Genomic DNA, 43,524 nt, shown 5'->3' with positions numbered 1-43,524 from the left:
CTCCCGCTGGTGGACGTCATGGTCCTGGCCGCCGCCCTGGAGACGTACCCGGCCAGCCTCATCTTCCCGGTCGGCTACGTCGAGACGACCCAGGAACTGCCGTTCCAGGACCTCGTGCCCACCTGGGACGCCCTGCGGCGCTTCACCGGCGAGCAGGAAGTGTCCGGGTACGACGCGGGCCTGGTACCCGATTTCGAGACCCACGCCAGCCTCGTAAGCACCGCCCTGACCGCACTCGAAGAAGCTGAACGGGCCCGGTTCACGGCCGAAGCGGCGACCGGCCCCGCCCAGCGGGAAGAAGCCGAGCACAGACGCACCAAGTACGCCGACCAGGCCATCTCCGCCAAATACCACCTCCGCTACCTCCGCCGGGACCTCCGCGACGACGGAGCCACCCCGCCCGACCTCCCACCCGCACTGGCCGACGTCGACCCGCCCGAGGACGACACCACCACCACACCGGAGGACCGCCTTTGAAGGGCTCCACCCACCGCCGCTGCTACTGCCGCGACCCCCACACCGGCAAACCGCTCGGCAAGAAGTGCCCCAAGCTCACCAACCGGAAGCACGGCACGTACTCCGTACGCCAGGAGCTGCCACCCCGCGAGGACGGCACCCGCCGCTCCTTCAGCCGCGCCGGCTACGAGAGCCTCAAGGCAGCCCAGGCCGACCTCGACCGCATACGCGCGCTCCTCAGCCTCGTAGACCAGGACGACCCGGACAGCGCCGAGCGCCTGACCGCCATGCTGGAGGAGGTCGCCGACGAGAAGGCCCCGCTGCCCGAGCCGGAGGAGACCCGCCGCCGGCTGAGGGCGGGGCTGGCGCTGCGCGGCACCGTCACCGTCGGGGAGTGGCTCGACTCGTGGTTCGCCTCCAAGAAGCGGCGCAAGACCACACTCAACGGCTACGCCTCGCACATCCGTGTCCACCTCAAGCCGCACATCGGGCACATCCGTCTCGACCGTCTCCACGTCGGCCACCTGGTGCAGATGTTCGACGCCATCGCGCTCCAGAACGAGGTGATCGAGGCCGACAACCAGGCCCGCAGTGAGCAGATCGCGCGCTGCAAGCCGGGCAAGCCGGGGCGGCCCGTAGGCGCCGAGCGAGCGCGCCTGGCCGAGGAGCAGCAGAAACTGGCCGAGATGAAGCCGTTCCGGAAGCTGAACGGCCCTGCCACCCGGCAGGCCATCCGCCGGACCCTGCGCGCCGCGCTCAACGCCGCCATCGCCCAGCAACTCATCACGTTCAACCCGGCGGCCCACGTCGAACTCGAATCCGGCAAGCGGCCGAAGCCCCTCCTGTGGACGGAGGAGCGCGTCCGCCGGTGGCACGAGACGGGCAAACTGCCGAGCCCCGTCATGGTGTGGACACCGGCCCAGTTCGGCGTCTTCCTCGACGCCGCCGAGGGCGACCGCCTCTACCCGTTCTTCCACCTCGTGGGGACACGCGGCCTCAGGCGCGGTGAGGGCGTCGGGCAGGAGTGGACGGACATCGACCTGGAAGCGGGGCTGATCACTCCCGCCAAGGAGATCGTGGTGGACGGCTGGGCCCCGTACGAGTCCGAGCCCAAGACCGACGGCAGCGCCGGCACCATCGCGCTCGACAGCCTGAACCTGGCCGTCCTGCGGGCCCACAAAGCCCGGCAGGACGCGGAGCGCCTGGCGTGGGGCTCCGCGTGGCAGGACTCGGGCAAGGTCTTCACGCAGGAGGACGGCTCGCCCCTGCACCCGGCGACCGTCTCCGAGACGTTCCGCCGCATCCTGGCGGCCACGGACCTGCCACCGATCACGCTCCGTGATCTACGCCACATCGCGGCCACCCTGACCCACGGAGGCGGCGGGGACATCCACACGGTGAAGGAGGTCCTGCGCCATTCCACCATCGCCCTGACCTCGGATACGTACACGAGCCTGCTGCCCGAACTCGATCGTGAGATAGCCGAGAAGGCGGCGCAGCTCATTCCGAGGAGTCGCCGGAAAACGCCCAATGGCCAGGACTCCGGCGCTCCCGCTCACGCATCGCTCACGCACGAGCCGAAAACGAAACAGCGCCCCGACCGGCCTGAGCCGATGGAGGCGCTGCCTCGCAGGTCGGAGGAGGTTTCCTCGACCGATGAAAGTGGGCCATCAGGGGCTCGAACCCTGAACCAATGGATTAAAAGTCCACTGCTCTGCCAATTGAGCTAATGGCCCGCACCCCGCAGCATAGCCCGGCGGTGCGCGGAGTCCCGAGTCGTGTCCCCGCGATCCGCCGCCGAGGTCCGGCCGCATGCCGTTCGGGGGCGTGTCCGAAGGGGCTCGGGCCCGGGCAACGCGCAGGGCCCGTACGGCACTTGCGTGCGGTACGGGCCCTGCGGTCAGTCAGCTGCGGCAGCCGAGTCAGCCGTTGCGCTTCCAGCGCGGCTTGTCGTCGCGGCGGCCGAAGGAGCCGGTGCTGGTGGCGCCGCGGTGGCCGGAGGTGCGGCCCTGGGGGCGGTCGCCGCCGGAGCGGAAGCCGCCGCCCGAGGAGGGGCGCTCGTCGCGGCGGTCGCGGTTGTACGGACGGTCGCCGCCACCGGGGCGGAAGCCGCCGGACGGCCGGTCGTCGCGGCGGTAGCCGCCGGAGGACGGGCGGTCGTCGCGGTTGAACGAGCGGGCCGGACGGTCACGGTCGCCGCCACGGTTGAACCCACCGCCGGAACGGTCGTCACGACGCTCGAACGAACGGCCGCCACGGTCGTCCCGACGGTCACCGCCGGAACGGAAACCACCCGACGACGGACGGTCGTCACGACGGTCGTCGCGGTTGAACGAACGGGCCGGACGGTCACGGTCGCCGCCACGGTTGAACCCACCGCCGGAACGGTCGTCACGACGCTCGAACGAACGCCCACCACGGTCGTCCCGACGGTCACCGCCGGAACGGAAACCACCCGACGACGGACGGTCGTCACGACGGTCGTCACGGTTGAACGAACGGGCCGGACGGTCACGGTCGCCGCCACGGTTGAACCCACCACCCGAGCGGTCGTCACGACGCTCGAACGAACGGCCACCACGGTCGTCGCGGCGGTCATCCCGACGGTCGTCACGGCGGTCGAAGTTGCCCCGCTCGTCGCGGCGCTCGTTCGCCTGGGCCGGCACCGACGCGGCGGCGGCCGCCTCCTGCGCCTTCTCGGTGGCGGCGGCCTCGGCGGCGGCGGCCACGGCCGCCTCCGGGTCCTCGCCGCGCTCGCGGGCGGAGCGCGCCAGCAGGCGGTCCGCCTCCTCGCGCAGCTCGGTGGCCCGGCGCTGCACCCGCTCCAGCTGCCGGCCGAGGTCCTGGACCTCGCGCTCGGCCTGCTTGGCGGCGTTGTTCGCGGAGTCCGCCTGCACCTCGGTCAGCGAGCGGGCGCCGGTGATCTGGGCGACCTCCTCGTCGAACGCGCCGGCGCCGCCGACGATGTGGCGCGAGGCGTCCACGCCCGCGTCCTCCATCAGCCGGAAGATCTGCTTGCGCTGGTGCGGCAGGGCGAGCGAGACGACGGTGCCGGACTGGCCCGCGCGGGCCGTACGGCCGGAACGGTGCAGGTAGTCCTTGTGGTCGCCGGCCGGGTCGACGTTGAGCACCAGGTCGATGCCGTCGACGTGGATGCCGCGGGCGGCGACGTCGGTGGCGACGAGGACGTTGACGTGGCCGTCCTTGAAGTCCGCCAGCGTGCGGGTGCGCGCGCCCTGCGTCATGCCGCCGTGCAGCGCGTCCGCGCGGACGCCGGAGTCGATCAGCTGCTCCGCGATGCGGTCGGCGCCCAGCTGGGTCCGTACGAAGATGATCGTGCGGCCCTTGCGGGCGGCGATGGCGGCGGTGACCGGCGCCTTGTCCTTCGGCTTCACGACGAGCACGTGGTGGCTCATGGTGGTGACGGCGCCCTGGGCGGCGTCGACCTCGTGGCTGACCGGGTCGGTCAGGTAGCGCTTGACCAGGGTGCCGATCTCGTTCTCCATCGTGGCGGAGAAGAGCATCCGCTGCCCGCCGGAGGGCACCAGGTCGAGCAGCTCGGTGACCTCGGGCAGGAAGCCCAGGTCGGCCATCTGGTCGGCCTCGTCGAGCACGGCCACCTCGATCTTGTCGAGGGAGGCGGCGCCGCGGTTGATGATGTCCCGCAGGCGGCCCGGGGTGGCGACGAGGATGTCGACGCCGCGCTCCAGGGCGTAGATCTGGTTGCCCATCGAGGTGCCGCCGCAGACGACCTTCATCTTGAGGCCGAGCACGTCGCCGTAGGGCTGGAGCGCGTCGGCGACCTGCATCGCCAGCTCGCGGGTCGGGGTGAGGATCAGGCCGCGGGGGCGCTTCTTCTCGGTGTGGCCGCCGGCCAGCTGCGTGAGCAGCGGCAGGCCGAAGGAGAGGGTCTTGCCGGAGCCCGTACGGCCGCGGCCGAGGATGTCCTTGCCGGACAAGGCGTCCGGGATGGTCGCGGCCTGGATCGGGAACGGCGTGGTGACGCCGTTCTGCGCCAGCTTGCGGACGATGTGCTCGTTGAGCCCGAGGTCGCCGAAGGTGACGGTCGGCGCGTCGACGCCGTCCTCCGTCAGCTCGGACTCCCCGCCCTCGGACTGGGGGGTGTTCTCGGTGTTCTCGGTGCTCACCGCGTCGTTCTCGGTGCTCACCGCGTCCGCGGTGTGCTCGACGCTTTCAACGCTCTCGGTGTTCACGACGTTGTCAGCGGAGACGGCTGTGCTGGAAATGGACATGCGAAATGCGAAACCTTCCGGAGTCTCGGCACGCGCCCAAGCTCCGTGTCGGCTTCACAAATGACCGCCTCAATGCGGTCAGCCACGGCAAGGTAAGGAACGCGCCACGCGGCGCGCTTCGGTTCGGCGCCGGGCAAATGGGATCAAACGATCTACCACCATACGCACCCCACCCCGCGCCACGCAAGTCGCCCCTGATTCGCCGCCGCCCCAAGCACCGGGCCGCGCCCACAGGCCGCACCCACGGACCGTGACCGCACCCCCGCCGCGCACCCCGCCGTACGCCCCCGTCGCACGTCCCCGCCGTATGCCGTACGTCCGCTACGCCACCGGTCCGGCCTGCGGCGACACCAGCGGCTCCCGCTGCGGCGCGGACGCCGCCGAGGACGTGGTCGGCGACGCGGGCGGCTGCGAGACGGTCGGCGGCGGGGTCGGCTCGACCGGGTCCGTCGGCTTCGGTGGCTCCTTGGGCCCGGACGGGTCGCCCGGTGTGGACGGCGGGCCCGGCCGCCCCGGCGTCGGCTTGGGCCGCGTGCCCGGCCGGCCCGGCCGTTCCGGCCGCTTCCCGGGCGTGGGGCCGGCCTCGTCGGCGGAGGCGGAGGACGAGGCGTTCGCGGGGGCCGCCGACCCCTTCGGGGCCGGTTCGCCGTCCCGGCCGCCCGGCCGCGGGCCCTTGCCACCCCCGGCCGTCTTCGTGCCCGTATCCGTACGCCCCCGGCCGTCGCCCTTCGCCACACCGCCGTCCGGCTGCGGCCCGCCGCCCCGGTGGCCGGCGGACTTGGACGGCGCGGGCTTCGCGGGGTCGCTCACGCTCATGCAGCCGCCGAGGGCCATGGCCGCGACGGCGACGGCCGCGGCGCGTACGAGCGCGACGGGTACCTGGGACACGGGCGGGGACATCGCGCGCATGGGCATGGGGACCACCTTCGGGTCGCGGAGCACGGGCCCCCTGCCCAACTGGCCTCGCCCCGCGCAGGACACGCGCCCCGCGCATGCCCGGCGCGGATCGCCCGGCCCCGCCACCCCACAGGTCGGCCGCGGCGGCGGCCGCCCCTCACCCGTACCCCAGCGCGTGCAGCCGCTCGTCGTCGATCCCGAAGTGGTGGGCGATCTCGTGAACGACCGTCACCTCGGTCTCCGCGACCACGTCCTCGCGGGAGTCGCACATCCGCAGCGTCGGCCCCCGGTAGATCGTGATGCGGTCCGGCAGCACGCCCGCGTACCACTCGCCGCGCTCGGTAAGCGGCGTCCCCTCGTAGAGCCCGAGCAGCTCCGGCTCCTCCGCGGGCGGCTCGTCCTCCACGAACACCGCGACGTTGTCCATCAGCCTCGTCAGCTCCGGCGGAATCCGGTCGAGCGCCTCGGCGACCAGTTCCTCGAACTCCTCGCGCGTCATCTCCAGCACACCCGCCATTGTCCGCGACGGGCCCCGGCCCCGCCGGGCGGACGCCGACCCCGGCAACCGCTCCCGGAGCCGCCTCCCCTCCCCCGGCGGCCCCGGGAGACCCCTTTGGCAGCTCTTCGGGAAACCGTTTTGGCGATACCTCCCCGCATCCCATATGCTTCTCACGTCCCCGACGCGCTGCGAAGCGCCCAGGTGGGCCATCAGCCCTCATCGTCTAGTGGCCCAGGACGCCGCCCTTTCAAGGCGGTAGCACGGGTTCGAATCCCGTTGGGGGCACGCATTACCGTGTGCGAGACTGGTTCACGCCGGTTTCGCACAATGCAAGGTCCTGTGGAGCAGTTTGGAGTGCTCGCCACCCTGTCAAGGTGGAGGCCGCGGGTTCAAATCCCGTCAGGACCGCTGCGGCTGGGTAGCTCAGTTGGTACGAGCGATCGCCTGAAAAGCGATAGGTCGCCGGTTCGACCCCGGCCCCAGCCACACCCTGTGGCACAGGCCCCGATCCCCTGGATCGGGGCCTGTCGCGTTGTACGGGCCCGGTCGGGCCCCAGAGGGGCCCGGGCGGGCTCAGCCGGAAGGGGCCGCGGCGTGCGCGTGCGCCCGTACGGCGGGCCGGCCGCCGGGGTGCCGGTGGCGCCAGATCCAGAAGACCGCGGTGGACACGACCGCCCAGGCCGCCAGCACCAGGAACGGGAAGGCGTGCTGGTAGCGGCCGAAGTAGACCGCGGTGTGCTGCGCGTTGACGGAGGCGCCCGGCGGCAGCCAGCGGCCGATCTCGCCGAGTACGGACGGCAGCAGCGGCCAGGACACGGCGCCGCCCGAGGACGGGTTGCCGAGCAGCACCATCACACCCCAGGTGGGGATCATCGCCCAGCGGCCGATGAGGGTGTTGAACATCGTGAAGACCATGCCCGACGTGAACATCGTGAACGCCAGGATCAGCCAGGACTCGACGAACGGCAGGTCCAGCGCGCCCAGCAGCCAGTCCACGACCGCGGCGATGGCGAAGGCGCCGAGCAGCGCGTAGGCGGCGGTGAAGGCGACCCGCTCGGCCGGATTGAGGCCCCTGGCGTGCACGCTGAGCTGGATCGCCCCGACGAAGCCGATGATGACGGCGGCCAGCGAGATGTAGAAGAGCGCGAGGCCGCGCGGGTCGCCCTCCTGGAGCGGCTTGACGTCCTTGACGGCCACGGGCACCCCGACCGCCTTGCCGACCTTCGGGGCGGCCTGGGTCAGCACCTGGGCGACGGTGGCCCCGGAGGCGCCCGAGACGTCGAGCCGGACATGCCCGTCGGCGACGTCGAGGACGGCGAAGACCTGCTGCTCGTCGACGGCACGGCGGGCCTCGCCGTACGACCGGTAGTCGTGCAGCTTCAGCGAGGCGTTGAGGGCCTTCTCCATGCCGCCGATGAACGCCTTGCCGCGCGGGGTGTCCTGGCCGCCGACGACGGCGGTGGGGATGTGGTGCGGGGTGGGGTTGGCCATCGTGTAGGTGTACGAGCCCGCGAAGAGCCCGGCCGCCGCGGCGAGGATGAACAGCAGCACCGTCGCGGGCAGGAACGGCGAGTTCTTGAAGGCCGTCCACCGGTCGGCCGCGCTGGGGGGCCTGCCGTGGGCGCCGTGGGCGTGGGCCTCGCCGGAGGAGCCGCCGGAGGAGTCGCCGAGTGAGTCGCCTGGGGAAGAAGTCTCCTGGTCGTCCTGTTGATCATCCATAAGGCCACGCTAAAGCACCTATAGAGGACATTCTCGGTTGGGTTTGCAGGCCACAAATGGTTCGCCAGTCTTTTCCGGGAGGTGAGATCCTGGAGGACGTATGTCCAGTCAGCCTGCCCCCGCCCTGCCCGCCCTCCTGGAGCGGCTCCCCGACCTGATGCTGCGCGATCAGCAGCGGCTGGGCCGCCGGCTCGACGGCGCGCGCCGCATCCGCAAACCCGAGGCCCGTTCGGCCGTACTGGCCGAGATCGCGGCCGACTTCGACGCGGCCGAGCTGCGGGTGGCCGGCCGCCGCGAGGCCGTGCCGAAGATCAGCTACCCCGAGCAGCTGCCGGTCAGCCAGAAGAAGGACGAGATCCTGGCGGCCATCCGCGACCACCAGGTCGTGATCGTCGCCGGTGAGACCGGCTCCGGCAAGACCACTCAGATCCCCAAGATCTGCCTGGAGCTGGGCCGCGGCGTCAAGGGGCTGATCGGGCACACCCAGCCGCGCCGGCTCGCGGCCCGTACCGTCGCCGAGCGCGTCGCCGAGGAGCTGAACACCCCGCTGGGCGAGGCCGTCGGCTGGAAGGTCCGCTTCACCGACCAGGTCGGCGGCGACACCCTGGTGAAGCTGATGACGGACGGCATCCTGCTCGCGGAGATCCAGACCGACCGCGAGCTGCGCCAGTACGACACGATCATCATCGACGAGGCGCACGAGCGCAGCCTCAACATCGACTTCATCCTCGGCTATCTGGCCCAGCTGCTGCCGCGCCGCCCGGACCTGAAGGTCGTCATCACCTCGGCGACCATCGACCCGGAGCGGTTCGCCCGGCACTTCGGCTCCTTCGCCTCCGTAGCCGACGGCGGCGCGACGGACGCGGAGAGCGCGAAGAGCGCGCCGATCGTCGAGGTCAGCGGCCGTACGTACCCGGTGGAGGTGCGTTACCGGCCGCTCCTGGAGGAGGGGTCCGAGGACAGCGACCGGGACCAGATCACCGCGATCTGCGACGCCGTGGACGAGCTCCAGCGCGAGGGCGACGGCTTCGGCGACATCCTGGTCTTCCTCTCCGGCGAGCGCGAGATCCGCGACACCGCGGACGCCCTGGAGAAGAAGAAGCTCAGATCCACCGAGATCCTGCCGCTGTACGCGCGCCTCTCGCACGTCGAGCAGCACCGGGTCTTCCAGCGCCATCAGGGGCGGCGAATCGTTCTGGCGACCAATGTCGCCGAGACCTCCCTGACCGTGCCGGGCATCCGCTACGTGATCGACCCGGGCTCGGCCCGCATCTCCCGCTACAGCCACCGCACCAAGGTCCAGCGGCTGCCGATCGAGCCGGTCTCGCAGGCCAGCGCCAACCAGCGCAAGGGCCGCTGCGGCCGTACGAGCGACGGCATCTGCATCCGCCTCTACTCCGAGGACGACTTCCTCTCGCGCCCGGAGTTCACGGACGCGGAGATCCTCCGTACGAACCTGGCCTCCGTCATCCTCCAGATGACCGCCGCCGGGCTCGGGGAGATCGAGAAGTTCCCCTTCATCGACCCGCCGGACCGCCGCAACATCAAGGACGGCGTGGATCTGCTGGTCGAGCTGGGCGCGATCGACCCGAAGCAGAAGGACGTGAAGAAGCGGCTCACCCCGATGGGCCGCAAGCTCTCGCAGCTCCCGGTGGACCCGCGGCTCGCCCGGATGGTCCTGGAGGCCGACCGGAACGGCTGCGTCCGGGAGGTCATGGTGATCGCCGCGGCGCTCTCCATCCAGGACCCCCGCGAACGCCCCTCCGACAAGCAGGCGCAGGCCGACCAGCAGCACGCCCGGTTCAAGGACGAGAGCAGCGACTTCCTCGCCTTCCTGAACCTGTGGCGCTACGTACGCGAGCAGCAGAAGGCCCTGTCGTCGTCCGCCTTCCGGCGCATGTGCCGCGGCGAGTTCCTGAACTACCTGCGGATACGCGAGTGGCAGGACATCTACAGCCAGCTGCGTACGGTCGCCAAGACGATGGGCATCCACCTCTCCGAGGAGGACGCGGCGCCGGACCACATCCATACGGCGCTCCTCTCCGGGCTGCTCTCGCACCTCGGCCTGAAAGAGGCCGAGAAGAACGAGTACCTGGGCGCGCGCAGCGCCAAGTTCGCCGTCTTCCCGGGGTCGGCCCTCTTCAAGAAGCCGCCGCGCTGGATCATGTCGGCGGAGCTGGTGGAGACCTCCCGGCTGTGGGCGCGGGTCAACGCGAAGATCGAGCCGGAGTGGGTCGAGCCGCTCGCCCAGCACCTGGTCAAACGCACGTACAGCGAGCCGCACTGGGAGCAGAAGCAGGCGGCGGTGATGGCGTACGAGCGGGTGACGCTGTACGGCGTGCCGATCGTCGCGCAGCGGAAGGTCAATTACGGGCGTATCGACCCGGAGACCAGCCGCGACCTCTTCATCCGCAACGCGCTCGTGGAGGGCGACTGGCGCACGCACCACCAGTTCTTCCACGACAACCGGAAGCTGCTCGGCGAGGTCGAGGAGCTGGAGCAGCGCGCCCGGCGCCGCGACATCATGGTGGACGACGAGACGCTCTTCGACTTCTACGACGAGCGGCTTCCCGACGACGTCGTCTCGGGGGCGCATTTCGACTCGTGGTGGAAGCGCAAGCGCCGCGAGGAGCCGGAGCTGCTCAATTTCGAGCACTCCATGCTCATCAACGAGAACGCCGAGCAGGTCACCAAGGACGATTATCCGGACACCTGGCGGCAGGGTGGCCTGAAGTTCAAGGTCACCTACCAGTTCGAGCCGGGCGCGGACGCCGACGGCGTGACCGTCCACATCCCGCTCCAGGTCCTCAACCAGGTCTCCGCCGACGGCTTCGACTGGCAGATCCCGGGGCTGCGCGAGGACCTGGTCACCGAGCTGATCCGGTCCCTGCCCAAGCCCATCCGCCGCAACTACGTGCCCGCGCCGAACTTCGCCAGGGCGTTCCTGGACCGCGCGGTGCCGCTCCAGGAGCCGCTGACGACCACCCTGACGCGGGAGCTCCAGCGGATGGTGGGCGTGCGGATGGAGCCGGACGACTTCGATCTCGGCAAGGTCCCCGACCACCTGAAGATCACCTTCCGGGTAGTCGACGAGCGCCGCCGCAAGATCGCCGAGGAGAAGGACATCGAGGCGCTGCGCCTCGCCCTCAAGCCCAAGACGCGGGCGGCCATCACCAAGGCGTTCGAGCAGGCGCCGGAGAGCTCCGGCGGCGGCAGCCTGGAGCAGCGCTCCGGGCTCACCTCGTGGACGGTGGGCACGCTGCCGCGCACCTTCGAGACCCGGCGGGCCGGGCAGCCGGTGAAGGCGTACCCGGCGCTGGTCGACGAGGGCGCGTCGGTGGCGGTGAAGCTCTTCGACACCGAGCCGGAGCAGCGGCAGGCGATGTGGCGCGGCACGCGCCGGCTGATCCTGTTGAACCTGCCGTCGAACCCGGCGAAGTTCGCCCAGGACAAGCTGTCCAACCAGCAGAAGCTCGCGCTCTCCCGGAATCCGCACGGCTCGATCGCGGCCCTCTTCGAGGATTGCGTGGCCGCCGCCGCGGACCGGCTGATCGCGGCCCGCGGTGGGCCCGCCTGGGACGAGGAATCGTTCCGCAAGCTCTTCGACGCGGTGCGGGCGGACATCGTCGACGCGACGCTGGACGCGATCCGCAAGGTGCAGGAGGTCCTCGCCGCCTGGCAGGCGTGCGAGCGCCGGCTGAAGGCGACCACGTCGCTGGTGCTCGTACCGTCGCTGACCGACGTCAAGGAGCAGTTGGCCCAGCTCATCAAGCCGGGCTTCGTCACGGCCCACGGCGCGCGGCGGCTGCCCGACCTGATGCGCTACCTGGTGGCGGTCGACCGGCGGCTCCAGCAGCTCCCCACCAACGCCCAGCGGGACCGCGCCCGGCTGGAGAAGGTGAAGGAGATGCAGGACGAGTACGCGTGGCTGCTGGAGCAGTTGCCGAAGGGGCGGCCGGTGCCGCAGCAGGTGCTGGACATCCGCTGGATGATCGAGGAGCTGCGGGTCAGCTATTTCGCGCACGCGCTGGGCACGGCGTACCCGGTTTCGGACAAGCGGATCGTGAAAGCGATCGACGAGGCGGCCCCCTGAGGCACTGGTTCGACCGCACCCCCTGAGCTGCTGTAGAGTCTTGCTTCGCAGCCGCACGAGAGTGCGGGGGCGAAGCGAGGTCCTGTGGAGCAGTTTGGAGTGCTCGCCACCCTGTCAAGGTGGAGGCCGCGGGTTCAAATCCCGTCAGGACCGCAGTAGATGGAAGGCCCGCATCCGATCGGATGCGGGCCTTTCCGCTGTCCGGGGGCCGCCGCGTCGCCGGCGTCGGCGACACCCTCTGACGGTCCGCCTCCGTACGCGCCGCTGAAGGCTGTGACCGGCCTCTCCTGCCCCAGGAAGGCTCCGCCGCCCCACAGAGGCCCGTACGGCCCGCGTGGAGCGCCTCTGCGGCCCCGGACGGCCCGCGCCCGGCCACTGGCTTTTCCGTGGCCCTTGACGGCGGCATGGTCCACCGGTACCCAGGCAGAAGGAGGTGCCGCGCTCCATGACGAGAACTTCCCCGCACGAGACCCGAGCGCTGTTGCGCGCTCATCTGTCGGCGGCGTCGGGATACCGCCATCTATCCAGGCACTGCCCGATCTGTCACCGGCTGCTGCGGCTGGCGGCCCTGGAGCGGCCGGTCGAGCGGAGCAGGGACGAAAGTCCCCCGCCTCGGTGACCAACGGCGGGCGGTTCGGCGGTAGTCGGGTGGAAGGCTGAGCGTGGGAGCGTTCTCATCCGCTTCATTACCGCAGCTGTGCCGTAGGCCACAAGAACGACGCACTGTGACGGGAGTCACCGAAAGAGTTTCAAGGTGGGAGGAACTCACCCCTCACCTACAAAGGGTCAATTTAATATGTGCAATTGCACTGCCCTTAAACGGACTCCGGACGGAGCCCCACGAACCCTCCCGAGCCACCCGTACGGACGCCGCGCAACCACTCGTACGAGTCCGCCCGAGCCCATACGAGCCACCTGGTAGCCGCTCACCGGCCGGCGCGTTCAGGGCATAAAAAGATCGCGCTGGACCCGGCGGAGTCCAGCGCGATCGACGACTGCCCGAATGGAGCCGGGCGCGGGGCCTGTTGGGGCAGGCGCCGTGTCGTGGTGCAGCTAGGTGGAACTGATGGAACAGGTGCCCCTGGTGGAGCGGGTGAAGCTGATGACGCAGGTGAAGCGGGTACTGCCGGTGGAGCTGAGCGGGCGGCTACCGGGTTGGGGGACCCGGCGAACAGCCCGGTGACGCAAGGGTGGAGCGGTTGTTCAGGCTTCGCTGCGCTGCTGCGGAATGCCCGCCAACAGCGCGCGGACCTCCGCTTCGCGGTAACGCCGGTGTCCTCCGAGCGTGCGGATGGACGTGAGCTTGCCTGCCTTGGCCCAGCGCGTGACCGTCTTCGGGTCCACGCGGAACATCGTGGCAACCTCAGCCGGGGTCAGCAGCGGCTCGGCATCAGGGGTGCGAGCGGTCATGAGCGGCCTCCTCGGGAGAACCGAACCATCACGGTTCTTTCCTCTAAATTCTGCACCTTGACCCGCGTTGCCCGAAATGGCGGACGCGGGCCGAGTCGGTTATAGGACGAACGGCTTGTCCTCGGCACTACAACTACACCATCCGTCCAGCCGCGTCGGCCAAACCGATGGAATTGCCCTCTCAGGTGTTCAACCTCGACGGAACCCGATGGACCATGCCATAGCGGACAGTCACGCCACCGTGACGATCAGTCACAGCGGGATCAGGGGTCACCAGACCCGCCAAGGAGTGCAATGCCGAGCAATCCGCCCGTAGTTGAACGGAAGGAGCCATTCACAGACTCCTTGTCCTATTTTGACACGACAGTGGGGGATGCGCGCAAGGCCCGATGTCAGTGCTTTAGGTCACGGTTGCGGCAATGGCCCGGATCGGGACCTAGGTCCTTGCCTGGCTGGCAACTCATCCGCCACATCAGCATCCCACCGAACCGGCCGCCACTGCCGACTCTTCCATCCCTCGGACCACAGCGGCCTTCTGAGAGTTCGACGGCTCCATGAGCCGCGCGGTTCCCGCGCCGCCCGTTCTCAGCTCGCGTACTGGCGGTCCCGGACCGCGCTCCACCGGTCCGTCAGCCGCCCGTACGCCGCGCCGGCGCCCGCGCCGTCGCCGTCCCGCAGCGCGGCGAGCCCCTCCGCCACGTCCTCGGCCGACCGGTCGTCTGCGAGATCCGCCTCGGGCACCACGTGCACCAGCCCGCCGTAGTCCAGTTCGACCAGGGAGCGCGGGTGGAACTCCTCCAGCCAGCGCCCCACCTCCACCAGGCCGTCGATCAACGGGCCCTCTTCGAGGGAGTCCTTGAGGGTGCGCAGGGCGCGCGCCACCCGGCGCCGGGCCTCGACCATCGGCGTGCGGTAGCGCAGTACCAGCGCGTCGTCGCCCTTGTCGTACTCGCGCTCCTCGGCCGCGAAGAGGACGAACCAGCGCACCGGCACATGCCAGGTCGCCGTCTTGATCCACGGCCGGGCGTCCGGATTGCGCTCCCGCCACCGCTCGTAGTCCGCCTCCGCCTGCCGGCGCACCACCGGGGGCAGGGCCGCGTCCAGGACGAGCCCCGGAAGCTGCTCCGTGAGCCCCTCAAGGGCCTGCCAGCCGCGCAGCCGCGTCCGCCAGGGGCAGACGCAGGTGACGCCGTCCACGACCGCGACGAACGCGTCGCCGCTCTCGTGCACCGGCACCGCGACGGGCGGCGTCGGCAGCAAGTCCGCCAGCGAGCGTCGGAGTTCGTCCTGCGCGCTCGGCAGCTTCTCGCGCTTGGCGTAGCGCGCCCAATGACCACGCTCGGGTTCCGGGAAAGCGGCCAGTGGCTCGTAAACCCGCAGATACGCTGCATACGGGACAATCACTGACGACGCCAAGGTCACGCCCGCTCCCTCAAGCCGGAGTCCGTCACTGGGAGTTGTCCTCCCCGTACTGGCCAAATCGTCCCACGCCACCGCCGCCTGGGAGAGTGATCCTCGGCACCTACCTGATCTGCCGGGCCGCCAGGTCTTACGCTCTTGCCGACCGGCCCTCCCCCACCCCTCGGAGGGCTTCCTCCGCGAGTTATGGGAGTCACCACCGTGACCGACGTACGTCCCACCCTCGACGGCGGCAACGTGCTGCATACGCTCTTCCGATCGGACCAGGGCGGCCATGAGCAGGTCGTGCTCTGCCAGGACCGGGAGAGCGGGCTGAAGGCCGTCATCGCCCTCCACTCCACAGCCCTCGGCCCCGCCCTCGGCGGCACCCGCTTCTATCCGTACGCCTCGGAGGACGACGCCGTCCAGGACGCGCTCAACCTGTCCCGCGGCATGTCGTACAAGAACGCGCTCGCCGGGCTGGACCACGGCGGCGGCAAGGCCGTGATCATCGGCGACCCCGCCCCGGTGGCGGAGGGCGGGGTGAAGTCGGAGCGACTGCTGCTCGCGTATGGCCGGTTCGTGGCTTCCCTCGGCGGCCGCTATGTGACCGCGTGCGACGTCGGCACGTACGTGCAGGACATGGACGTCGTCGCCCGCGCCAACCGCTGGACCACGGGCCGCTCGCCCGAGAACGGCGGCGCCGGCGACTCCTCCGTGCTCACCGCCTTCGGCGTCTTCCAGGGCATGCGCGCCTCCGCGCAGGCCGCCTGGGGCGAGCCCACGCTGCGCGGCCGCACGGTCGGCGTCGCCGGCGTCGGCAAGGTCGGCCACCACCTCGTGCGGCACCTCGTCGAGGACGGCGCCTCGGTCGTCGTCACGGACGTACGGGCGGAGTCGGTCGAGCGCCTCCTGGCCCACCACCGGGAGGGGGTCAGGGCCGTCGCCGACACCGACGCGCTCATCCGCGCCGACCTGGACGTGTACGCGCCGTGCGCGCTCGGCGGCGCGCTGGACGACGCCACCGTGCCCGTCCTCACCGCGAAGATCGTCTGCGGCGCGGCCAACAACCAGCTCGCCCATCCGGGCGTCGAGAAGGACCTCGCCGACCGGTCCATCCTCTACGCGCCGGACTACGTCGTGAACGCGGGTGGCGTGATCCAGGTCGCGGACGAGCTGCACGGCTTCGACTTCGACCGGGCGAAGGCCAAGGCGACGCGGATCTATGACACGACTCTGGCCATATTCGACCGGGCGAAGTCCGAGGGCATCCCGCCCGCCGAGGCGGCCGACCGGCTGGCCGAGCAGCGCATCGCGGAGGCCCGCGGGGCGGCTCTGTAGCCCGTTCACAGTCGTTGACGCGGACCGTACGGCGGGCGGCGAGGGAGAGATCTCTCACCACCCGTCGGCGGGTCGCCGCGCGGGACGCGTTAAAATCGCAGATGACCAGCGAGGACGGGGCTCCTTGCGGGTTCTGCTCCGGGGCGCGTCACGCGGGCGACGTACCGTATGACCGCGGAAGCAGGTACCGTTGAAGCCCTACAGACCGGTCTCTCCGTCGAGAGTCCGCTCTGACTCATGAACGCGTGTCAAGACTCTGGGGCCGTCGAGCCCCGTCATTGAGGGGGTCGAGCCATGGGGCGCGGCCGGGCCAAGGCCAAGCAGACGAAGGTCGCCCGCCAGCTGAAGTACAACAGCGGCGGGACGGACCTCTCGCGCCTGGCCAACGAGCTGGGTGCAACTCCCACGAAGCAGCCGCCGAAGAGCGAGCCGCTTGTTGAGGACGAGGACAAGCTGGACGACGATCCGTACGCTCAGTACGCGGATCGTTACAACACTGACGATGCCGAGGGCGAGGACGACGACCAGTCGTCCGATCAGCACTCGCATCGTCGCCGCACTTGACGCCCTTCAAGCGTCCGCCTCCGCGGTACGACCACTGACCCGGTCCAGGGCCCGCCCCCGGACCGGGTTCTGTGCTGCCCCGCGCCGGGTCAGCTCGCGTAGTCACCGGTCAGTGCCACTGCCTCGGCGTCTCCGCCGCGCTCGGTGATCTCGCCGGCCACCCAGGCGTCCACGCCTCGGTCGGCCAGGGCCGTCAGCGCCACGTCCGCCGATGCCTCGGGCACGACGGCCACCATGCCGACGCCCATGTTCAGCGTCTTCTCCAGCTCCAGGCGCTCGACGCCGCCGAGCCGGCCGACGAGGTCGAAGACCGGACCGGGGGTCCAGGTCGAGCGGTCCACCGTGGCGCGCAGCCCGTCGGGGACGACGCGGGCCAGGTTGTTCGCGAGCCCGCCGCCGGTGATGTGCGAGAAGGCGTGCACCTCGGCGGTGCGGGCCAGGGCCAGGCAGTCCAGCGAGTAGATCTTGGTGGGCTCCAGCAGCTCCTCGCCGAGGGTGCGGCCGAACTCCGCCACCTCGCGGTCCAGCTCCCAGCCGGCCCGGTCGAAGAGCACGTGGCGCACGAGCGAGTACCCGTTCGAGTGAAGGCCGGACGATGCCATGGCGATCACCGTGTCACCCGTACGGATGCGATCCGCGCCCAGCACCTGATCGGCCTCGACCACGCCCGTACCGGCGCCGGCGACGTCGAAGTCGTCGGCGGCCAGCAGCCCCGGGTGCTCGGCGGTCTCGCCGCCGACGAGGGCGCAGCCCGCGAGGACGCACCCCTCGGCGATGCCCTTGACGATCGCGGCGACCCGCTCCGGGTGGACCTTGCCGACGCAGATGTAGTCGGTCATGAAGAGCGGCTCGGCGCCGCAGACCACCAGGTCGTCGACGACCATCCCGACCAGGTCCTGGCCGATGGTGTCGTAGACGCCCATCCGGCGGGCGATGTCGACCTTCGTGCCGACGCCGTCGGTCGCGGAGGCCAGCAGCGGGCGCTCGTACCGCTTCAGGGCGCTGGCGTCGAAGAGCCCGGCGAAGCCGCCGAGCCCGCCGACGACCTCGGGGCGGGTGGCCTTGCGGACCCACTCCTTCATCAGTTCTACGGCGAGGTCGCCGGCCTCGATGTCGACACCGGCGCCCGCATAGCTGGCACCCGTGTCCGGACGCGGCGCGGCCGCGGAAGACTCTGCAGGCATTGCTGGAACTTTCTCGTCGGTGAGCTGCGGCGTTGCGAGGGTCGCGGCGTTACGGGCGACGGAGGGCGTCCGCCGCGTCGGGCCCGCCCGCGAGCTCGGTCTCCAGGAGGTTCTTGCCGAGCAGCTCGGGGTCGGGCAGCTCCATCGGGTACTCGCCGTCGAAGCAGGCCCGGCACAGGTCCGGCTTGGCGATCGTGGTCGCCTCGATCATCGCGTCCGTGGAGATGTACGCCAGCGAGTCGGCCCCCAGCGACTTGCCGATCTCCTCGACCGAGAGGCCGTTGGCGATCAGCTCGGCGCGGGTCGCGAAGTCGATGCCGAAGAAGCACGGCCACTTGATCGGCGGAGACGAGATCCGGATGTGGATCTCGGCCGCGCCCGCCTCGCGGAGCATCCGGACCAGGGCGCGCTGGGTGTTGCCGCGGACGATCGAGTCGTCGACGACCACCAGGCGCTTGCCGCGGATGACGTCCTTGAGCGGGTTGAGCTTCAGCCGGATGCCGAGCTGGCGGATGGTCTGGCTCGGCTGGATGAACGTACGGCCGACATAGCTGTTCTTGACCAGCCCGGTCCCGAACGGGATGCCGCTGGCCTCCGCGTACCCCACGGCGGCGGGGGTGCCCGACTCCGGAGTCGCTATCACCAGATCCGCCTCGGCCGGCGCCTCGGCGGCCAGCTTGCGCCCCATCTCCACCCGGGAGAGGTGCACATTGCGGCCCGCGATGTCGGTGTCGGGGCGGGCCAGGTACACGTACTCGAAGACGCAGCCCTTGGGCCTGGCCTCGGCGAAGCGCGTGGAGCGCAGCCCGTTCTCGTCGATGGCGACGAGCTCGCCCGGCTCGATCTCCCGGATGAAGGAGGCGCCGCAGATGTCCAGGGCGGCGGTCTCGGAGGCCACCACCCAGCCGCGCTCCAGCCGCCCGAGGACCAGCGGGCGGATGCCCTGCGGGTCACGGGCCGCGTACAGCGTGTGCTCGTCCATGAAGACGAGGGAGAAGGCGCCCATGACGTCGGGGAGGACCTTGGCGGCCGCGTCCTCGATGGTCAGGGGCTTGCCGTCGGAGTCGACCTGGCCCGCCAGCAGCGCGGTGACCAGGTCCGTGTCGTTGGTCGCGGCCACATGCGTGGCCCGGCCGCCGTCGCGCGGCAGGTCGGCGACCATCTCGGCGAGCGCGGCCGTATTGACCAGGTTGCCGTTGTGGCCCAGCGCGATGGAGCCGTGGGCGGTCGCCCGGAAGGTCGGCTGCGCGTTCTCCCACACCGAGGCTCCGGTGGTGGAGTAGCGGGCCTGGCCGACCGCGATATGTCCCGTCAGGGAGCTGAGTGATGTCTCGTCGAAGACCTGGGAGACCAGGCCCATGTCCTTGAAGACCAGGATCTGGGAGCCGTTGCTCACCGCGATGCCCGCGGACTCCTGTCCCCGGTGCTGCAGCGCGTACAGCCCGAAATAGGTGAGCTTGGCGACCTCTTCGCCCGGAGCCCAGACCCCGAAGACGCCGCAAGCGTCCTGGGGGCCCTTCTCGCCGGGGAGCAGGTCGTGGTTGAGTCGTCCGTCACCACGTGGCACGTCTTCGAGTCTAGGGCAGGGAACAGGTTCATCCGAACCGGGGATTGCCAGGAATTGCTCACACCACGGACAGCCACTTGTCGCACACGGGGGATCACCGCCGGGGCGGCGCCCGCGGCCCCGGCTCGGACCCGACTCCACCGGCGCGGGCGGCGACGCCCTGTCGTCGGCGCCGCACTCCGTGCTCCGCGGCCCTCCCTGCACCGCCTGTGCCCGGTTCCCGGGGGCCGGGCTCGCGCCCTCGCGCGTCGTCGACGAAGGCTGGCACGGACTCATCCTGCACACGAAGCTGTACGCGGACCTGTGCGCGTCGCTGGGAGTCGGGTTCGTACATCACTTCCCTGGATGGGATCCGATGCACTACGACCCGGACGTACTGGACCGGACCCGCGAGAAGGTCCGGGCCTGCGGGTACGACGTGGACGAAGCCCTGTGGGGGCCGCCTGCGGGCGCTCCGCTCGTGCCCGTGGCCGCGAACTGTCAGCACTCGACGGAGTGCACCATCCGTCCCATGCCGACGCCGCAACCGCCGTGCAGTCAAAAGGTGTCCGGGCCGGCGGGGGCGTAGGTTGAGCGTCGATTGGAGGCTCCATGACTGAGTGGATCGACCCTCGGTACGCCGGCCTCGCGGAGGCGTGGCGCGTGGCGCGGGAGCAGGCCGCGCGGGAAGGCGGCGAACCGCCTGTCCGCGGGTTCGTCGTCCCCGGCGCCGGAGAACGCGGCGAGGGCTGAGAGACCGTCACCGTCCGTACGGCGCATGAGGGGCGCGGGCCTGTCGACCGGTCCGCGCCCCTGTGTCCGTACGGGTCTGCTCCGGTGGTTACCGGACGGCGCGCTGCGGGGCCTGCACGGCCTTGGAGGGGGCGGCCTCGCGGCCGAGTTCGCGTACGGCGCGCGGGTCGGCCTTCTCGTCGAGTGTGATCCTGCTGTTGGCGTCGAACAGGGGGGCGCCCGGCACGAACGCCTTCGTCTGGAGGGCCTTGTTGAGCTGGCCGGCCGCCTTGCCGCCGAGCACCAGACCACCCTGGACGTTGACTTCGCGTGCCTTGGTGTTGACGGCGGTGTTCACCTTGGGGCGCGAGAAGGTGCCCAGTTCGAGCGGGGTCCTGCGGTCGAGGGTCGCGCGCATGATGCCGGTGGTCAGGTCGGCCTGGAAGGCGGTGAGCCGGGCGATCCGCTGGTTGCGGAGGTTGACCAGCGCGATGCCGGTCGTCTTGAAGGCGAGCCGCCCGCCGACCTTGCCCTTGACGTTCGAGACGGCGCCGGACTTCACGCCGAAGTCGAGGGTCTGTTCCGCGTCGACCTTGGCGCCGAGGTTGCCGCGGGCGTCCAGCCGGGTGAGGAGGATGCCCTTGGCTCGGAGCTGGGCGACGGTCTCGGCGGAGACCGTGATCTTGGTGACGCCGCTTTTGACCGCGATCTCGGCTTTGGGGACGGGCGCGGTCCGGACGGTCTCGCTCCGGTCGCCGGAGGCGGCCGAGGCCATCCCGGGAACGGCCGCGAGGCCGAGCGCGAGGGCGCCGGTGACCGCGACGGCCGCACCGCGGGTCAGGGCGCTACGGGAGGTGGCAGGCGTGAATGAGGACATTGCGTGACGTTCCCTTCTGAACGGTCGATTCGCATACACCACGGAATGACACCCGCGGTAATGGCGCGACCCCAGAGGGTTATTAGAGGTGTGAGGCTTCACCCGCTTGCCGAAACGGCGCAGGCCCCGGCATGGATGCCGGCCGCGCCGGGCGGATCAGCCCAGCAGCGGCAGTTGGTCCGCCAGGTCCGCCCGTTCCCCGCTCGCCGAGACCGCGCCGGCCTCGACGGCGCTCACCCAGTCCGTACGGCCGGTGGCGAGCCTGATCCAGGTCAGCGGGTCGGTCTCGACCACGTTGGGCGGGGTGCCGCGGGTGTGGCGGGGGCCCGCCACGCACTGGACGACCGCGAAGGGCGGCACACGGACCTCCACGGAGCCGCCGGGCGCCTTGGCGGCGAGCGCGTCGGCGAGCAGCCGGGTGACGGCGGCGAGGGCCTGGCGGTCGTGGGAGACGGCGGTGCCGGTCGCGGCCGTCAGGTCGTCGGCGTGCACCACGGTCTCCAGCAGCCGGGTCACCAGGAAGTCATTGACGGTCATGGCCCCGTAGCCCGTCGGGACGAGCGTCGCGGGGCCCGACTCCGCGACGGCCGCCGTCAGCCGGCCGATGGCCGTGTCCAGCCGGGCGACGACGGCCTCCGGCCCCGCCTCCCCCGCGGCGGCGAGCGCGTCGCTCTCGGCCGCCGTCGCCGCCGCGATGTCGTCGGCCTGTTCGCGGAGAGCGGCCAGATACCGCTGGAGGTCGAGGTCGGCCGCGGCGGGCGCGGGCCGCTCGGCGAGGGCGCGCGGCAGCGTCTCCAGGCAGACGGCGATGTGCGTGATCAGATCGCGCACCGTCCACTCCCCCAGCTGCGACCGGGCCGCGAGCAGCGGCTCCGCGTCGGGCGCGGCGCACAGCGTGCCCACCGCGGTCCGCACCGCCCGCAGTTGGCCGTCCAGGGCGCCGCGCACCTTGGCGGGGTCGTACGTACGGGCGCGGGGCTTGCGCTGAGCGGGAGGCATGGAACCGACCTTAATCGCGGAGTGACGTTTTCTCGGCGGTCACGCCGACCGTGAACACCTCGCCGTTGCCGGGCACTCCGACGCCGGTCCAGCGGAACGGGATGCCGCGCGCGGTGTCCAGGTCCGGGCCGTCCATCAGCTGGAAGTGCACATGCGGCTCGCTGGAGTTGCCGGAGTTCCCGCACCGGGCGACGGGCTGCCCCGCCCGGACCTTCTCCCCCTCGCGTACGGCCAGGGAGCCGCGCTGGAGGTGGGCGTACATGGCGTACGTACCGCCGCCGAGGTCGAGGACGAGGTGGTTGCCGACCAGCTTTCCGGCGCCGCCGACCTCGCGGAACGACCCCTCGAAGAGGAGGAGGTAGAGGGCCGAGAGGACGGAGGTGCGGCTGAGGTGGTCGCGGGCCCGGTCGGTCGCCCGTACGACCGTGCCGTCGGCGACGGCCGTCAGGGGCGCGCCGAAGCCGGGGAAGTCGCGGTTGCGCCGGACGATGGGCCACCAGCCGAAGCCGGGGCGGGGGTGCTCCTCGGACTCCGCCACGATGTCGATCGCGTACGCCTGGCCGTACGCGCGGGTGCCGTGGCTGGGGACCTTGTCGGCGGGGCTGTTGAGCGCCGACCAGCGGCCGGTGACGGGCGGGGCGACCTCGACGGGCTCGGACGAGGGGCCGTGGAGGTCGGTGGCCTTGCGGTGCGGCGCGAGCATGAGGACGATCGAGGCCACGAGGGGAATCCACTTCGCCCAGCGCGGGATGTCCGCGAAGAACCCCGCGACGACCATCGCGAAGAAGATGACCAGGCAGCAGCGGCCGGCGACCATGCTGAGTTTGCGTACGGACATTGTTCCCCCATGTGTCGTACGGCCGGTGGAGCCGTTTCGGTATGTGCGGCGGGCGCGGCCGCCGGTTCAGGGCTGGGCGGCGGCCAGCATCACGAGCAGCGGGACGACCCGGGCCGCGGGGACCTCGTAGTGGCCCCGCGACGGCGCGTGCAGCCAGCCGGCGGCGCTCAACTGCCGCAGGTGGTGGTAGATCTGGCCGGTGGTGCCGATCCCGTCGAGTTCGGTCAGGGCCGCGGCGGTGTCGCGGCCGTCGAGGATCTCGCGGAGCAGCCGCAGCCGCACGGCCTGTCCCAGCGCGGCGAACGACTCGGCGGCGGCCGCCCAGTCCGCGTCCAGGACGGTGTCGGCGGCCAGCCCGTACTGCCACTCGTACCGCAGCCCTGTCGGCATCCGCACGGCCCCGGTGAACAGCACTCCGCCCCCGCCGGCGCCGTCCTCGGCCAGCCGCTCCTTCAGTCCCTCCAGGGCCCAGAAGCCACCGCCGTCCGCCTCCGGTGCGGCGCGAGGGCCGTCTCCGCCCCGCTCCTCCAGTGCCGCGAGCCGTCTCTCCAGCTCTGCCACGCGCTCTTCAAGATCCACGCTTTAAAAGTTACGTAATTACGTATGAATTGGCAAGCGGGGTGACGGAAACGCCGACGGCCCGCCCCAGCGCGGGGGCGGGCCGTACCTTCCAAGGGACGAATGGAGCCCCCCATGACCGATGCCGACGCCCCCACCCCCGCCGAGTTGGCCGAGCGGGCCGAGCGGGCCCGCGCCGTCCTGCGCGAGTGGAACGGATACGACCCGACCGAGGCCGAACAAGCCGCACTGGACGCGGAGCTGGACCGACGCCTGGCCGAGGCGACGACTCGCTGATCCGCACAGCCGACGCACGACGGCCCGCCCCCGGCGCGGGGGCGGGCCGTCAGTACGTACTGGGTGAGCCGATCGTCAGGTCAGCAGGCCCGGGATCGTGGCCTCGTGCGCTTCGCGCAGCTCGGCCAGGGGCAGGGTGAACTGGCCCTGGACGTCGATCTCCGTGCCGTCGATCACGCCGATGCGGGCCGCCGGGAGGCCGCGGGCGCCGCACATGTCGTTGAAGCGGAGTTCCTCGCTGCGCGGGACCGCGACGATGGCGCGGCCCGCGGACTCGGAGAAGAGGAAGACGAAGGGGTCCAGGCCGTCCGGGACGACGATCCGGGCGCCCTTGCCGCCGCGCAGGCAGGACTCGACGAGGGCCTGGATCAGGCCGCCGTCGGAGAGGTCGTGCGCCGCGTCGGCCATGCCGTCGCGGGAGGCGGAGATCAGGATCTCCGCGAGGAGCTTCTCCCGCTCCAGGTCCACCTTGGGCGGCAGCCCGCCGAGGTGGCCGTGGACGACCTGGGACCAGGCCGAGCCGCCCAGCTCCTCCTCGGTGTCGCCGAGGAGGTAGATCAGCTGGCCCTCCTCCGCGAACGCGACCGGCGTGCGGCGGGTGACGTCGTCGATGACGCCGAGCACGGCGACCACCGGCGTCGGGTGGATGGCCGTGTCCCCGGTCTGGTTGTAGAGGGAGACGTTGCCGCCGGTCACCGGGGTGCCGAGGGCCAGGCAGCCGTCCGCCAGACCGCGGGTGGCCTCGGCGAACTGCCACATGACGGCCGGGTCCTCGGGCGAGCCGAAGTTGAGGCAGTCGGAGACGGCGAGCGGCTTGGCGCCCGAGGCGGCGACGTTGCGGTACGACTCGGCCAGCGCCAGCTGCGCGCCCGTGTACGGGTCGAGCTTGGCGTAGCGGCCGTTGCCGTCCGTGGCGATCGCGACGCCGAGGTTGGTGTCCGCGTCGATGCGGACCATCCCGGAGTCCTCCGGCTGCGCCAGGACCGTGTTGCCCTGCACGAACCGGTCGTACTGGTCCGTGACCCAGGACTTCGACGCCTGGTTCGGGGACGAGACGAGCTGGAGGACCTGCGCGCGCAGCCCGTCGCCGGTGGCCGGGCGCGGCAGCTTGGCGGCGTCGTCGGCCTGGAGCGCGTCCTGCCACTCGGGCCGGGCGTACGGGCGCTCGTACACCGGGCCGTCATGCGCGACGGAGCGCGGCGGCACGTCCACGATCTGCTCGCCGTGCCAGAAGATCTCCAGCTGCGAACCCTCCGTCACCTCGCCGATGACGGTGGCGATGACGTCCCACTTCTCGCAGATCTCCAGGAAGCGGTCGGCCTTGTCGGGCTCGACGATCGCGCACATGCGTTCCTGCGACTCGCTCATGAGGATTTCCTCGGGCGAGAGGGAGGAGTCGCGCAGCGGCACGGTGTCCAGTTCGACGCGCATGCCGCCGCTGCCCGCGCTGGCCAGCTCCGAGGTGGCGCAGGACAGGCCCGCGCCGCCGAGGTCCTGGATGCCCGCGACGAGCCGCTCCGCGAAGATCTCCAGGGTGCACTCGATGAGGAGCTTCTCCTGGAAGGGGTCGCCGACCTGGACGGCGGGCCGCTTCGCCGGCTTTGCGTCATCGAAGGTCTCGCTCGCCAGCACCGAGACGCCGCCGATGCCGTCGCCGCCGGTCCGGGCCCCGTACAGGATGACCTTGTTGCCCGTGCCGGACGCCTTCGCGAGGTGGATGTCCTCGTGCTTCATGACGCCGATGCAGCCGGCGTTGACCAGCGGATTGCCCTGGTAGCAGGGGTCGAAGACGACCTCGCCGCCGATGTTGGGCAGGCCCAGGCAGTTGCCGTAGCCGCCGATGCCCGCGACGACGCCCGGCAGGACGCGCTTGGTGTCGGGGTGGTCGGCCGCGCCGAAGCGCAGCGGGTCCACGACGGCGACGGGGCGGGCGCCCATGGCGAGGATGTCGCGGACGATGCCGCCGACGCCGGTGGCCGCGCCCTGGTAGGGCTCGACGTACGAGGGGTGGTTGTGCGACTCGACCTTGAAGGTGACCGCGTAGCCCTGGCCGACGTCGACGACGCCCGCGTTCTCGCCGATGCCGACGAGCATCGCGTCATTGGCGGGGGCCTTCTCGCCGAACTGCTTCAGGTGGACCTTGCTGCTCTTGTACGAGCAGTGCTCGGACCACATGACGGAGTACATGGCCAGCTCGGCGCCGGTCGGGCGGCGGCCGAGGATCTCGCGGATGCGCGCGTACTCGTCCGGCTTCAGGCCGAGTTCGGCCCACGGCTGCTCGGCGTCAGGGGTCTGCTCGGCGTTCTTTACGGTGTCGAGAGTCATCAGGCGCTCACCAACTGCTTCAGAACCGAGGTGAAGAATCCGAGGCCGTCCGTGCGGCCCGTGCCGATCAGCGGCTCCACCGCGTGCTCGGGGTGCGGCATCAGACCGACGACGTTGCCCGCCGCGTTGGTGATGCCGGCGATGTCGCGCAGCGAGCCGTTGGGGTTCATCCCGAGATAGCGGAATGCGACGCGCCCCTCGGCCTCCAGCTCGTCCAGGGTGCGCTCATCGGCGACGTACCGGCCGTCGATGTTCTTCAGCGGGACGCTGATTTCCTGCCCGGCGTCATACGTGTTCGTCCAGGCCGTGTCCGCGTTCTCCACCCGGAGCCGCTGGTCGCGGCAGATGAAGTGCAGGTGGTTGTTGCGCAGCATCGCGCCGGGCAGCAGGTGCGTCTCGGTGAGGACCTGGAAGCCATTGCAGATGCCGAGTACCGGCAGCCCCTGCCGGGCACCCTCGATGATCATCTCCATGACCGGCGAGAAACGCGAAATGGCGCCCGCCCGGAGGTAGTCGCCGTAGGAGAAGCCGCCGGGCAGAACCACGGCGTCGACCTGCTTCAGGTCCTTGTCGCGGTGCCACAGCTCCACCGCCTCCGCGCCGGCCAGCCGGATCGCGCGCTGGGTGTCGCGGTCGTCGAGCGTGCCGGGGAAGGTGACCACGCCGATACGGGCGTTGCCGAGGCCCGCGGAGCCCCCGGCGTCGGCGCTGGGGGTCGCGGTCATGAGTCGACCCGGACGGTGAAGTCCTCGATGACGGTGTTCGCGAGGAAGGTTTCCGCCATCTCGCGGATACGGGCGAGGGCGGCATCGTCGAGCGGGCCCTCCACTTCGAGTTCGAAGCGCTTGCCCTGACGGACGTCGGCGATCCCCTCGAAACCCAGGCGTGGCAGTGCGCGGTGCACCGCCTGCCCCTGCGGGTCGAGGATCTCCGGCTTGAGCATGACGTCGACTACGACGCGTGCCACTGGCACTCCCGGTGGTGTGGTGCGTAAGGCGGTCCCGCCAGCGTACCCGCCCGGAAAATCTACGCGCATAGACACGGATCGGGCGTTCATCGCCCCCAACTGCCGCCGCACGGTCACGTTTAGGCATCGCCACGGGTATGTGCCGGGGAAAATTCCGGGAAAAACGTACTGTCCGGATTGCGGAGGGACACGCGGGCCGAATTAACTGGGCTTCACAATGCAATGTCTCTCGCTGTACAAATGAAAAAGCATTGATCCGTGACAACCGACCCCATCGCATCTCCGCACGTCCTCGCGGAGCTGCTGGCCGAAAGGACCGATTTTCGTGGCGCAGCGCGTAGTGGTCACACTCTCCGACGACATCGACGGCGGGGATGCCGCGGAGACGGTTACCTTCGGCCTCGACGGTAAGTCGTACGAGATCGACCTCAACACCGCCAATGCGAAGAAACTGCGGGTGGCACTCGCCCCCTACCTGGAGGCCGGCCGCAAGCAGTCCCGCTCCGGCAAGGTCTACCGGCGCACCGCCGTCGCCCCCGACCCGGCCGCCGTACGCGCCTGGGCCCGCTCGCACGGCATGGACGTACCGCCCCGCGGCCGCATCCCCAAGAAGGTCTACGAGGCCTTCAACGCCGCCGCCTGATCCGATTTGCATGACACCCCAGGTGATCCGCTAGAGTCTGGAGCACGCCGAGGGGCCGGGCCGGAAAAGCCGGGACTCACGGATCACGCGGGTGTAGCTCAGTAGTAGAGCGCCCCCTTTCCAAGGGGGAGGCGCAGTGTGCGATTCCTGTCACCCGCTCTCATCCTCCCTGATCCACGCGAGTGGATCAGAGTGAGCGATGGAAGTGCCGGTCAGCGCGAGCCGACCGGATGCGTGCGGACGTAGCTCAGTTGGTAGAGCACCACCTTGCCAAGGTGGATGTCGCGAGTTCGAGTCTCGTCGTCCGCTCAGAGAATGAAGGCCCGGTCTCCTGGAGACCGGGCCTTCGTCGTATGTCCAGCCCTCCCCGGCTCATGACATTCGTCAATCGGACTGATGACAGCTCGCACTGACCCTCACGCCGATCACGCGAAAACCTTGAACCATGGAAATCGGGGAGAGTGTGATCGACGTCACCGGGCTGCGCCGCCGCTACGGGCCGCCCGGCAACGGCAAGAAGAGCTTCGAGGCGGTGCGGGACATCTCGTTCCGCGTCGGGCGCGGTGAACTGTTCGCGCTGCTCGGGACGAACGGGGCGGGCAAGACCTCCACCGTGGAGCTGATCGAGGGCCTGGCCCGGCCGAGCGGCGGATCGGTGCGGGTGCTGGGCCACGATCCGTACGGGGAACGGCGGATGGTGCGGCCCCGGATCGGGGTGATGCTCCAGGAGGGCGGATTCCCGGCCGAGTTGACGGTGGCCGAGACCGTACGGATGTGGGCGGGGTGCACGACCGGGGCGCGGCCGGTGGACGAGGCGCTGGACCTGGTGCGGCTGGCGGACCGGCGGAACGTGCGGGTCAAGCAGCTCTCCGGCGGCGAGCGCCGCCGGCTGGACCTGGCGCTGGCGCTGCTGGGCCGGCCCGAGGTGCTCTTCCTCGACGAGCCGACGACCGGGCTCGACCCGGAGGCCCGGCACGAGACCTGGAACCTGGTGCGGGAGCTCCGCGAGAACGGCACGACCGTCCTGCTGACCACGCACTACCTGGAGGAGGCCGAGGTGCTGGCCGACCGGGTCGCGATCATGGACAAGGGGCGGATCGCGACGTCCGGGACGCTCGCCGACGTGATCGCCGCGCACCCGGCCCGGATTCGCTTCTCGCTGCCCGAGGGCTGGTTCGTCGGCGATCTGCCGCCGCTGGCCGAGCTGGGCGTGGACGACTACGCGGAGACCGGCCGGGGCATCGAGCTGCGCACCCGGGAGCTCCAGCGGTCGCTGACCGGGCTGCTGCTCTGGGCGCGGGACAAGAACGTGGAACTGACCGGGCTGGACCCACGGACCGCCTCGCTGGAAGAGGCGTTCCTGTCGATCGCGGGGAGGGCCGCCTGATGGCTGTGACGGAACGCGGGGAAGCGACGCGACCGGCGGCGGGGGCGCCGCCCCGGAGCGCGGCGGCCGTCGCGGCGACGCGGATGCTGGCGCTGGGGCGCGCCGAGGCAACGCTGATGAGCCGCAACAAGACCGCGCTGTACCTGGCGCTGCTGATGCCGGTCTTCATGGTGTGGGCGATGCGCTCGGCGACGGCCAAGATCGATATCGCGAAGACCGGGATGTCGGTCAACGAGACGACGATCACCGGGGCGTTCGGCTTCGTGCTGATCTTCGCCGTCTACCAGAACCTGTCCGGCGCGTTCGTCGCCCGGCGCGAGGAACTGGTGCTCAAACGGCTCCGTACGAGCGAGGCGAGCGACCCGGAGATCCTGGCCGGCTCCGCGCTGCCCGCCGTGGGCCTGGCGCTCGCGCAGTGCGTGGTGCTGCTGGTCGCCGGGGCCGCCTGGCTCCACCTGCGCATACCGGCCCGGCCCGATCTGCTGATCGCCGGGTTCGTGCTGGGCGTCGTCCTGTTCGTGGCGCTGGCCGCCGTGACCGCCACGGGCGCGAAGACGGCGGAGAGCTCGCAGCTGCTGTCGATGCCGCTGCTGCTCCTCTCGGTGGCGGGCTCGGGGATGGTCGTGCCGCTGACGGTCATGCCGGACGTCGTCGGGGACATCTGCAAGCTGCTGCCGATGACACCCGTCGTGGAGCTGATGCGCGGCGGCTGGCTCGGCACCCTCGGACTCGCCGAGACGCTCGGCTACCTGGGGACCGCGCTGGCCTGGGTCGTACTGGCCGTGTTTGCTGTACGCAGGTGGTTCCGCTGGGAATCGCGGCGGTGAGGGACCGGCTCGGCAGCGAGTCCGGCAGGGAGTAGGGGGCGCATGTTCGGGCGACGGACGCGGCGAGTGCGGTGGCGGGACCGGTCCAAGGTCTCGAAGGTCGACTGCTACACGCGGTGGATGCTGTACGGAATCCCGTGGTTCTTCTTCGTCCTGGGCGCCCCCGCGCTGCTCGCCGGCACCGAGCAGCCCGTCTTGGCGGGCGCGTTGATCGCGCTGTGCCCCGTCCACTGCGTATTCGGGGTCGGCCTGACCCGGCGGGCGCTCGCCTGCTACCTCGGCCAGGGCGACGCCCCGTGGCGGCGGCTGACGGTCCACGCGGTACTGCTGCTGGGCTCGCTGGCCCTCCTGGTGGCGCTCGTCGCGCACGGCGAACCCAAGCACCCGTCCGGGGGCGGGTGGGTGCCGATCGCGAGTCTGCTGCCGGTCGCCGGGTCGGTGTGCCTGATGGTGCGGCTGCGCACGTACGTCCTCGGCTGCGCCGTCGCGGCGGTGCTGGCGCCCCTGGCCCTCGTTCCGGTCGGTGTCGGCAGGGCGGGGCTGATGGCCGTGGCGCTGGTCACCTTCGTCGTAGGGCTGTGGGTGGCCTCCATGGTGCGCTGTTCCGGGTGGCACCTGTCCGTGGTGTGGGAGACGGAGGCCGCGCGCGAGACCCAGGCGCGGCTGGCGGTCGCGGAGGAGCGGCTGCGGTTCGGGCGGGACATGCACGACGTGATGGGCCGCAACCTCGCGGTGATCGCCCTCAAGAGCGAGCTTGCGGTGCAGCTCGCGCGGCGCGGTTCGCCCGCCGCGCTCGACGAGATGACCGAGGTGCAGCGGATCGCGCGGGAGTCCCAGCGGGAGGTACGGGACGTGGTGCGCGGCTACCGCGAGGCCGATCTGCACACGGAGCTGGCGGGCGCGCGGAGCGTGCTGGCCGCCGCCGGGATCGACTGCCGCGTCGACATGGACGCGGTGAGCGCGGCCGGCGCGCGGACCAAGGCGGAGACCGGACGCGGGAATGCGGGGGCGGACGGGGGCGGGCTGCCGGAGGCGGTGCAGTCGGCGCTGGGCTGGGTCGTACGGGAGGGCACGACGAACGTGCTGCGCCACGCCGAGGCGCTGCACTGCGCGGTGCGGGTGTCGGTGGCCTCCGGGGCCGACGGGGGCGCGGCGGTGCTCGTGATGGACAACGACGGGGTGGTGGCGGGGGCCGCGTCCGGCGGGGGCGGCTCGGGACTAAATGGGCTGCGGGAGCGGCTGGCGGCCCTCGGCGGCACGGTGGTGGCCGAGCACCGGGCGGGAGGCTCGTTCCGGCTGACGGCGCGGGTGCCGTTGGCCGCGGGGGCGGCCGGGGGCGGAAAAGACGGGGACGGGGACGCGGCCGTCCCGCCGCCGGGGTCCTCGGCGGAGCCGCCGGATCGCCGCCTCTCCCTTCGGGGCATGGCCCGCGGGCTGCCCCGGCCCGGCGGGCGGGGCACCGCGGCGGCGGGCCGTACGGGTCGTACGGGCCGCACGGCGGAGGGGGCGCCGTAGGGGCCGGGCGCGGCGGGACGGACGGCCGTGGGCTGCCGTAGGCGGCCGGAGGGACAGCGGGTCAGCGGGTCAGCGGGTCAGCGGAGGCAAGGAGCGGCGCGGGCTGTTGAGCCCGGCCGGACAGGCCGGATGGCCGTCGGGCGGTTGTGAGGAGAGCGGGTCATGGAGGAGAACGGGTCGGCGGTCGAGGGGCTGCCGGGCGCGGGGTCGGGCGCGGGGTCGAGTGCGAAGGCGGTCGGCGGATCGGGGGCGGAGGCGGGTACCGGGTCGGGCACGGTCGGCGGGGCAGGCACGACTTCGGGCGCGGCCGGCGGATCGGGCACGGCCAGCGGGGCAGGCGCGGTCGGCGAGGCAGGAGCAGCATCGGGCACGACTTCAGGCGCGGCCGGCGGATCGGGCGCGGTCGGCAGGGCAGGCGCGGGAGCGGGCGCGGGCGGCGGGTCCGGGGCAGAAGTGGGCGGCGGGCCGGCTGGAGAGGCGGGAGCTGACGGCGATGCGGCCATTCGCGTGCTGCTCGCCGACGACGAGCATCTGATCCGGGGTGCGTTGGCCGCGCTGCTGCGGCTGGAGGACGATCTTCAGGTCGTCGCCGAGGCCGCGACCGGGCCGGAGGCGGTGGCCATGGCCCGGGCGCACCGGCCGGACGTAGCCGTACTGGATCTTCAGATGCCCGGGGCCGACGGTGTGAAGGTCGCCACATCGCTACGGGCCGAACTGCCCGCCTGCCGCACCATGATCGTGACGAGCCACGGGCGGCCCGGCCATCTGAAGCGGGCGCTGGAGGCGGGGGTGCGGGGGTTCGTGCCCAAGACGGTTTCGGCGCAGCAGCTCGCCGAGATCATCCGTACCGTGCACGCCGGAAGCCGTTACGTGGACCCGGAATTGGCAGCTGACGCCATCAGTTCCGGGGCCTCGCCGCTGACCGCCCGGGAGGCGGAGCTGCTGGAGCTGGCGGAGAACGGGGCGCCGATCGCGGAGATCGCCGAGCGGGCCGGACTGACGCAGGGAACCGTCCGCAACTACCTCTCGGCCGCCGCCGCGAAACTGGGCGCCGAGAACCGTCATGCCGCAGCACGCACAGCACGCGCTCAAGGTTGGCTATAGTTGGTTCCGCACCGCACGCACAGCGCGGCGCACGCGGACGTAGCTCAGTTGGTAGAGCACCACCTTGCCAAGGTGGATGTCGCGAGTTCGAGTCTCGTCGTCCGCTCAGGAAACGAAGGCCCCAGCCGTTCAGCGGCTGGGGCCTTCGGCGTTCTCCGGCGGGCGGCCGCCGGTCGGGAGCCCGCCGGGGAAGCGCAGGCGGAAGCGGGCCCCGCCGCCCTCCGCCTGTTCGGCGGTGAGCTCCGCGCCGTGCGCGCGGGCGATCTGGCGGGCCATGGCGAGCCCGAGGCCGGAGCCGGGCAGCGCGCGGGCCTGGCGGGAGCGGTAGAAGCGGTCGAAGACGTACGGGAGGTCCTCGGCGGCGATGCCGCGGCCGTGGTCGCGGACGGTGAGGTCTAGGCCGCCGCCGTACGAGCCCATGAGCGCGACCTCGACGGCGCCGCCGGGCGGGCTGAACTTGGCCGCGTTGTCGAGGAGGTTGGAGATCAGCCGGGCGAGGCGGGCGGGGACGCCGGGGACGGTGCCCGTGTCCGTACGCGCGCCCGGACCCGTAACCCCGACACTGCCCGCGTCGGCGCTCGCGCCCGTACCCGTACCGAGGCCGGCGGCCGTCACCGTGAACGGCGTGTCCGGCCAGTGTTCGCGGGCCTGCTCGACGCAGCGTTCCGCGAGGCGGTCCAGGCGGACCTGTTCGACGAGCGGCTGCGGCTCCTCCTCCCGGGCCAGCTCGATGAGGTCGTTGACCAGGCCGGTGACCTCGCGGAGCTGGCGGCCGAGCGCGCCCGCGGCGCGGTCGCGCTGGGCGGCGGAGAGCCGTTCGGCGCGGGCGAGGAGTTCGGCGTTGGTGCGCAGCGCGGTGAGCGGGGTGCGCAGTTCGTGGGAGGCGTCGGCGACGAGGCGGCGCTGGGCGGCCACCGACTGCTCCAGCTCGCCGAGCATGGTGTTGAAGCTGGTGGCGAGGCGGGTGATCTCGTCCTGGCGGCGGGTCTCGTAGGGGGCGAGTTCGATGCGGTGGGCGGGGTCGCGGGTGGCGGCGATGCGTTCGGCGGTGGCGGTGAGACGGGTGACGGGGCGCAGGGCCGTACGGGAGGCGAAGTAGCCGAGGCCCGCGGCGAGCAGTACGCCCGCGCCGCCGACCGCGCCGAGCAGCAGGCCCGCCTGGCGTACGCCCTTCTCGACGATGTCGGAGCGGATCGCCACCTGGAGCGCGCGGTCGTTCTTGGTGCGGGTGGTGAGCATGCGCAGCGGGTGGCCCTGGTGGGTGATGTCGCTGTAGTACGCGCCGCGGGCGCCGGCGGCGACCTGCCGGGTCGCTTCGGTGACGGGCAGGACCAGGTTCTTGTCGCCCGACGCGGCGGACGCGTCGGGTTCCTCGGGGTCGGCTGGGACGATCTGGGCGCAGGCGGGGGCGGAGAGCCAGCGGCAGTCGCTCTGGAGCGCGCCGTTCTTCCCCTTCCAGTCCTCCTGTTTGATCAGCGTGGACTGCTGGGTGAGTTGGAGGTCCAGCTGCCGTACGAGCTCGTAGCGGATGACGACGTAGGCGGCGGCGAGCACGCCGAGCGCGACGAGGGCGACGGCGGCGGAGGTGACGAGGGCGAGGCGGGTGCGGAGCGGGCGGCGGCTGAGCGAGCCGCGACTCATCGGATTGCGGCTCAGCGGATTGCGGCTCAGCGGATCGGGGGTCAACGGGCTGCGGCTCAGCGGATCGCGCGGCAGGGTGCGCCGGTGGCCGCCGCTCACCGCTCGGCCAGCAGATAGCCGACGCCGTGCACGGTGTGGACGAGGCGGGGCGCGCCGTCCGCTTCCAGTTTGCGGCGCAGGTAGCCGATGTACACGGCCAGGGAGTTGGAGTCGGGGCCGAAGTCCGTTCCCCAGACGAGCTGTTGGATCGTCTCGCGGGGCAGCACCTGGCCGGGGTGGCGCAGCAGGACTTCGAGCAGCGTGAACTCGGTGCGGGTGAAGTCGATGCGGTGGCCGCCCCGGCGGCCGGTGCGGGTGACGGGGTCGACGGTGAGGTCGGCGAAGGTCAGCTCGGCCTCCTCCGGCGGCGGCAGGGCGGCGGAGGCGCGGCGCAGCAGGGCGCGCAGCCGGGCGAAGAGCTCGCCCAGCGCGAAGGGCTTGACGAGGTAGTCGTCGGCCCCGGCGTCGAGGCCCGCAACGCGGTCGGAGACGGCGTCGCGGGCGGTGAGCACGAGTACGGGCGTACGGTCGCCCATCTCGCGCAGCCGGCGGCAGACGGCGAGGCCGTCGAGTACGGGCATCGCGAGGTCGAGGACGATGGCGGCGGGCGGCGCGGCGGCGATGGCGGAGAGGGCTTCGAGGCCGTCGGAGGCGGAGCGGACCGCATACCCTTCGACGGTGAGTCCGTCGACGACGGCGGCCAGCACCTCGGGGTCGTCGTCCACGGCGAGGATGTCGGGCGGGACGTCCTCCCGGTCAAGCGGCACCGGGGGCTGCGCGTCGGGCATGGGCGGGGCCTCTCACGTGGGTGCTTTTCCACGCATACCTTCGCAGAACCGTTCTTAAAACACTCTTAGAGCGGCTCGCGACGCTGCTCCCATGGCTACAGCACACGACACCCAGGGGCCTCGCGGCCCGCTCTCGGTGATCGTCGGGGCGGGCGGCACCGGCGGTCACATCTATCCAGGACTGGCCGTCGCCGACGCGATCCGGCGGGCCGAACCGGATGCCGTGATCAGCTTCATCGGCACGGAACGGGGGCTGGAGACCCGGCTGATCCCGGCGGCCGGGTACCGGCTGCACACCGTCGACATGATCCCCTTCGACTCCTCGCTCGGCTCGCGCCGCTTCCTGCTCCCGGCGGATCTGCTGCGTTCCGGGCGGCAGGCCCGGCAGCTCATCGAGGCGCAGGGCGCGCAGGTCGTCGTGGGCATGGGCGGTTATCCGAGCGCGCCCGCCGTGCTCGGGGCGCGGCTGGCCGGGCGGCCCTCGCTCGTCCATGAGTCCAACGCGGTGCCGGGGCGCGCGAACCGGTTCGCGACCGCGCTCACCCGCAATGTGGCGCTGGCCTTCGACCGCAGCCGCGAGCATCTCTCCACGCGGGCCGCGCTGGCCGCCGAGACGGTCGGGATGCCGCTGGTGGGGGCGGTGGCCGGGCTGGACCGGGCGGCGCTGCGCGCCGAGGCGCGGGCGGAGTTCGGGGTGCCGGACGACGCGCGGCTGGTGCTGTTCAACGGCGGCAGCCTGGGCGCCCGGCGGCTGACGGAGGCGGCGCTGGAGCTGGCGCGGCGGTGGCGGTTCCGGCCGGACGTACGGCTGGTGATCAAGACCGGGCCGCAGACGCTGGACGAGGTGTGGGCGCGGCTCTTCGCGGACGGCTGCGCCGAGGGGGCGCGGGCCGTCGGCTACCTGGACCGGATGGATCTCGCCTACGCGGCGGCCGACCTGGTGGTGTGCCGGGCGGGTTCGGCGACGGTCGCCGAGCTGTCGAGCGTACGGATGCCGGCCGTCCTCGTCCCGTATCCGCACGCGCCGCACGACCACCAGACGCACAACGCGCGGGTGCTCTCCGACACGGGCGCGGGGCTGCTGCTGCCGGACGGCGAGACGAGCGGCGCGCGCCTCGCCGAGCTGATCGAACCGCTGCTGGCCGATCCGGCGCGGCTGGCGGCGATGAGCGCGGCGGCCGATCCGGGCACGCACGCGCGGGCCGCCGACCTGATGGCGGGGTGGGTGCTGCGGCTGGCGGGGCGCGCCCCGTCCGCCCCGCTTTCCGACACTTTCATCGAGAGGACCCACGCATGAACGAGCCCATGAACAAGCCGAAGAACGAGAACGTGAACGTGAACCTGAACGCGAGCGTGAACGAGCGCATGAACGAGAGCTGCTGGGCCGGCCGTACGGTCCTGGTCACCGGCGCCGAGGGGTTCATCGGGTCGGCCCTCGTCGACCTGCTGGTCGAGCGCGGCGCGCGGGTGCGGGCGCTCGTGCACTACAAGCCGTACGCCGAGCGCGGGTATCTGGCGCGCTACTTCGCGCCGGACTCCCCCGTCGAGATGGTGGCGGGCGACGTCCGGGACGCGGGGCGGGTGCTGGACGCGGTCGCCGGGTGCGACACGGTCTTCCACCTCGCGGCGCTGATCGGGATTCCGTACAGCTACGAGGCGCCCGAGGCGTACGTGCAGACCAATGTGGTCGGCACGCAGAACGTCGCCGCCGCCTGCCGGCGGCACGGCGTGCGGCGGATGGTGCACACCTCGACCAGTGAGGTGTACGGGACCGCGCTGACCGCCCCGATCAGCGAATCGCACCCGTTGCAGCCGCAGTCCCCGTACTCCGCCTCGAAGATCGGCGCGGACATGATGGCGCTGTCGTACGCGCACGCCTTCGAGCTGCCGGTGACGGTCGTACGGCCCTTCAACACGTACGGCCCGCGGCAGTCCGCGCGCGCCGTCATCCCCGCCATCCTGGCCCAACTGCACTCCGGGGCGCGGCAGATCAAGCTCGGCTCGACGACGCCGACCCGCGACTTCACCTATGTCACCGACACCGCCGAGGGGTTCCTGGCGATGGCCGAGTGCGACCGGGCGATCGGACACACCGTCAACCTGGGCACGGGCCGCGAGATCTCCATCGGGGACCTAGCCCAGTCCCTGATCAAGGCGTCGGGGCGGGACGCGGAGGTCGTCGTGGACACCGGGCGGCTGCGGCCCGGCGGGAGCGAGGTGGAACGGCTGCTCTCGGACAACTCCCGCGCCAGGGAGTGGGCGGGGTGGGAGCCCCGGGTGGAGCTGGAGGAGGGGCTGGAGCGGACGTCCGCGTGGGTCCTCGACAACATCGGGCTGTTCACCGGGGACCGGTACCAGGTGTGAGGGGGGCGGCGGGGGGCCGGGGCGCCGCCTTATCGGTGCCCCGGGCCCCGAACCGTCTTCGGGGCCGGGCTCGCACCGCGTCAGATCTTGAGTACGCGGATGCCGGGGCCGCACAGCGTTCGGAGATCCTCGGGGTCCGAGGTCAGGACGGTCACCGGTGCGGGCGAGGTGAGTGCGGTGGCGGCGACGATCGCGTCGAGGGCGTACTTGTGACCGTGGAGTCCGGCACCGGCGAGAAGCCGGCTCGCCTGGCGGGCGACGGACTCGGTGGGCGGCACGATGTTGACGCGGGAGGCGGCGTAGTCGAAACGCGCCTGGTTGGTCCTGGGGTCGCGAGCTTCGACGAGAGTGACGGAGCTGATGACGACGCGCGTGTCCGCCGCCTCGGCGGCGGCCGGCCATTCGGTGAGTTCGGGCGTGCGGCGCACCAGCTTGGACAGTCCCTCACAGTCCAGGACGAGCGTGCCGCTCACGCGGCGTCGGCCGAGTCGGCCTTGTTGCCGCGGAGCGTCGCGCGCTTGGCCTCGACCGCGGACTCGTCGACCGGGCCGTGCTCGGCTTCCGCGTCCTCGATGAGCTCACGCAGGCGGTCCCGTTCCAACTGGCGCTGGATGAGGCCTTCGACGTAGGCGGACATGCCCCGCTTGCCGGTGTGCGCCTTGAGAGCCGCGATGGTGCCCTCGTGGAGCGAGACGAAGACCCGGCCGACGGGGCCTTCGCCGGGAGCCGGGGAGGTAGCCACGGAGCCACTATGCCAAAACTCTTGTTATCGCGGCGTGGCGATATCCCGCCTCGGGGACCGTCCGGGCCCCGAGGCGCGTCCGCTAAGCCCAAGGCGTCCCCGTCAGGCGCTCGTACGCCTCCACGTACTTGGCGCGGGTCTGCTCCACCGTCTCCTTCGGCAGCGGGGGCGGGGGCTGTTCGCTGTGGCGGTCCCAGCCGGAGGCGGGGGAGGTGAGCCAGTCGCGGATGAACTGCTTGTCGAAGGACGCCTGGCGGCGGCCCGGCTGCCACTGGTCGGCGGGCCAGAAGCGGGACGAGTCCGGGGTCAGCGCCTCGTCCGCGAGGACGAGCCGGTCCCCGTCGAAGCCGAACTCGAACTTCGTGTCGGCGAGGATGATCCCCCGCTCGCGGGCGATGTCGCGGGCGCGGGTGTACACGGCGAGCGTGGCCTGGCGGAGCTGGGCCGCGGTCTCCGCGCCCACCTGCCGGGCCACTTCCTCGTAGCTGACGTTCTCGTCGTGCTCGCCGACCGCGGCCTTGGTCGCCGGGGTGAAGATCGGCGACGGCAGCTCGGACCCGTCGACCAGACCCTCGGGCAGGGCGAGCCCGCAGACCGTACGGGTCTTCTCGTACTCCACCAGGCCGGAGCCCGTGAGGTAGCCGCGCGCCACGCACTCGACCGGCGCCATGTCCAGGGACTCGCAGACGAGCGTGCGGCCCTCCCAGTCGGCGGGCGCGCCCGCCGGGAGCTCGGTGGACAGGACGTGGTTGGGCACCAGGTCCGCGAGCTTGTCGAACCACCACAGGGAGAGCTGCGTGAGCACCCGCCCCTTGTCGGGGATCTCGGTGGGCAGCACCCAGTCGTAGGCGGAGGTGCGGTCGCTGGCGACCATCACCAGCTCGCCGCTGTCGTTGCGGTAGAGGTCGCGAACCTTTCCGGTGTGCAGATGCACAAGGCCCGGCACCTCTACGGGATCGGGCTTCTCTACGAATCCGGACACGAGTCCTCCCGGTGGGTTGCTCCAAGGCCCCCGATTCTTCCCTATTCCGCCGCTCGACTTCCCGCGAGGGTCACTCCGATGCCTGTGACGACCGCCAGACCTGCCGCGGCGAGGAGGATCGCGGCGGGGTCGAAGGGGCCGCTGAGGAGCGTGAATCCGTACGGAGCGAAGAAGCCCAGGTAGGCGAGGACCCAGAAGCGGGACGTGAGCCGGGCCAGTCCGCCGGGCGGCGCGAGGAGCGCGACCTCGGTGAGCCCGTACGTCACGCAGAGCCCGTAGCCGGCGCCGATCAGCGCCGCGGCGGCCAGCGCGACGGCGGGGTCGGTGTGTGCGGCGGCGAACGCGGCGACGAGCAGGCCGACGGCCACGGCCGACATCCCGGCGACGGCCGTCGCCAGCCGGTGGCGGGCCGCGAGGCGGCGCGCGAGCGGCTGTACGAGCAGCCCGCTGCCGGGCGTGACGGCGGTGGCGACGCCCGCGTACACGGTCTGCCAGCCGTCCAGGCCGCCGTCGACCAGGCCCGGCAGGGTGGCGAACGCGAGCGTGGGCGCCGCGAACACCCAGGGGGCCACGGGCACGACGAGTGCCCGGAAGCGCGCGCGGACGGGGCCCATGTCGGGGGCTGGGACCTGGGCGGCCGGTGCCGCCCCCGTCGTCTCCGGCGAGCCGAACGCCGTCGCCGCCGCGACCGCCGACAGCACCAGGTGCGGCACGTACGCCGTCACCATCGGGTACGGCGCCCACTGGGCGAGGAAGGACGCGGCGAGGCCGCCCGTGGCGAAGCCCGCCGAGAGGAAGAGCCCCGAGCGGCGGGCGGCCACCCCCGGCGCGGCGGCGGTGTCGTGCGGCGGCGAGGACAGTTCCTTGATCCACACGCTGCCCGCCGTGAGCAGCACCCCCGCCCCGAGACCTGTCAGGAACCGCCCCGGCCACAGCAGCCACACGGCCGTCGAGCCCGCCATCAGCGTGCAGGTCGCCACCGCGGAGAGGGCGAGCGCGCCCAGCGCGACCCGGCGGCGGCCGAGGCGGTCGGCCGCCGGGCTGCCGAGCAGCAGGCCGGGGATGAGGCCGACGACGTACACGGCGAAGAGGCCGGTGGTCGCGGCCGTGGACAGGCCGAGTTCGCCGCGGTACGCGCCGAGCAGCGCCGAGAACTGGTTGGCGCTCCAGCCGGACGCGGTCATGACCCAGCCCGCGCGCAGCCAGTCCCGGCGGGGGCGGGCGTGGTGACGGACCGGGGCCGTACGGGCGGCCGCCGCGTCGGCCTCGGCGTTCAGATGGTCTGCGGGCATGCTCATGCCGCATTTCTACGGGCCGTACGGAGCCGCCCGCAGCAGCCGTTCAAGGATCGTGAACGGGGTTTCCCGGCGGCCCCGCGTCCCGCATACCGTGGAAGGCATGGATCTCCGTCGTCTCTCCTCCTTCCTGGCGGTGGTCGAGGAAGGCCACTTCGGGCGGGCCGCGACGCGGCTGTTCCTCTCCCCGGCCGCCGTCACCGGCCATGTGCAGCAGCTCGAACGCGACCTCGGCACGCAGCTCTTGCACCGCTCCCCCGTCTCCCCCACCACCGCCGGCGAGCGGCTGGCCGGGCACGCCCGTACGCTCCTGGCCGCCGCCAACGCCGCCGTCGACGACGTCATGGAGGTCGCGCGGGGCCGCGAGGACGGCCGGCCGCTGCGCGTCGGCGTCATGGGCCACGGCTCCGCCGAGGTGACCCCCGCCGCCGTGAACGCCTTCCGGCGCGCCCGGCCCGAGACGCCCGTGAAGCTCGTACAGCTGAACTTCACGGAGCACTCCAGCGCGCTGAACGAGGACCGGGTGGACGTCGCCTTCGTACGGCCCGTGCCGGACGACGACCGGATCGCCGTGGACGTGCTGACCACGGAGCGGCGCATCGTCGGGGTCTCGGCGGCCTCCCCGCTCGCGGACGCCGCCGCCACCGGCGTGTACCTCGCGGACGTGCTCGACCTGCCGTTCCTGCGGCTGCCGCGCCATACGCCGCAGCCGTTCACCGACTACCTGTACTTCGCCGGGCCGCGCGGCGGCGAAGCGCCCCGGCGCAGCCCGGACTGCGCGCTGACCCCGCAGGACATCCTCACCAGCGTGGCGTCGGGGCGCGGCGCGGGCTCCGGACTGGAGTCCTTCGCGCGCTACTACCCGTGGCCCGGGGCGGTGTACGTGCCGGTGCTGGACGCGCCGTGGGCGCACAGCGTGCTGGCGACCCGGGCCGGGGACGGCGACCCGGAAGTGCGGATCTTCCGGGCGCTGACGGTGGCGCTGGCGCGCGACCCGGGGCCCTTCACGGCGCGGTAGGCCCCGGCCCGGCCCCCCCCGAAGAAGCCTGCCTCAGTCCCTCTTGCAGATCCGGTCGAGCAGATTGGCCGTGGCCCGCTGGATGCGCGGGTCCACATGGCCGGGGCGGTCCAGCGCCGGGGACCAGGCGAACGTGCCGGAGGCGAAGACGAGGGCGCCGCTGGGCGCGCGGTACAGCGAGGTCTCCTGATACCGCGTGCTCCCCTCGCTGTCCTCGTACGGGGAGTGGGCGAGGAGGATGCGGCGGGTGTGCTCGGGCAGCGCCGTCCGCGGGTAGTAGCGGTCGGCCTCGCCCGCCACCAGGCCCGGCAGCTCCTCGCCCTCCCCCGCGCCCGCCGCCTCCCAGAGCCAGTGCCCGGCGTTGCGTACGACCATGGGCGCGGGCTCCGGGACGCGGCCCGCGTACTGGATGCCCAGCAGCTGCTGCTCGGGGGCGGCGATCTCGCGCCACAGGGCGGCGCGGCCGGGGCCGCGGCGCTTGCGGCAGGTCAGCAGCCGGTCGGCGGTGCCGGCCGGCGAGGGGGCCAGCTCCACCTGCCAGTACATGGTGTTGGCGGAGAGGAAGACCAGCGAGGTGCCGTTGTCGCGGGCCTCTTCGACGGCTCGGCGCATGGGCGCGGACCAGTACTCGTCGTGGCCGGGGAAGACCAGGCCGCGGTAGCGGGCGGCGTCGACGCGGCCCGCGTGCAGATCGCGGGTGTCGGCGTAGGCGAGGTCGTAGCCGTACCGCTCGGCCCAGCGGATGAAGTCGTAGGCGTGCCCCACGTGCAGCGGCAGCCCCGCGCCCGCGTACGGGCGGTCGAAGGAGACGGTGACGGCGGCGTCCTCCTCGCCGAGGAGGCGGCCGTCCCCGTCCCACGCGTGGTAGAGGCTGGCGCCGGTGTGGCCGTCCTCGGGGTAGAGGTTGTACGCCTGCCAGGTGATGTCGGGGAGGACGAGCAGCAGGTCGGCGGGGTGGTCGTCGCGGACCGTGAAGGGGATGTGGCTGCGGTGCCCGTCCTCGGTGGTGAGCACGGCGACGTACGCGCCGGGGTTCCAGTAGGTCGGGATCTGGAGCCGCCAGGAGAGCCACCAGTGGTGGCAGGAGACGGTCCGGTCGGCGGTGAGCGGCGGCGGCTGGACGATGCCGGACAGCCGCGGGCTCGTGGTGATCTTCTTGGCGCCGTCCCCGCCGTAGTGCCCGATGCGGTAGATGTCCACGCTGAACTGCTGGGGCGGGTCCACGGTGATGCGGAAGTCGATGGCGTCGCCCGGCGCGGCGGCGCCCGTGGACGCGAAGCCCTTGATCTGGCGGTGGACGTCGTCCGCCATCCGCGGACCCCGGGTCCGGGGCGCCGGGATCTTGGCCGAGCCCGCGCGCCCTCCGGCGGCCGGGCCGTGCTCGACGTCCACGTACCAGGGGATGATCTGGCCGGTGTCGTCGAAATAGTGCTCGCTCCCGCGCAGCCAGGGCACCGGGCCCTGGCCGAAGGGGTCCGAGACGGCATGCGCCAGCGCCCCCGACTCCCATCGGCGGATCTGCTCCGTTCCCACGTGCGTCCCCTCCCTGCGTCTCGCCGCGTCCCCGCCGTGCCGTGCCGCTCCGCTGCCTCGCTCACTGTGCTGTCGCGGTTGTCGCTACGTACCGTTCGGCCGTGCCGGGCCCTGTCTTCGAAGGCAACGGGGCCCCAGCACATCACATAACGCACTCATATCGTCACCGCTTGTCGCTATTTTCCCGGCGGGTCGCCTTCCGGCCGGAAACCGCGCCGGCCGGTGAACCTCACGGTGCCCACCGCTCTCACACCAGCCGGACGGGCTTCTCCGGACGCACTCCGACCTCCGAGAGCCAGCCGCGCAGCGGCCCGTCGTCGCCGTCCTCGACGAGGCTGAGAACGGGCCCGCCCAGGTCGCTCCGCCGCGCGCCGCCGAACAGCAGCGCCGGCCCGTCCAGCCAGTCCAGACCGGGCGCCGCGCCCGCGGAGTCCATGGCCGCGCAGCACACCATCGCGGTGACATGGTCGGTCAGCAGCTCACGGCCGGTGCGCGGCGGCTGCAACGGGAAGGGCGGCGCGAGGCCGTCCAGCCACGGGTCGTCCGCCACCCGGCCGCCGGGCCCGGCGGCCTCCTGCTGGGCCGCCTCCTCCCGCTCCTCGCGCGCGACCTCGGCGGTGAGCCAGGTCGCCAGCCCGCCGACGGCGGTGCGGACGCCGGCGACGGGGGATCGGAAGGGCGTCGGGTAGGGTA

General features: G+C 71.9%; 37 protein-coding genes, 8 tRNA genes and 2 pseudogenes. 23 read left to right on the top strand and 24 right to left on the bottom strand.

From position 1 onward, the window contains the following. Both AB0I22_RS36785 and AB0I22_RS36780 read left to right on the top strand, forming a co-directional pair. Positions 1-477: transcriptional regulator (locus AB0I22_RS36785; RefSeq protein ID WP_363135373.1), on the top strand; the 477-nt coding region annotated here is incomplete at its 5' end. Further along, positions 474-1,973, top strand: a pseudogene (locus AB0I22_RS36780) (tyrosine-type recombinase/integrase); the annotation flags it as partial. The gene AB0I22_RS36785 and the pseudogene AB0I22_RS36780, both read left to right, overlap by 4 nt. 146 nt (positions 1,974-2,119) lie before the next feature. Here AB0I22_RS36780 and AB0I22_RS36775 read toward each other — a convergent pair. From AB0I22_RS36775 to AB0I22_RS36760, 4 genes are all read right to left on the bottom strand, one after another. Continuing rightward, positions 2,120-2,192: transfer RNA gene (locus tag AB0I22_RS36775), tRNA-Lys, on the bottom strand. Between the two features lie 186 nt (positions 2,193-2,378). Next, the gene (locus tag AB0I22_RS36770; protein ID WP_363135372.1) at positions 2,379-4,709 is read right to left on the bottom strand and encodes a DEAD/DEAH box helicase; all 2,331 of its coding nucleotides are present in this window, start codon (positions 4,707-4,709) and stop codon (positions 2,379-2,381) included. 321 nt (positions 4,710-5,030) lie between these two features. Beyond that, positions 5,031-5,624 carry a hypothetical protein gene (locus tag AB0I22_RS36765; protein ID WP_363135371.1) on the bottom strand — a complete coding sequence of 198 codons (594 nt, stop codon included), beginning with the start codon at positions 5,622-5,624 and terminating at the stop codon, positions 5,031-5,033. A gap of 139 nt (positions 5,625-5,763) precedes the next feature. Then, entirely contained in the window at positions 5,764-6,114 is a 351-nt protein-coding gene (locus AB0I22_RS36760) for a metallopeptidase family protein (RefSeq protein WP_363135370.1), read from the bottom strand. 203 nt (positions 6,115-6,317) lie between these two features. Between AB0I22_RS36760 and AB0I22_RS36755 the strand changes: the two genes are divergently transcribed. From AB0I22_RS36755 to AB0I22_RS36745, 3 genes are all read left to right on the top strand, one after another. Beyond that, positions 6,318-6,390 (top strand) — tRNA-Glu (locus AB0I22_RS36755). A 48-nt stretch (positions 6,391-6,438) separates the two neighbouring features. Further along, positions 6,439-6,513, top strand: a tRNA-Asp gene (locus tag AB0I22_RS36750). A 4-nt stretch (positions 6,514-6,517) separates the two neighbouring features. Beyond that, a tRNA-Phe gene (locus AB0I22_RS36745) sits at positions 6,518-6,591 on the top strand. 87 nt (positions 6,592-6,678) lie between these two features. Here AB0I22_RS36745 and AB0I22_RS36740 read toward each other — a convergent pair. Further along, the gene (locus tag AB0I22_RS36740) at positions 6,679-7,824 is read right to left on the bottom strand and encodes an ABC transporter permease (protein ID WP_363135369.1); all 1,146 of its coding nucleotides are present in this window, start codon (positions 7,822-7,824) and stop codon (positions 6,679-6,681) included. A gap of 100 nt (positions 7,825-7,924) precedes the next feature. Between AB0I22_RS36740 and hrpA the strand changes: the two genes are divergently transcribed. The 3 genes from hrpA (at position 7,925) to AB0I22_RS36725 (ending at position 12,536) form a co-directional block, all read left to right on the top strand. Beyond that, on the top strand, positions 7,925-11,917 hold the full coding sequence (gene hrpA / locus AB0I22_RS36735) for an ATP-dependent RNA helicase HrpA (protein WP_363135368.1): 3,993 nt from the start codon (positions 7,925-7,927) through the stop codon (positions 11,915-11,917). A gap of 78 nt (positions 11,918-11,995) precedes the next feature. Beyond that, positions 11,996-12,070: transfer RNA gene (locus tag AB0I22_RS36730), tRNA-Asp, on the top strand. Between the two features lie 292 nt (positions 12,071-12,362). After that, positions 12,363-12,536 carry a DUF6274 family protein gene (locus AB0I22_RS36725; RefSeq protein ID WP_363135367.1) on the top strand — a complete coding sequence of 58 codons (174 nt, stop codon included), beginning with the start codon at positions 12,363-12,365 and terminating at the stop codon, positions 12,534-12,536. Positions 12,537-13,120: 584 nt separating this feature from the next. On the opposite strand, the gene bldC is transcribed toward AB0I22_RS36725, so the two are convergent. Together bldC and AB0I22_RS36715 are read right to left on the bottom strand one after the other, a co-directional pair. Beyond that, positions 13,121-13,327, bottom strand: a complete 207-nt coding sequence (gene bldC, locus AB0I22_RS36720) for a developmental transcriptional regulator BldC (RefSeq protein WP_003949541.1) — start codon at positions 13,325-13,327, stop codon at positions 13,121-13,123. Between the two features lie 585 nt (positions 13,328-13,912). Then, the gene (locus AB0I22_RS36715; protein ID WP_363135366.1) at positions 13,913-14,749 is read right to left on the bottom strand and encodes a hypothetical protein; all 837 of its coding nucleotides are present in this window, start codon (positions 14,747-14,749) and stop codon (positions 13,913-13,915) included. A gap of 183 nt (positions 14,750-14,932) precedes the next feature. On the opposite strand from AB0I22_RS36715, the gene AB0I22_RS36710 reads away from it, so the two are divergent. After that, positions 14,933-16,066 carry a Glu/Leu/Phe/Val dehydrogenase dimerization domain-containing protein gene (locus AB0I22_RS36710; RefSeq protein ID WP_363135365.1) on the top strand — a complete coding sequence of 378 codons (1,134 nt, stop codon included), beginning with the start codon at positions 14,933-14,935 and terminating at the stop codon, positions 16,064-16,066. A 294-nt stretch (positions 16,067-16,360) separates the two neighbouring features. Further along, positions 16,361-16,630, top strand: a complete 270-nt coding sequence (locus AB0I22_RS36705; protein ID WP_363135364.1) for a DUF3073 domain-containing protein — start codon at positions 16,361-16,363, stop codon at positions 16,628-16,630. An 89-nt stretch (positions 16,631-16,719) separates the two neighbouring features. Here the strand turns inward: AB0I22_RS36705 and purM are convergent, their stop codons facing one another. Together purM and purF are read right to left on the bottom strand one after the other, a co-directional pair. Continuing rightward, positions 16,720-17,814 (bottom strand): phosphoribosylformylglycinamidine cyclo-ligase, encoded by a 1,095-nt coding sequence (gene purM / locus AB0I22_RS36700; RefSeq protein ID WP_363135363.1) that lies wholly within the window; start codon positions 17,812-17,814, stop codon positions 16,720-16,722. Between the two features lie 49 nt (positions 17,815-17,863). After that, positions 17,864-19,381, bottom strand: a complete 1,518-nt coding sequence (gene purF / locus AB0I22_RS36695; RefSeq protein ID WP_363135362.1) for an amidophosphoribosyltransferase — start codon at positions 19,379-19,381, stop codon at positions 17,864-17,866. Between the two features lie 591 nt (positions 19,382-19,972). Between purF and AB0I22_RS36690 the strand changes: the two genes are divergently transcribed. After that, positions 19,973-20,113: a hypothetical protein gene (locus AB0I22_RS36690; protein ID WP_363135361.1), complete on the top strand. Its 141-nt coding sequence runs from the start codon at positions 19,973-19,975 to the stop codon at positions 20,111-20,113. Positions 20,114-20,201: 88 nt separating this feature from the next. On the opposite strand, the gene AB0I22_RS36685 is transcribed toward AB0I22_RS36690, so the two are convergent. From AB0I22_RS36685 to AB0I22_RS36670, 4 genes are all read right to left on the bottom strand, one after another. Further along, positions 20,202-20,969, bottom strand: a complete 768-nt coding sequence (locus tag AB0I22_RS36685) for a hypothetical protein (RefSeq protein WP_363135360.1) — start codon at positions 20,967-20,969, stop codon at positions 20,202-20,204. Positions 20,970-21,125: 156 nt separating this feature from the next. Then, positions 21,126-21,968: a sterol carrier family protein gene (locus AB0I22_RS36680; protein ID WP_363135359.1), complete on the bottom strand. Its 843-nt coding sequence runs from the start codon at positions 21,966-21,968 to the stop codon at positions 21,126-21,128. A 10-nt stretch (positions 21,969-21,978) separates the two neighbouring features. Beyond that, on the bottom strand, positions 21,979-22,806 hold the full coding sequence (locus tag AB0I22_RS36675; protein WP_363135358.1) for a M23 family metallopeptidase: 828 nt from the start codon (positions 22,804-22,806) through the stop codon (positions 21,979-21,981). 66 nt (positions 22,807-22,872) lie between these two features. Further along, complete coding sequence (locus AB0I22_RS36670) at positions 22,873-23,385, bottom strand: ArsR family transcriptional regulator (protein ID WP_363135357.1); 513 nt, start codon at positions 23,383-23,385, stop codon at positions 22,873-22,875. Positions 23,386-23,499: 114 nt separating this feature from the next. Here AB0I22_RS36670 and AB0I22_RS36665 point away from each other — a divergent pair, with 114 nt between their 5' ends. Continuing rightward, positions 23,500-23,661: a hypothetical protein gene (locus AB0I22_RS36665; protein WP_363135377.1), complete on the top strand. Its 162-nt coding sequence runs from the start codon at positions 23,500-23,502 to the stop codon at positions 23,659-23,661. Between the two features lie 75 nt (positions 23,662-23,736). Here the strand turns inward: AB0I22_RS36665 and purL are convergent, their stop codons facing one another. The 3 genes from purL to purS are packed head-to-tail and all read right to left on the bottom strand — an operon-like array spanning position 23,737 to position 26,953. After that, positions 23,737-25,986 carry a phosphoribosylformylglycinamidine synthase subunit PurL gene (purL, locus tag AB0I22_RS36660; protein WP_363135356.1) on the bottom strand — a complete coding sequence of 750 codons (2,250 nt, stop codon included), beginning with the start codon at positions 25,984-25,986 and terminating at the stop codon, positions 23,737-23,739. Next, a complete protein-coding gene (gene purQ / locus AB0I22_RS36655; protein ID WP_363135355.1) occupies positions 25,986-26,711 on the bottom strand; it encodes a phosphoribosylformylglycinamidine synthase subunit PurQ in 726 nt (241 codons plus the stop codon). Before purQ ends, purL begins: the two co-directional genes overlap by 1 nt. Continuing rightward, positions 26,708-26,953 (bottom strand): phosphoribosylformylglycinamidine synthase subunit PurS, encoded by a 246-nt coding sequence (purS, locus tag AB0I22_RS36650; protein ID WP_362160031.1) that lies wholly within the window; start codon positions 26,951-26,953, stop codon positions 26,708-26,710. The genes purQ and purS overlap by 4 nt, the downstream gene beginning before the upstream one ends. Positions 26,954-27,278: 325 nt before the next feature. Between purS and AB0I22_RS36645 the strand changes: the two genes are divergently transcribed. From AB0I22_RS36645 to AB0I22_RS36610, 8 genes are all read left to right on the top strand, one after another. Beyond that, positions 27,279-27,596 (top strand): Lsr2 family protein, encoded by a 318-nt coding sequence (locus AB0I22_RS36645; RefSeq protein WP_363135354.1) that lies wholly within the window; start codon positions 27,279-27,281, stop codon positions 27,594-27,596. A gap of 87 nt (positions 27,597-27,683) precedes the next feature. Beyond that, positions 27,684-27,755: transfer RNA gene (locus tag AB0I22_RS36640), tRNA-Gly, on the top strand. Between the two features lie 77 nt (positions 27,756-27,832). Further along, positions 27,833-27,905 (top strand) — tRNA-Gly (locus AB0I22_RS36635). 136 nt (positions 27,906-28,041) lie between these two features. Continuing rightward, positions 28,042-28,983: an ABC transporter ATP-binding protein gene (locus AB0I22_RS36630; protein WP_363135353.1), complete on the top strand. Its 942-nt coding sequence runs from the start codon at positions 28,042-28,044 to the stop codon at positions 28,981-28,983. Continuing rightward, positions 28,983-29,810: an ABC transporter permease gene (locus AB0I22_RS36625; protein ID WP_363135352.1), complete on the top strand. Its 828-nt coding sequence runs from the start codon at positions 28,983-28,985 to the stop codon at positions 29,808-29,810. The genes AB0I22_RS36630 and AB0I22_RS36625 overlap by 1 nt, the downstream gene beginning before the upstream one ends. A gap of 42 nt (positions 29,811-29,852) precedes the next feature. After that, a complete protein-coding gene (locus AB0I22_RS36620; RefSeq protein WP_363135351.1) occupies positions 29,853-31,325 on the top strand; it encodes a histidine kinase in 1,473 nt (490 codons plus the stop codon). A gap of 501 nt (positions 31,326-31,826) precedes the next feature. Beyond that, positions 31,827-32,429, top strand: coding sequence for a response regulator transcription factor (locus AB0I22_RS36615; protein WP_363135376.1), 603 nt, complete (start codon positions 31,827-31,829; stop codon positions 32,427-32,429). A gap of 33 nt (positions 32,430-32,462) precedes the next feature. Further along, positions 32,463-32,535, top strand: a tRNA-Gly gene (locus tag AB0I22_RS36610). A gap of 23 nt (positions 32,536-32,558) precedes the next feature. Here the strand turns inward: AB0I22_RS36610 and AB0I22_RS36605 are convergent. Beyond that, a complete protein-coding gene (locus AB0I22_RS36605) occupies positions 32,559-34,070 on the bottom strand; it encodes a HAMP domain-containing sensor histidine kinase (RefSeq protein ID WP_363135375.1) in 1,512 nt (503 codons plus the stop codon). A gap of 95 nt (positions 34,071-34,165) precedes the next feature. Next, on the bottom strand, positions 34,166-34,897 hold the full coding sequence (locus tag AB0I22_RS36600; protein ID WP_363135350.1) for a response regulator transcription factor: 732 nt from the start codon (positions 34,895-34,897) through the stop codon (positions 34,166-34,168). Positions 34,898-34,988: 91 nt separating this feature from the next. On the opposite strand from AB0I22_RS36600, the gene AB0I22_RS36595 reads away from it, so the two are divergent. Both AB0I22_RS36595 and AB0I22_RS36590 read left to right on the top strand, forming a co-directional pair. Beyond that, on the top strand, positions 34,989-36,194 hold the full coding sequence (locus tag AB0I22_RS36595; RefSeq protein WP_363135349.1) for a UDP-N-acetylglucosamine--N-acetylmuramyl-(pentapeptide) pyrophosphoryl-undecaprenol N-acetylglucosamine transferase: 1,206 nt from the start codon (positions 34,989-34,991) through the stop codon (positions 36,192-36,194). Positions 36,195-36,262: 68 nt separating this feature from the next. Beyond that, entirely contained in the window at positions 36,263-37,261 is a 999-nt protein-coding gene (locus AB0I22_RS36590; RefSeq protein ID WP_363135374.1) for an SDR family NAD(P)-dependent oxidoreductase, read from the top strand. 80 nt (positions 37,262-37,341) lie between these two features. On the opposite strand, the gene AB0I22_RS36585 is transcribed toward AB0I22_RS36590, so the two are convergent. The 4 genes from AB0I22_RS36585 to AB0I22_RS36570 all read right to left on the bottom strand — a co-directional run bounded on the left by AB0I22_RS36585 (position 37,342) and on the right by AB0I22_RS36570 (position 40,283). Beyond that, positions 37,342-37,734, bottom strand: a complete 393-nt coding sequence (locus tag AB0I22_RS36585; protein WP_363135348.1) for a PIN domain-containing protein — start codon at positions 37,732-37,734, stop codon at positions 37,342-37,344. Continuing rightward, positions 37,731-38,003, bottom strand: coding sequence for a hypothetical protein (locus tag AB0I22_RS36580; protein ID WP_363135347.1), 273 nt, complete (start codon positions 38,001-38,003; stop codon positions 37,731-37,733). Before AB0I22_RS36580 ends, AB0I22_RS36585 begins: the two co-directional genes overlap by 4 nt. Before the next feature lie 82 nt (positions 38,004-38,085). Next, positions 38,086-38,985 (bottom strand): phosphoribosylaminoimidazolesuccinocarboxamide synthase, encoded by a 900-nt coding sequence (locus AB0I22_RS36575; protein ID WP_363135346.1) that lies wholly within the window; start codon positions 38,983-38,985, stop codon positions 38,086-38,088. Positions 38,986-39,026: 41 nt separating this feature from the next. Further along, a complete protein-coding gene (locus AB0I22_RS36570) occupies positions 39,027-40,283 on the bottom strand; it encodes an MFS transporter (RefSeq protein WP_363135345.1) in 1,257 nt (418 codons plus the stop codon). Positions 40,284-40,383: 100 nt separating this feature from the next. Between AB0I22_RS36570 and AB0I22_RS36565 the strand changes: the two genes are divergently transcribed. Beyond that, positions 40,384-41,298, top strand: a complete 915-nt coding sequence (locus AB0I22_RS36565) for a LysR family transcriptional regulator (RefSeq protein WP_363135344.1) — start codon at positions 40,384-40,386, stop codon at positions 41,296-41,298. 33 nt (positions 41,299-41,331) lie between these two features. Here AB0I22_RS36565 and AB0I22_RS36560 read toward each other — a convergent pair whose 3' ends face one another. Both AB0I22_RS36560 and AB0I22_RS36555 read right to left on the bottom strand, forming a co-directional pair. After that, entirely contained in the window at positions 41,332-42,831 is a 1,500-nt protein-coding gene (locus AB0I22_RS36560; protein ID WP_363135342.1) for a N,N-dimethylformamidase beta subunit family domain-containing protein, read from the bottom strand. Positions 42,832-43,078: 247 nt separating this feature from the next. Then, positions 43,079-43,524 (bottom strand): annotated as a pseudogene (locus tag AB0I22_RS36555) (hypothetical protein); the annotation flags it as partial.

It is taken from the genome of Streptomyces sp. NPDC050610, from assembly GCF_040654875.1.
Classification (GTDB): domain Bacteria; phylum Actinomycetota; class Actinomycetes; order Streptomycetales; family Streptomycetaceae; genus Streptomyces.
The sequence above is the reverse complement of the archived record's forward strand: the minus strand, read 5'-3'. Positions and strand labels throughout refer to the sequence as shown.

What these genes read in the sequence shown, in the direction of transcription:
- AB0I22_RS36770 (WP_363135372.1), bottom strand. Translation starts at nt 4,709, where the DNA reads ATGTCCATTTCCAGCACAGCCGTCTCCGCTGACAACGTCGTGAACACC.
- AB0I22_RS36765 (WP_363135371.1), bottom strand. Translation starts at nt 5,624, where the DNA reads ATGCCCATGCGCGCGATGTCCCCGCCCGTGTCCCAGGTACCCGTCGCG.
- AB0I22_RS36740 (WP_363135369.1), bottom strand. Translation starts at nt 7,824, where the DNA reads ATGGATGATCAACAGGACGACCAGGAGACTTCTTCCCCAGGCGACTCA.
- hrpA (WP_363135368.1), top strand. Translation starts at nt 7,925, where the DNA reads ATGTCCAGTCAGCCTGCCCCCGCCCTGCCCGCCCTCCTGGAGCGGCTC.
- AB0I22_RS36725 (WP_363135367.1), top strand. Translation starts at nt 12,363, where the DNA reads ATGACGAGAACTTCCCCGCACGAGACCCGAGCGCTGTTGCGCGCTCAT.
- bldC (WP_003949541.1), bottom strand. Translation starts at nt 13,327, where the DNA reads ATGACCGCTCGCACCCCTGATGCCGAGCCGCTGCTGACCCCGGCTGAG.
- AB0I22_RS36710 (WP_363135365.1), top strand. Translation starts at nt 14,933, where the DNA reads ATGGGAGTCACCACCGTGACCGACGTACGTCCCACCCTCGACGGCGGC.
- AB0I22_RS36705 (WP_363135364.1), top strand. Translation starts at nt 16,361, where the DNA reads ATGGGGCGCGGCCGGGCCAAGGCCAAGCAGACGAAGGTCGCCCGCCAG.
- purM (WP_363135363.1), bottom strand. Translation starts at nt 17,814, where the DNA reads ATGCCTGCAGAGTCTTCCGCGGCCGCGCCGCGTCCGGACACGGGTGCC.
- AB0I22_RS36690 (WP_363135361.1), top strand. Translation starts at nt 19,973, where the DNA reads ATGACTGAGTGGATCGACCCTCGGTACGCCGGCCTCGCGGAGGCGTGG.
- AB0I22_RS36685 (WP_363135360.1), bottom strand. Translation starts at nt 20,969, where the DNA reads ATGTCCTCATTCACGCCTGCCACCTCCCGTAGCGCCCTGACCCGCGGT.
- AB0I22_RS36680 (WP_363135359.1), bottom strand. Translation starts at nt 21,968, where the DNA reads ATGCCTCCCGCTCAGCGCAAGCCCCGCGCCCGTACGTACGACCCCGCC.
- AB0I22_RS36675 (WP_363135358.1), bottom strand. Translation starts at nt 22,806, where the DNA reads ATGTCCGTACGCAAACTCAGCATGGTCGCCGGCCGCTGCTGCCTGGTC.
- AB0I22_RS36665 (WP_363135377.1), top strand. Translation starts at nt 23,500, where the DNA reads ATGACCGATGCCGACGCCCCCACCCCCGCCGAGTTGGCCGAGCGGGCC.
- purL (WP_363135356.1), bottom strand. Translation starts at nt 25,986, where the DNA reads ATGACTCTCGACACCGTAAAGAACGCCGAGCAGACCCCTGACGCCGAG.
- purQ (WP_363135355.1), bottom strand. Translation starts at nt 26,711, where the DNA reads ATGACCGCGACCCCCAGCGCCGACGCCGGGGGCTCCGCGGGCCTCGGC.
- AB0I22_RS36630 (WP_363135353.1), top strand. Translation starts at nt 28,042, where the DNA reads ATGGAAATCGGGGAGAGTGTGATCGACGTCACCGGGCTGCGCCGCCGC.
- AB0I22_RS36625 (WP_363135352.1), top strand. Translation starts at nt 28,983, where the DNA reads ATGGCTGTGACGGAACGCGGGGAAGCGACGCGACCGGCGGCGGGGGCG.
- AB0I22_RS36620 (WP_363135351.1), top strand. Translation starts at nt 29,853, where the DNA reads ATGTTCGGGCGACGGACGCGGCGAGTGCGGTGGCGGGACCGGTCCAAG.
- AB0I22_RS36605 (WP_363135375.1), bottom strand. Translation starts at nt 34,070, where the DNA reads ATGAGTCGCGGCTCGCTCAGCCGCCGCCCGCTCCGCACCCGCCTCGCC.
- AB0I22_RS36600 (WP_363135350.1), bottom strand. Translation starts at nt 34,897, where the DNA reads ATGCCCGACGCGCAGCCCCCGGTGCCGCTTGACCGGGAGGACGTCCCG.
- AB0I22_RS36595 (WP_363135349.1), top strand. Translation starts at nt 34,989, where the DNA reads ATGGCTACAGCACACGACACCCAGGGGCCTCGCGGCCCGCTCTCGGTG.
- AB0I22_RS36590 (WP_363135374.1), top strand. Translation starts at nt 36,263, where the DNA reads ATGAACGAGAGCTGCTGGGCCGGCCGTACGGTCCTGGTCACCGGCGCC.
- AB0I22_RS36570 (WP_363135345.1), bottom strand. Translation starts at nt 40,283, where the DNA reads ATGAGCATGCCCGCAGACCATCTGAACGCCGAGGCCGACGCGGCGGCC.
- AB0I22_RS36565 (WP_363135344.1), top strand. Translation starts at nt 40,384, where the DNA reads ATGGATCTCCGTCGTCTCTCCTCCTTCCTGGCGGTGGTCGAGGAAGGC.